At 68.3% G+C, this 57,671-nt stretch carries 39 protein-coding genes, 1 tRNA gene, 3 rRNA genes and 1 pseudogene (2 of these 44 only partly in view); 26 read left to right on the top strand and 18 right to left on the bottom strand.

Going from position 1 to position 57,671, the window contains the following annotated elements; genetic code table 11:
• The 6 genes and pseudogenes from infB to OG842_RS10575 all read left to right on the top strand — a co-directional run.
• Positions 1-1,207: pseudogene (gene infB / locus OG842_RS10600) on the top strand (translation initiation factor IF-2) (it extends 1,891 nt beyond the left edge of the window).
• Between the two features lie 167 nt (positions 1,208-1,374).
• Entirely contained in the window at positions 1,375-1,671 is a 297-nt protein-coding gene (locus OG842_RS10595; RefSeq protein ID WP_072489324.1) for a DUF503 domain-containing protein, read from the top strand.
• 25 nt (positions 1,672-1,696) lie between these two features.
• Positions 1,697-2,149 (top strand): 30S ribosome-binding factor RbfA, encoded by a 453-nt coding sequence (rbfA, locus tag OG842_RS10590; RefSeq protein ID WP_124716079.1) that lies wholly within the window; start codon positions 1,697-1,699, stop codon positions 2,147-2,149.
• Positions 2,146-3,042 carry a tRNA pseudouridine(55) synthase TruB gene (gene truB, locus OG842_RS10585; protein ID WP_266729379.1) on the top strand — a complete coding sequence of 299 codons (897 nt, stop codon included), beginning with the start codon at positions 2,146-2,148 and terminating at the stop codon, positions 3,040-3,042. Before rbfA ends, truB begins: the two co-directional genes overlap by 4 nt.
• A 198-nt stretch (positions 3,043-3,240) precedes the next feature.
• The gene (locus OG842_RS10580) at positions 3,241-6,999 is read left to right on the top strand and encodes a trypsin-like peptidase domain-containing protein (RefSeq protein ID WP_266729378.1); all 3,759 of its coding nucleotides are present in this window, start codon (positions 3,241-3,243) and stop codon (positions 6,997-6,999) included.
• A 43-nt stretch (positions 7,000-7,042) separates the two neighbouring features.
• A complete protein-coding gene (locus OG842_RS10575) occupies positions 7,043-7,996 on the top strand; it encodes a bifunctional riboflavin kinase/FAD synthetase (RefSeq protein ID WP_266729377.1) in 954 nt (317 codons plus the stop codon).
• A gap of 92 nt (positions 7,997-8,088) precedes the next feature.
• On the opposite strand, the gene OG842_RS10570 is transcribed toward OG842_RS10575, so the two are convergent.
• The 9 genes from OG842_RS10570 to eccE all read right to left on the bottom strand — a co-directional run bounded on the left by OG842_RS10570 (position 8,089) and on the right by eccE (position 19,741).
• A complete protein-coding gene (locus OG842_RS10570; RefSeq protein ID WP_266729376.1) occupies positions 8,089-9,084 on the bottom strand; it encodes an ABC transporter ATP-binding protein in 996 nt (331 codons plus the stop codon).
• Positions 9,081-10,109 (bottom strand): ABC transporter ATP-binding protein, encoded by a 1,029-nt coding sequence (locus tag OG842_RS10565; RefSeq protein WP_266729375.1) that lies wholly within the window; start codon positions 10,107-10,109, stop codon positions 9,081-9,083. The genes OG842_RS10570 and OG842_RS10565 overlap by 4 nt, the downstream gene beginning before the upstream one ends.
• Positions 10,106-11,041, bottom strand: coding sequence for an ABC transporter permease (locus tag OG842_RS10560; RefSeq protein WP_266729374.1), 936 nt, complete (start codon positions 11,039-11,041; stop codon positions 10,106-10,108). Before OG842_RS10560 ends, OG842_RS10565 begins: the two co-directional genes overlap by 4 nt.
• Complete coding sequence (locus tag OG842_RS10555; RefSeq protein ID WP_266729373.1) at positions 11,038-12,120, bottom strand: ABC transporter permease; 1,083 nt, start codon at positions 12,118-12,120, stop codon at positions 11,038-11,040. Before OG842_RS10555 ends, OG842_RS10560 begins: the two co-directional genes overlap by 4 nt.
• 90 nt (positions 12,121-12,210) lie before the next feature.
• The gene (locus OG842_RS10550) at positions 12,211-14,082 is read right to left on the bottom strand and encodes an ABC transporter substrate-binding protein (protein ID WP_328512189.1); all 1,872 of its coding nucleotides are present in this window, start codon (positions 14,080-14,082) and stop codon (positions 12,211-12,213) included.
• Positions 14,083-14,279: 197 nt separating this feature from the next.
• Complete coding sequence (locus OG842_RS10545) at positions 14,280-17,000, bottom strand: SCO5717 family growth-regulating ATPase (RefSeq protein WP_328512188.1); 2,721 nt, start codon at positions 16,998-17,000, stop codon at positions 14,280-14,282.
• 326 nt (positions 17,001-17,326) lie between these two features.
• Positions 17,327-17,560 carry a DUF397 domain-containing protein gene (locus OG842_RS10540; protein WP_266729370.1) on the bottom strand — a complete coding sequence of 78 codons (234 nt, stop codon included), beginning with the start codon at positions 17,558-17,560 and terminating at the stop codon, positions 17,327-17,329.
• 133 nt (positions 17,561-17,693) lie between these two features.
• Positions 17,694-18,404, bottom strand: a complete 711-nt coding sequence (locus OG842_RS10535; RefSeq protein WP_266729369.1) for a hypothetical protein — start codon at positions 18,402-18,404, stop codon at positions 17,694-17,696.
• Positions 18,401-19,741 carry a type VII secretion protein EccE gene (gene eccE / locus OG842_RS10530; protein ID WP_266729368.1) on the bottom strand — a complete coding sequence of 447 codons (1,341 nt, stop codon included), beginning with the start codon at positions 19,739-19,741 and terminating at the stop codon, positions 18,401-18,403. Before eccE ends, OG842_RS10535 begins: the two co-directional genes overlap by 4 nt.
• A 182-nt stretch (positions 19,742-19,923) precedes the next feature.
• On the opposite strand from eccE, the gene eccB reads away from it, so the two are divergent.
• From eccB to OG842_RS10515, 3 genes are all read left to right on the top strand, one after another.
• The gene (gene eccB, locus OG842_RS10525) at positions 19,924-21,456 is read left to right on the top strand and encodes a type VII secretion protein EccB (RefSeq protein WP_266729367.1); all 1,533 of its coding nucleotides are present in this window, start codon (positions 19,924-19,926) and stop codon (positions 21,454-21,456) included.
• 13 nt (positions 21,457-21,469) lie between these two features.
• Positions 21,470-22,738 carry a type VII secretion-associated serine protease mycosin gene (mycP, locus tag OG842_RS10520; protein WP_266729366.1) on the top strand — a complete coding sequence of 423 codons (1,269 nt, stop codon included), beginning with the start codon at positions 21,470-21,472 and terminating at the stop codon, positions 22,736-22,738.
• 125 nt (positions 22,739-22,863) lie between these two features.
• Positions 22,864-23,316 (top strand): hypothetical protein, encoded by a 453-nt coding sequence (locus OG842_RS10515; RefSeq protein WP_443064057.1) that lies wholly within the window; start codon positions 22,864-22,866, stop codon positions 23,314-23,316.
• On the opposite strand, the gene OG842_RS10510 is transcribed toward OG842_RS10515, so the two are convergent.
• The gene (locus OG842_RS10510; protein ID WP_323185723.1) at positions 23,292-23,687 is read right to left on the bottom strand and encodes a hypothetical protein; all 396 of its coding nucleotides are present in this window, start codon (positions 23,685-23,687) and stop codon (positions 23,292-23,294) included. The two genes, OG842_RS10515 and OG842_RS10510, sit on opposite strands and share 25 nt — an antisense overlap.
• Positions 23,688-25,032: 1,345 nt before the next feature.
• On the opposite strand from OG842_RS10510, the gene OG842_RS10505 reads away from it, so the two are divergent.
• From OG842_RS10505 to OG842_RS10495, 3 genes are all read left to right on the top strand, one after another.
• Entirely contained in the window at positions 25,033-26,292 is a 1,260-nt protein-coding gene (locus OG842_RS10505) for a S8 family serine peptidase (RefSeq protein ID WP_266729363.1), read from the top strand.
• 87 nt (positions 26,293-26,379) lie between these two features.
• Positions 26,380-26,739 (top strand): WXG100 family type VII secretion target, encoded by a 360-nt coding sequence (locus OG842_RS10500; RefSeq protein WP_266729362.1) that lies wholly within the window; start codon positions 26,380-26,382, stop codon positions 26,737-26,739.
• A 64-nt stretch (positions 26,740-26,803) separates the two neighbouring features.
• On the top strand, positions 26,804-27,106 hold the full coding sequence (locus OG842_RS10495) for a WXG100 family type VII secretion target (protein ID WP_266729361.1): 303 nt from the start codon (positions 26,804-26,806) through the stop codon (positions 27,104-27,106).
• Positions 27,107-27,237: 131 nt separating this feature from the next.
• Here OG842_RS10495 and OG842_RS10490 read toward each other — a convergent pair whose 3' ends face one another.
• The 4 genes from OG842_RS10490 to eccCa form a co-directional block, all read right to left on the bottom strand.
• The gene (locus OG842_RS10490; protein WP_266729360.1) at positions 27,238-27,702 is read right to left on the bottom strand and encodes a hypothetical protein; all 465 of its coding nucleotides are present in this window, start codon (positions 27,700-27,702) and stop codon (positions 27,238-27,240) included.
• A gap of 156 nt (positions 27,703-27,858) precedes the next feature.
• Entirely contained in the window at positions 27,859-29,670 is a 1,812-nt protein-coding gene (locus tag OG842_RS10485; RefSeq protein WP_266729359.1) for an alpha/beta hydrolase, read from the bottom strand.
• A gap of 9 nt (positions 29,671-29,679) precedes the next feature.
• Positions 29,680-30,141, bottom strand: a complete 462-nt coding sequence (locus tag OG842_RS10480) for a hypothetical protein (protein ID WP_266729358.1) — start codon at positions 30,139-30,141, stop codon at positions 29,680-29,682.
• A 475-nt stretch (positions 30,142-30,616) separates the two neighbouring features.
• Entirely contained in the window at positions 30,617-34,591 is a 3,975-nt protein-coding gene (gene eccCa / locus OG842_RS10475) for a type VII secretion protein EccCa (RefSeq protein ID WP_266729357.1), read from the bottom strand.
• Between the two features lie 397 nt (positions 34,592-34,988).
• Between eccCa and eccD the strand changes: the two genes are divergently transcribed.
• The 6 genes from eccD to OG842_RS10445 all read left to right on the top strand — a co-directional run bounded on the left by eccD (position 34,989) and on the right by OG842_RS10445 (position 42,142).
• Positions 34,989-36,491 carry a type VII secretion integral membrane protein EccD gene (gene eccD / locus OG842_RS10470; protein WP_266733514.1) on the top strand — a complete coding sequence of 501 codons (1,503 nt, stop codon included), beginning with the start codon at positions 34,989-34,991 and terminating at the stop codon, positions 36,489-36,491.
• A 189-nt stretch (positions 36,492-36,680) separates the two neighbouring features.
• Positions 36,681-36,971, top strand: a complete 291-nt coding sequence (gene rpsO, locus OG842_RS10465; protein ID WP_003965855.1) for a 30S ribosomal protein S15 — start codon at positions 36,681-36,683, stop codon at positions 36,969-36,971.
• Positions 36,972-37,304: 333 nt separating this feature from the next.
• Positions 37,305-39,518, top strand: a complete 2,214-nt coding sequence (locus OG842_RS10460; protein ID WP_266729356.1) for a polyribonucleotide nucleotidyltransferase — start codon at positions 37,305-37,307, stop codon at positions 39,516-39,518.
• On the top strand, positions 39,515-40,894 hold the full coding sequence (locus OG842_RS10455) for a M16 family metallopeptidase (protein ID WP_266729355.1): 1,380 nt from the start codon (positions 39,515-39,517) through the stop codon (positions 40,892-40,894). The genes OG842_RS10460 and OG842_RS10455 overlap by 4 nt, the downstream gene beginning before the upstream one ends.
• Before the next feature lie 24 nt (positions 40,895-40,918).
• Complete coding sequence (gene dapB, locus OG842_RS10450; protein WP_266729354.1) at positions 40,919-41,671, top strand: 4-hydroxy-tetrahydrodipicolinate reductase; 753 nt, start codon at positions 40,919-40,921, stop codon at positions 41,669-41,671.
• A gap of 12 nt (positions 41,672-41,683) precedes the next feature.
• Entirely contained in the window at positions 41,684-42,142 is a 459-nt protein-coding gene (locus tag OG842_RS10445; RefSeq protein ID WP_266729353.1) for a tetratricopeptide repeat protein, read from the top strand.
• A 39-nt stretch (positions 42,143-42,181) separates the two neighbouring features.
• Here OG842_RS10445 and OG842_RS10440 read toward each other — a convergent pair whose 3' ends face one another.
• Both OG842_RS10440 and OG842_RS10435 read right to left on the bottom strand, forming a co-directional pair.
• Positions 42,182-42,733: a hypothetical protein gene (locus OG842_RS10440; RefSeq protein WP_266729352.1), complete on the bottom strand. Its 552-nt coding sequence runs from the start codon at positions 42,731-42,733 to the stop codon at positions 42,182-42,184.
• A 93-nt stretch (positions 42,734-42,826) separates the two neighbouring features.
• Positions 42,827-43,066, bottom strand: a complete 240-nt coding sequence (locus OG842_RS10435; RefSeq protein WP_266729351.1) for a hypothetical protein — start codon at positions 43,064-43,066, stop codon at positions 42,827-42,829.
• Positions 43,067-43,251: 185 nt separating this feature from the next.
• Between OG842_RS10435 and thyX the strand changes: the two genes are divergently transcribed.
• The 7 genes from thyX (at position 43,252) to OG842_RS10400 (ending at position 52,940) form a co-directional block, all read left to right on the top strand.
• The gene (gene thyX, locus OG842_RS10430) at positions 43,252-43,989 is read left to right on the top strand and encodes an FAD-dependent thymidylate synthase (RefSeq protein WP_124716049.1); all 738 of its coding nucleotides are present in this window, start codon (positions 43,252-43,254) and stop codon (positions 43,987-43,989) included.
• 152 nt (positions 43,990-44,141) lie between these two features.
• Positions 44,142-45,041 (top strand): 4-hydroxy-tetrahydrodipicolinate synthase, encoded by a 900-nt coding sequence (gene dapA, locus OG842_RS10425; RefSeq protein WP_266729350.1) that lies wholly within the window; start codon positions 44,142-44,144, stop codon positions 45,039-45,041.
• Positions 45,042-45,170: 129 nt separating this feature from the next.
• Positions 45,171-46,856, top strand: coding sequence for a ribonuclease J (locus OG842_RS10420; RefSeq protein ID WP_266729349.1), 1,686 nt, complete (start codon positions 45,171-45,173; stop codon positions 46,854-46,856).
• Positions 46,857-47,482: 626 nt separating this feature from the next.
• Positions 47,483-49,008, top strand: a 16S ribosomal RNA gene (locus OG842_RS10415).
• Positions 49,009-49,307: 299 nt separating this feature from the next.
• A 23S ribosomal RNA gene (locus OG842_RS10410) occupies positions 49,308-52,431 on the top strand.
• Between the two features lie 76 nt (positions 52,432-52,507).
• Positions 52,508-52,624: ribosomal RNA gene (gene rrf / locus OG842_RS10405) — 5S ribosomal RNA — on the top strand.
• Together the 16S, 23S and 5S rRNA genes with 1 tRNA gene alongside form the textbook arrangement of a ribosomal RNA operon.
• A gap of 243 nt (positions 52,625-52,867) precedes the next feature.
• Positions 52,868-52,940, top strand: a tRNA-Thr gene (locus OG842_RS10400).
• 58 nt (positions 52,941-52,998) lie between these two features.
• Here the strand turns inward: OG842_RS10400 and OG842_RS10395 are convergent.
• Positions 52,999-53,757 carry a 2-phosphosulfolactate phosphatase gene (locus OG842_RS10395; protein WP_266729348.1) on the bottom strand — a complete coding sequence of 253 codons (759 nt, stop codon included), beginning with the start codon at positions 53,755-53,757 and terminating at the stop codon, positions 52,999-53,001.
• A gap of 52 nt (positions 53,758-53,809) precedes the next feature.
• Positions 53,810-56,455, bottom strand: a complete 2,646-nt coding sequence (locus tag OG842_RS10390; RefSeq protein ID WP_266729347.1) for a SpoIIE family protein phosphatase — start codon at positions 56,453-56,455, stop codon at positions 53,810-53,812.
• A gap of 400 nt (positions 56,456-56,855) precedes the next feature.
• On the opposite strand from OG842_RS10390, the gene OG842_RS10385 reads away from it, so the two are divergent.
• On the top strand, positions 56,856-57,671 hold the start of the coding sequence (locus tag OG842_RS10385; protein WP_266729346.1) for a HAMP domain-containing protein. The gene runs 4,614 nt beyond the window's last position; the window shows 816 of its 5,430 coding nt (coding positions 1-816); it begins with the start codon at positions 56,856-56,858; the stop codon falls past the right edge of the window.

Genomic DNA, 57,671 nt, shown 5'->3' with positions numbered 1-57,671 from the left:
GCCGATCGTGGTCGCGGTCAACAAGATCGACGTCGAGGGTGCCGACCCGACCAAGGTGCGCGGTCAGCTCACCGAGTTCGGTCTGGTGGCCGAGGAGTACGGCGGCGACACGATGTTCGTCGACATCTCCGCCAAGCAGGGCCTCAACATCGAGGCACTGCTGGAGGCCGTCGTCCTCACCGCCGACGCCTCGCTCGACCTGCGGGCCAACCCGGAGCAGGACGCGCAGGGTATTGCGATCGAGTCCCACCTCGACCGCGGCCGCGGTGCCGTCTCGACGGTCCTCGTCCAGCGCGGAACGCTGCGCATCGGCGACACGATGGTGGTCGGCGACGCGTACGGCCGTGTCCGGGCGATGCTCGACGACAACGGCAACAACGTCGAGGAAGCGGGTCCGTCGACCCCCGTCCTCGTGCTCGGTCTCACCAACGTCCCGGGTGCCGGCGACAACTTCCTGGTGGTCGACGAGGACCGTACGGCCCGTCAGATCGCCGAGAAGCGTGCCGCCCGTGAGCGCAACGCCAACTTCGCCCGCAAGGGTGTCCGGTTCTCCCTGGAGAACCTGGACGAGGCGCTCAAGGCCGGTCTGGTCCAGGAGCTCAACCTCATCATCAAGGGCGACGCGTCCGGTTCGGTGGAGGCTCTCGAGTCCTCGCTGCTCCAGCTCGACGTCGGCGACGAGGTCGACATCCGGGTCCTGCACCGCGGTGTGGGTGCGGTCACCGAGTCGGACATCGACCTGGCGACCGGCTCCGACGCCATCGTCATCGGCTTCAACGTCCGCGCTGCCGGGCGTGCCCAGCAGATGGCGGAGCGCGAGGGTGTCGACGTCCGCTACTACTCGGTGATCTACCAGGCCATCGAGGAGATCGAGGCGGCCCTCAAGGGCATGCTCAAGCCGGAGTACGAAGAGGTCGAGCTCGGTACGGCGGAGATCCGCGAGATCTTCCGCTCGTCCAAGCTGGGCAACATCGCCGGTGTGCTGGTCCGCTCCGGCGAGGTCAAGCGCAACACCAAGGCGCGCCTGCTGCGCGATGGCAAGGTCATCGCGGAGAACCTCAACATCTCCGGTCTGCGCCGCTTCAAGGACGACGTCACCGAGATCCGCGAAGGCTTCGAGGGCGGTATCAACCTCGGAAACTTCAACGACATCAAGATCGACGACGTCATCGCGACGTACGAGATGCGCGAGAAGCCGCGAGGCTGATCCACGGGGACTCCGGGGAACACCCCCCGGAGCTCTCCTCAACAGTCGGGGCCGGTCGACGGGTCGTATTTCCGTCGATCGGCCCCGGCCGTTCCGTGTACGGTTCTGGTGTCCCTGCCAAGCACTGGCAGGGCGCGAACCCGAACCGGCGGGACATCCGGACATACATGTATGTGGGGACACTGTCCTTCGATCTGCTTCTCGGCGACGTACGGTCGTTGAAGGAGAAGCGCTCCGTCGTCCGTCCGATCGTCGCCGAGCTCCAGCGGAAATACGCGGTGAGCGCGGCGGAGGTGGGCGGTCAGGATCTCCATCGCAGGGCCGAGATCGGCCTTGCCGTGGTCTCCGGGGACACCGGACACCTCACAGATGTTCTGGACCGGTGCGAGCGACTGGTGGCCGCACGGCCGGAAGTGGAGCTGCTGTCCGTACGACGGCGGCTGCACAGCGACGAAGACGATTGAGCAAGGCGAAGAAGGAGACGGACCAGTGGCCGACAACGCGCGGGCGAAGAAGCTGGCGGACCTCATCCAGGAGGTGGTCGCCGAGAAACTGCAGCGCGGTATCAAGGACCCGCGTCTGGGTACGCACGTGACGATCACGGACACCCGGGTCACCGGTGATCTGCGGGAGGCCACGGTCTTCTACACGGTCTACGGCGACGACGAGGAGCGGGCGAGCGCCGCGGCCGGTCTGGAGAGCGCCAAGGGCATCCTGCGCTCGGCGGTCGGGGCGGCGGCGGGGACGAAGTTCACCCCCACGCTGGCCTTCGTGGCGGACGCCCTGCCGGGCAACGCCAAGGCGATCGAGGACCTGCTCGACCGGGCGCGCGCCTCGGACGCCCGGGTGCGCGAGGCGTCCTCGGGCGCCACGTACGCCGGCGGTGCCGACCCGTACCGCAAGGCGGATGACGAGAACGACGAGGACACCGCCTCCGAATGACACCGCAGAAAACGCCGGACGGCCTTGTCATCGTCGACAAGCCGTCCGGCTTCACTTCGCACGACGTCGTCGCCAAGATGCGCGGCATCGCACGGACCCGCCGGGTCGGCCACGCGGGCACCCTGGACCCGATGGCGACGGGTGTTCTCGTGCTCGGTGTCGAGAAGGCCACCAAGCTGCTGGGCCATCTCGCACTGACCGAGAAGGAGTACCTCGGCACGATCCGGCTCGGCCAGAACACCGTCACGGACGACGCGGAGGGCGAGATCACCTCGTCCACCGACGCCTCCGGGGTGACCCGGGACGGCATCGACTCCGGGGTCGCGGCCCTGACCGGACCGATCATGCAGGTGCCGTCCAAGGTCAGCGCCATCAAGATCGACGGCAAGCGGTCCTACGCGCGGGTGCGCGGCGGCGAGGAGTTCGAGATCCCGGCCCGGCCGGTGACGATCTCGTCCTTCAACGTCTACGACGTACGCCCGGAGACCGCCGAGGACGGCACGCCGGTCGTCGACCTGGTCGTCTCCGTGGTCTGCTCCTCGGGTACGTACATCCGCGCGATCGCCCGGGACCTGGGCGCCGGGCTCGGTGTCGGCGGGCATCTGACCGCGCTGCGGCGCACCCGGGTCGGGCCCTACGGCCTGGACGCGGCGCGGACGCTCGACCAGCACCAGGAGGAGCTGACCGTGATGCCGGTGGCCGAGGCCGCCGCTTCGGCGTTCCCCCGCTGGGACGTGGACGAGAAGCGCGCCAAGCTGCTGCTGAACGGCGTACGGCTGGACATGCCGTCCTTCCCGCCGGGACCGGTCGGCGTCTTCGGACCCGACGGGCGGTTCCTGGTCCTCGTGGAGGAGCAGAAGGGCAAGGCCAAGAGCCTCGCCGTCTTCGCCTGAGAGCCTGGTCCCGGGACCCCATCGTGGAGCGGGCGGGGCATTCCCTGCGCCCGCTCCACGACCCCCCACCATGTTCTGTCCTCAGGACGCCATTGATTCACCCCAACGGGCAGGCGCTCGGAGTGAATCAGGGGTGCATTCGGGGGCGCTTTTACTCCGAGTGGCCCAAGCGCTGATCACCGGACCTAACGTCGGACCATGGCAAGCGGGGACCGGGCAGCGCTGGTACGTATCTGCGATTCGGCCGGTCGGCCGCGGGGGACCGGGTTCGTCGCGGACGACCGGGGCACGGTGGTGACCAGCCACGAAGCGGTCGACGGCGCCACCCGGTTCGTGCTGCACGGCGCGGGCGGCCGCAGCCGAACCGTCGAGGCCGACGACATCACCGCACTGCCCGCGCTGGACCTCGCCCTGCTGCACACCGGGGGCCCCGCGGAACTGGGCGTGGAGCCCGCCCCGATCGCCCTGCGGGACCGGATCGACGCCGGTACGTACGTGACGATCGCCGCGCACGGCTGGCGCGAGGCCCGGGTGCTCGGCACCGCCCCCGTGACGTACACCGCGAACGGCCGCTGCCACCGGATCTGCGCGGCGCTGGAGCTGGCGCTCGGCACGGACGGCAGGGACGCGCTGCGGCTCGGCGGAACGGCCGTGGGCGGGCCGGTCGTCGACCCGGAGAGCGGCGCGGTCATCGCCGTACTGGGCAGCGCGCTCTGCGCCGGGCACACGGGCGCGGGGTTCGCCGTGCCGCTCCGGCCGGCGGGCACCGGAGGCCCGCTCGACGCGCTGCTGCGGCGCAACGCGACGAGCGTTCCCGGGTACGGGCGCGACCTGAATCTCGCGGGCGCCCTGCACCTCACCGCGACCTCGCTCGGCTCGGCGACCGGACCGGACGCCTCGCCCGATCCGGTCGAACGCCCGGACGTCATCGCGGAGTTCGCCGCCTTCGCGGCCCCGGACCGGTCCTCGCCCGCACCGGACGGCCCCGCCGCGGTCCTCGCCCTCGTCGGAGCGCCGGGCACCGGCCGCACCACCGAACTCGCCGCGCTCACCGCACGCCGGGCGCGCGGCCCGGTGCCCGCACCCACCCTCTGGCTGCGCGGCGCCGATCTGCTGGCCGACGACACCTCGGTCGCCGACGCCGTCGCCCGTACGCTGCGCCGGGCCGGACGGATCGTCACCGCCGCCGGAGCCGAGGGCGACATGTCGGCCGCCACCCCCGAGCGGGTGGCCCGGCTGGCCGAGGAGTCCGGGAGCCCGCTGCTCGTCCTGCTGGACGGCCCCGAGGAGATGCCCCCCGCGCTGGCCCACGAGTCGGCCCGGTGGACCGCCGCCACCGTCGAATGGCTGCGGGGGAACGAGGTCCGGCTGGTGGTCGCCTGCGGGCCCGAGTACTGGGAGAGCGCCGGTGCGCTCTGCCCGCCCGGCGCGCTCCACCGCCCCGCCAGGCCGGCCGGGCGGCTGCCCCTGGCGGTCCGCCTCGGCGACCTCACCCCGGTCCAGGCCCGACGGGCCGCCGAGCGGTACGCCATCCCACCCGGTGCGCTCGCCCCCGGCCACGACCGGCACCCGCTCACCCTGCGCCTGCTGGCGGAGGTGCGCGCCGCACTGCCCGGGGACGTCGCCGGGCGGCCCGACACGGAGGAAGTCTTCGCCTCCCACCTGGACCTGATGTGTCTGCGCATCGCGGTCCGGATCGCGGCCGCGTCCGGCCGGGCGCCGGGGGGCGGCGCGGTCCGCAGGCTGGCCGCGCGGGTGGCGGGGCAGGTGCACGAGGCGGCGCGGCGCTGTCTGGGCCCCGGGCAGGGGGAGCTGGGCCGGGAAGCCTTCGAGGAGGTCTTCCCGTGGCGCACGGGCTGGGCGTCCGCCGTCCTCACCGAGGGCCTGCTCGTCCCGGCGGGCGCCGGATACCGCTTCGCGCACGAGGAGCTGGGGGACTGGGTGCAGGGCGCCCACCTGGACGTGGACGCGGCGCTGCACGCGCTGGTGCACCGGTGGCACGCGGACAGGGAGCGCGACGACCGCCGGGTGCCGCGGCCCCGGCAGCCGGGGTCGGCGACGGGGCGCGTACCCCTGCCGGACGCGGTGGTGGCAGGGCGGCGCGCTTTGCCGGGCGCGGCGGCGACCGGGCCGTGCGCTTCGCCGGACGCGGTGGTGGCAGGGCCGCGCACCCTGCCCGTACCCCGCCATCGCATCGGCCCGGTGATCCAGGCACTGCTGCTCCTGGGCCGCCGCCGGGGGCCCGCCGCGCTCTCCCACCAGCTGGCCGATCTCATCGCGGCGCTGGACCGGCTGTCGGCGCAGGCGGACCCGGGCGCGGCGGACACCGCAACCGGCCGCGACGGGGCGGACGGCGCACCGGGGCACGACGCCCGCTGGTGGGCGGTGCGGCTGCTCTCCGAGACCCTGCTCCGGGTGCCCGACGCCCGTCCGTATCTCGGTGTGCTGCGGCTCCTGACCGGCCGGGTGGTACGCCGGGCTGCCGCGGGCGGGCCGGCCGGGCCGGGGACGTACGCCGCGTTCGGGCCCTGGTTCTGGCGGCGGCTCAGGCTCTCCGAAAAGGACCGGATCGACCTGTTCCGGCGGCTGGTCCCCGCCGACGGCCCACCCCCCGGCGACCCCCGTGCCGACGGCGACCGCGTCTGCGGCACGTACCCCGGCGACAGTGGCGAGCGGTTCCTGGACGCCGTGGCCCGGCGGCTCGTCGACCGGCCGCGCACCGTGCAGCCACTGCTCTGCGACTGGTTCACCGACGAGCGGCCACTGCCCGCCGGGGACGGGGACGCGCTGCGGCCGACCGTGGCTGCGGCGGCCCAGGCGCTCCTCTACGCCCGCCGGGACCTGGCCGTCGACGATCTGACCGACGCGCTCGTCTCGACCCCCCACCCCAGGGCCGAGGAGCTGCTCGCCACGCTGGCCGAGGACGAGCCCGCCGCGCTGTGCCGAGCCGTCCACCGCTGGGCCCACGACGAGGACCGGGGCGCCCGCCGCACCGCCGCCGCCTCGTACGCCCTGATCACCGCCGCCCACGCCACCCGCGACTTCGACCGGGAGCTGCTGCGCGGATCGGCCCTGGCCCTGCTGGCCCGCCAGGCCGACGCCGCCCTGCACGGGGCCGCGCTCACCCTCCTCGTGCAGGACCCGGGGACCAGGGACCGATATCTTCCGCAGGCGCTCCGGTCCTTCGTCGCGGGCGGGCCCGCGCCGTCCGCCGAGGCGCTCGCCGTCGCCCTGCCCTCCCACCCCGAGCCGGTGCTCGCCGCGTACCGGGAACGGCTCACCCGGCCCGACGACGGGGCGGGCGGGACGCTGTGCGCGCTGGCCGGGATCGACGCCCCCGCGCTCGCCCTGCACACCGCCGGACTGGTGCGCGCCTACATCGACAGCCACCCGGACGACACCGTGCACGCGGCCACGTACCTCGACCGGAGACTGGAGCGCGGCCCCGCCGCCCGCGCCCTGCTGCTGCCCCTGGTGACCGGGCTGCTGCGGGACCGTCCCGTGCCGCCGCCGGTACGCGGCGCGCTCGCCGGGGTGCTCGCCGCGCCGGGGAGCCCCGCCTCCGCCCCGCTGCGGGAACAGCTGCTTGAGGTCCTGCTGGACTTCGAGCAGGACGCACACCGGGATCCGGCCGTGCTCGACGCGCTGCTGCGGGCCGCCGCGACCGGCTCCGGCACCCGCGCCCCCGCCCGCACCCGCGCCCTGGTCCACCGCACCGGGACACTGCTCGTCCGGACCCCCGAGGGCGCGGCCCGCTTCGACAGCCGGCTGGTCGAGCTCGCCCGTGACGTGCCCGGATTCGCCGCACTGGTCACCGGGTGGCTGGCCGAAGCCCCACAGGAATGGGCGGCGCTCGTCGGCCCCGGCGCACGGCGGACGATGGAGGCGCTGCACAGCCCGAAGGCGATGCCGATGCAGGCCGCGCGGCGTGAGCATGGCAGTCTTAGACCTGCGTAAGAGACAGACCCACGTACACAGGTTCGGGCGAGGAGCGGTCAGAGTGCAGCGCTGGCGTGGCTTGGAGGACATCCCCCAGGACTGGGGACGCAGCGTCGTCACCATCGGCTCCTATGACGGGGTGCACCGCGGACACCAGCTGATCATCGGCCGGGCCGTGGAGCGCGCCCGCGAGCTGGGCGTGCCGTCGGTCGTGGTGACCTTCGACCCGCACCCCAGCGAGGTCGTACGGCCCGGCAGCCACCCGCCGCTGCTCGCCCCGCACCACCGGCGTGCCGAGCTGATGGCGGAGCTGGGGGTGGACGCGGTGCTCATCCTGCCGTTCACCGCCGAGTTCTCGAAGCTGGCGCCGGCCGACTTCATCGTGAAGGTGCTCGTCGACAAGCTGCACGCGCAGCTGGTCATCGAGGGGCCGAACTTCCGCTTCGGCCACCGGGCGGCCGGCAACGTACAGCTGCTCACCGAGTTCGGCGAGACCTACGACTACCGCGTCGAGGTCATCGACCTGTACGTGAGCGGCGAGGCGGGCGGCGGCGAACCGTTCTCCTCCACCCTCACCCGGCGGCTGGTGGCCGAGGGCGACGTCGCGGGCGCCGCCGAGATCCTGGGCCGCCCGCACCGAGTCGAGGGCATCGTGGTCCGCGGCGCGCAGCGCGGCCGTGAGCTCGGTTTCCCCACGGCCAACGTGGAGACCCTGCCGCACACCGCGATCCCCGCCGACGGCGTCTACGCGGGCTGGCTGAACGTGAACGGCGAGGCGATGCCCGCCGCGATCTCGGTCGGCACGAACCCGCAGTTCGACGCCACGGAGCGGACGGTGGAGGCGTACGCGATCGACCGCGTGGGTCTCGACCTGTACGGGCTCCATGTCTCGGTGGACTTCCTCGCGTACGTGCGCGGGATGCTGAAGTTCGACTCGATCGACGAGCTGCTCGTCGCGATGGCCGGCGATGTGAAGCGGTGCAGCGAGCTGATCTCCGCGTACGAGCGCGGCTGAACCTCTTCCCTTACGGGACCACGCGGGGCCGGGACCGTCGTCTTCTCGACGGTCCCGGCCCCGCGTCGTGGCCCTGATCCAGACGAAAGACCCTACGCCCGTGCCTTCGCGGCGGCGGCAGCCCAGTGGCACGCCACCTGGGTCTCCTCGCCGCCCGCGAGTACCGGCAGATCCTTTGTACGGCAGGCGTCCGCGACTCCCGCCCGTTCTGCCTCGCCCGAGGCCAGCACCTGGCAGCGGGCGTGGAACCGGCAGCCGGACGGCACCCTGGACGGGTCCGGCGCCTCACCGGTCAGGATCACCGGCTCCGCCCCGGACTCCGGCAGCACCGACAACAGCGCCTGGGTGTAAGGATGCTGAGGAGTCGTCAGGATCTCCTCCACCTTGCCCGTCTCCACGATCCGCCCCAGGTACATCACCGCGACCCGGTCCGCGATGTTCCACGCCAGCCCGAGGTCGTGCGTGACCACCAGAGCGGACAGGCCCAGCTCGTCCCGCAGCCGCAGCAGCAGCGCCAGGATCTCGCCGCGCACCGAGGCGTCCAGCGAGGCCACCGGCTCGTCGGCCACGATCAGTTCCGGCTCCAGCACCAGCGCGCCCGCGATCACGACCCGCTGGCGCTGGCCGCCGGACAGCTCGTGCGGATACCGCAGGAAGAATCGTTCCGGCGGACGCAGCCCGGCCCGGGACAGCGCCCCGGCCACCGCCTCCCGCTCGTCCCCGGCATACCCGTGGATCCGCAGCCCCTCGGCGACGGCGTCGTACACCGTGTGCCTCGGGTTGAGCGAACCGCTGGGGTCCTGGAGCACCAGCTGGACCCGCTTGCGGTACGTCTTCAGCGCCCGGCTCGCGTAGTCCAGCGGCTTGCCGGCGAAGGTGACCTGCCCGGACGTCGGCGGGACCAGGCCCAGCAGCGAACGGGCCAGCGTCGTCTTGCCGCAGCCCGACTCGCCGACCAGCGCGACGATCTCGCCGGGCCGGATGTCCAGATCGACGCTGTCCACGGCACGCGCCGGGGCGGCTCCGCGCCGGCCGGGGAAGGTGACGTGCAGCCCCTGAGCGCTGAGCAGGGGAGTGGTGGGTGTCATGGTGTGCTCCTTGCTTCCTCGGCGCCCGGCAGGGCCTGGGCCGCGGCCGCCGCCGGCTCCACCAGCACACAGGCGGCCCGCCGCTGTGGCCCCGCGTCCCTCAGCTCCTGGTCCTCGGTCGCGCAGGACTCCAGGGCCGCCGGGCAGCGCGGGTGGAAGGTGCAGCCGCCGGGCAGCGCCGAGGGGTCCGGCGGATCGCCGGGCAGCCCGCGGGGCGCGAACCGGGAGGCCGGGTCGCCGATGCGCGGGAACGCGCCGGACAGGGCCTTGCCGTACGGGTGGTGCGCGTTCTCGTAGACCTCGGACGCCGGGCCCTCCTCGACGACCCGCCCCGCGTACATCACCGCGAGCCGGTCGCAGGTGTCCGAGAGCACCGCGAGGTCATGGCTGATCATGATCAGGCCGAGGTCCTGCTCGGACACCAGCTGCTCGATCAGCCGCAGGATCTGGGCCTGGATCATCACATCGAGGGCCGTGGTCGGCTCGTCCGCGATGATCAGCCCCGGGTCGCAGGCGAGCGCCATCGCGATCATCACGCGCTGGCGCTGACCGCCGGAGAGCTCGTGCGGATAGGCGGAGGCGCGGGCGGCGGGCAGTCCCACCTGCTCCAGCAGCTCGCCCGCCCGCTTCGCCGCCGCGGCCTGCGTCGCCTTCTTGTGCAGCAGGATCGGTTCGGCAATCTGGTTCCCGATGCGGTGCACCGCGTTGAGCGAGTGCATCGCGCCCTGGAAGACGATCGACGCCCCGGCCCAGCGCACCGCCCGGACCTGCCCCCACTTCATGGTGAGGACGTCCTCGCCGTTCAGCAGGATCCGGCCGGACACCTTCGTACCGGCGGGCAGCAGCCGCAGCAGCGCGAGCGCCAGCGTCGACTTGCCGCAGCCCGACTCACCGGCGATGCCGAGCTTCTGCCCGGCGTCGACGGAGAGGTTCACACCGCGGACGGCCTGTGCCCCGCCGGCGTACGTCACCGTGAGGTCCCGCACGTCGAGGAGCGGTGTCTTCTGGATGCTCGTCGTGCTCAACGGGCCACCCCCAGCTTGGGATTGAGGACGGACTCGATGGCGCGGCCGCACAGCGTGAACGCCAGGGCCACCAGGGCGATGGCGATGCCGGGCGGTGCCAGGTACCACCAGTCGCCCGCGCTGACCGCGCCCGCCTCGCGGGCGTCCTGGAGCATGCCGCCCCAGGAGGTGGTGGTCGGGTCGCTGAGACCGAGGAAGGCCAGGGTGGCCTCGGTGAGGATCGCGCTGGAGATCACCAGCGTGGTCTGCGCCAGCACCAGCGGCATCACGTTCGGCAGCACGTGCCGGACCATGATGTGCCCGTGGCCGCCGCCCAGGGCGCGGGCGCGCTCGATGTACGGGCGGGACTCCACCGCGAGCGTCTGGGCCCGGACCAGCCGGGCCGTGGTCGGCCAGGTCGTGACACCGATCGCGATGATGACCGTCCACATCGAGCGGTCCATCACCGTGGCGAGCGCGATCGCGAGGACCAGGGTCGGCATCACCAGGAACCAGTCGGTGACCCGCATCAGGACCGTCGAGTACCAGCCGTGGAAATGGCCCGCGACAATGCCGACGACCGTACCGATGGCGACGCACAGGAACGCCGCGAGCAGGCCGACCGTCAACGAGACCCGGGTGCCCCACACCAGCAGTGCCAGCACGCTGCGCCCGAACTGGTCGGTTCCCAGGGGGAATTCACCGCTCGGTGACTCCAGCGCGCCGCCCGGGGCGCCGGTGACGCTCTGCGAGTCGGAGCCGACGAGCTGCGGCGCGAACAGGGCGACCAGCGCGATCAGGACGAGCGCGGCCAGACCCCACAGCCCGCTGCGGTGGCTCCGGTACTCCCGCCAGAAGCGGGCCATGGACCGGCGCTTGCGCGCGCGGGCCAGCGCACGCGGATTCTGCGCGGCCTCCGCCTTCGTGGGCGTGGGCATGGATTCGGTCGTCATCGGCCCACCCGGGGATCGAGCAGCGGATAGAGCACATCGGCAAGGGTGTTCGCCAGGATCACCGCGGTGGCGAAGACGAAGAACAGCCCTTGTACGAGCGGGAGATCGGGCACGCTGAGCGCCTGGTAGAAGAGGCCGCCGAGACCCGGCCAGGAGAACACCGTCTCGACCAGGATCTGTCCGGCGACCACATGCCCGAGGTTCACGAACATCAGGGTGAAGGTCGGCAGCATCGCGTTCGGCACGGCGTGCTTGCGGCGCACGACGTCGTCCCGCAGCCCCTTCGCCCGGGCCGTCGTCAGATAGTCGCTGCCCATCTCGTCGAGCAGCGAGGAACGCATCACCAGCAGCGTCTGCGCGTATCCGACCGCGACCAGTGTGATCACCGGCAGGACCAGATGGTGCGCCACGTCGAGGATGTAGGCGAAGCCGGTCTCGTTGCCCGACTCCAGACCACCCGTCGGGAACATCCCCGGGATCGGGCCGATCCCCACCGAGAAGACGATGATCAGGAGCAGGCCCAGCCAGAACGACGGCACCGAGTAGAGCGTCAGCGCGAACGCGGTGTTGAAGCGGTCGCTTGCGGAACCGTTACGCCAGGCGGTACGGGTGCCGAGCCAGATGCCGAGCGCGGTGTACAGGACGTACGACGTGCCGGTGAGGAGCAGGGTCGCCGGAAGCGCCTCGATGATCTTGTCGATGACCGGCGCGTGGAACTGGAACGAGGTGCCGAAATCGCCCGTGAGGGCGTCGCCGACATACGTCGTGAACTGCTGCCACATCGGCTGGTCGAGGCCGAACTGACGCCGCAGCGACGCGAGTTGTTCGGCGGATACGGGCCGGCCGCCCGTCATCTGCTTCACCGGGTCGCTGGGGATGAGCCGGAACAGGAAGAAGCTGGTGACCAGGACCGCGAACAGCGAGACCGCTGCTCCCGCGATCTTGGCCGCCACGTATTGGAGATAGGCCTTGGTGTTGCGCGCCCGTGGACCGCGGGCGGCCGGCGGTCCGGCCGGAGCCGGGCCTTCGGTGTCCGCGTCCGCGACCTGCACGAGCGCCGGAGTGCTGTCAGCTGTCATGGGGAACTCTCGTTACTCGTGCTGCACGTGGAGGGGCCGGCCGACGACGCGAGTGCTCCTCGGCCGGCCCCTCTCGACCTGTCCGAGTGATTACTCGCGGTCGTCCGCCGTGTTGCGGCGCCGCTTCGCGATGAACAACCCGCCACCGGCGAGTACCACGACCACCACGATGATGCCGATGACGACGCCGGTCGAGCCCGACCCGCCGGAGCTGTCCGAACTGCCGCCGGAAGCGGGAGCCGCAGACCACCAGCTCCAGTACCCGTCCTGGCCGTAGATGTTGCCGGCCGCCTCGGGCATGGTGGTGATCGACTTGATCTGGTCGGTGCGGTACGCCTCGACCGCGTTCGGGTACGCGATGACGCTCATGTACCCGGAGTCGTACAGCCACGACTGCATCTCATTGACGATTCCGGTGCGCTTGGCCGGGTCGTACTCGGCGAGCTGCTTCTTGTACAGCTCGTCGTACTTCTTGTCGCAGATGAAGTTGTCGGTGGTGGCGCTGTCCTTCGCCTTGGCCGGCAGCGCGGCACAGGTGTGGATGCCGAGCACGAAGTCGGGGTCCGGGTTGACGGACCAGCCGTCGAAGGCGAGGTCGTACTCACCCGCGTACCAGGGCACCGAGACGTTGTCGAGGCAGTCGACCTTCAGGCCGATGCCGAGCTTGCCCCACCACTCCTTGAGGTACTTGCCGATCGCCTTGTCGTTGGGGTCCGTGGCGTGGCAGAGGATGCGCAGGTCGAGCGGCTTGCCGTCCTTGCCGACCCGCTGGTCGCCCTTGAGCCTGTAGCCCGCCTCGTCGAGCAGCTTGGCCGCCTTGGCCGGGTCGTACGCGAGGCTCTGCTCGGCGGTCGGCTGCCAGTGGTACGCGGAGAAGCGCGGCGGGATGTAGCCCTGGCCCTCGACGGCGTGCCCCTGGAAGACCTTGTCGATGATGGTCTTGCGGTCGACGGAGAGGAAGAGGGCCTGGCGCACCTTCTGGTCGAGAAGGGCCTTGTTGCCGTTGCCGAACTTCTTGCCGTCCTTGGTCTGCGCGCCCGGGTTGGTGGCCAGCGCGAAGAAGCGGCGGCCCGGTCCCTCGTTGATCTTGATGTTCTTCTCGCCCTTGAGCGAGGCGGCCTGAGCGGGCGTCAGCGCGGGGGAACCGGCGACGAAGGAGACCTCACCCTTGCGCAGCGCGGCGACAGCGGCGTCCTGGTCCTTGTACGTCTTGAAGACCAGCTCGTCGAACTTCGGCTTGCCGCGCCAGAAGTCCTTGTTGGCCTTGAGCTTCACGTACTGGTCGACCTTGTAGTCGGTCACGACGAACGGCCCGTTGCCGACGATCGGGAACGCCTTGTCGTTGTTGAACTTGGAGAAGTCACCGACCTTCTCCCAGACGTGCTTCGGCACTATCGGCACATCGAGTGCCGCCATGGTGGCCTGCGGCTCCTTCAGCTCGATGACCAGCTGCGTGGGGCTGGGAGCCGTCACCTTCTTGAAGTTCGCGACGAAGTTGCCGTTGGCCTGCGCGGCTGCCTCGTCGGTCATCATCTTGTTGAACGTCCAGGCCGCGTCCTCGGCGGTGGCCTGCTGTCCGTCCGACCACTTGGAGTCGGGGCGGATGGTGTACGTCCAGGTCAGCTTGTCCGCGGACGGCTCCCACTTGGTGGCGAGGCCGGGGATCGCGTGGTTGTCCTTGGGGTCGTAGTTGGTGAGGAAGTCGTACATGAGCCGCGTGATGCTGGTGCTCATCAGCTTCTGGGCCAGGAACGGGCTCAGGGAGTCGACGCTCTGTGCGACGGCGACGGTCAGTGTCGACTTTCCGCTGTCGGCGGCCTGCGCCTGCTGCGGCGCGGCACCGAGCGGCACACCCGGGACGATGGAACCGGCGGCCAGCGCCAGTGCGGCGGCACCGGAGGCCAGGAGAACACGCAGACGTGAGCGTGGCTGGGCGGAGCGTGGTGGAACTCTTTCGACCATGGTCAGGGACCTCGCGTCATGACTCGCACGGAGAAGGCGGGTTGATCTGTGGTTCGCCAGCTGGTGAAGCGAAGGTTTATCAGCGGGGGTCGAGCTGCGTCAACGGTCATCGAAACCGCGTGTGGTCTGCGGGAATGCAATGAGGGCCCGCACCGTGGAGACGGTGCGGGCCCTCATTGGTTTAGACCTCTGATGCCTTACTGCTGAGGCGCTGGCGGCGGCTGCTGCGGCCATCCGGCGGGCGATACCGGACCCTGCAGCTCCGGCGGAACCGGCTGGCCGGGCTGCCCCTGCTGCCAGCCGTTCTGCTGCGGTCCCGGCAGGCCGGGCTGCGGCGGATACGGCTGCGGGGGCTGCTGACCGCCGTACGGCTGCTGTTGCTGCTGCGGGTACCCCTGCGGCGGCTGCTGCGGGGCGTACTGCTGCTGGCCGGGCATCGGCGGAGCGTACTGCGGCGGCGGGGTGGAGCCGTTCGAGGTCCAGAGCCCCTGCTGCTGCTGGGCGCGGGCGAAGTCCTCGGCGACCATCGCGGAGAGATTGAAGTACGCCTCGCGGGTCTTGGGCCGCATCATGTCGAGGTCGACCTCGGCACCGGCCGACAGGTGCTCGTCGAACGGTACGACGACCACGCCGCGGCAGCGCGTCTCGAAGTGCTGCACGATGTCATCGACCTTGATCATCTTGCCGGTCTCGCGGACCCCGGAGATGACGGTGATGGAGCGCTGCACGAGCTCCGCGTACCCGTGCGCGGAGAGCCAGTCCAGCGTGGTGGACGCGCTGGACGCACCGTCGACCGACGGCGTCGAGATGATGATCAGCTGGTCGGCGAGGTCCAGCACCCCGCGCATCGCGCTGTAGAGCAGGCCGGTGCCCGAGTCGGTGAGGATGATCGGGTACTGCTTGCCCAGCACGTCGATCGCGCGCCGGTAGTCCTCGTCGTTGAACGTCGTGGAGACCGCCGGGTCCACGTCGTTGGCGATGATCTCCAGTCCGGAGGGCGCCTGCGAGGTGAACCGGCGGATGTCCATGTACGAGTTGAGGTACGGGATCGCCTGGACCAGGTCACGGATGGTGGCACCGGTCTCGCGGCGCACCCGGCGGCCGAGCGTGCCCGCGTCCGGGTTGGCGTCGATGGCGAGGATCTTGTCCTGCCGTTCGGTGGCCAGGGTCGAGCCGAGGGCGGTGGTCGTGGTGGTCTTGCCGACGCCGCCCTTGAGGCTGATGACCGCGATCCGGTAGCAGGACAGCACAGGCGTACGGATCAGCTCCAGCTTGCGCTGCCGCTCGGCCTCCTCCTTCTTGCCGCCCAGCTTGAAGCGGGACGCGCCGGACGGAGTGCGGCTGCTCTTCGCCTTCTGCTTGCCCCGGACCAGCCGGTCGGAGGAGAGCTCCACGGCGGCCGTGTACCCGAGCGGGGCACCGGGCACGGAACGCTCGCGCTGGTCATGGGTGACCGGGGTCGGCCAAGCGCCCCCGGTGCGGGGGTCCACGGGCTGTCCCTGCTGCGGGTGTCGCTGCTGGGGGTGTCCCTGCTGGGCGTATCCCTGCTGGGGGTGTTGGGCCTGCTGAGGCTGCTGGTGCTGGGCCTGCTGCTGAGGAGTGATCTGCGCGGGCAGGTGGGGCGTGGGCTGGGCCGGCGGCTGCGGGGCCTGGCTTTCCTGCGGGACCTGCGGCGGCAGGGGTGCACCCGGCTGCGCGGGCCACTGAGCACCTTGGGCCGGCTGGGCTCCCTGGGGCGCCTGAGGCTGGTGCGGTGCCAGCGGCTGCTGCGACGCCTGCGGGAATCCGTAGCCGCCGCCCTGGGGCGGGGTCTGCTGAGCCGGGGGAGCGGGCTGCTGGGGGAATCCGTAACCGCCCTGGGGCGGCTGGGGTGCCTGCGGCTGCTGAGCCGCCCCGGCCTGCGGGAATCCGTAGCCGCCGGGCGCCTGGCCGGTCGGGCCCGGAGCCGGCCACTGCTGGGCCGGCTGGGGCGCGGTGGGCTGCGGCGCGGCGGGCTGGAAGGCGGGCGGCAGTGGCGGCAGGGCGCCCTGCGGCGGCGCGGGCGTCCAGGGGCTCGGTGCGACGGGCGCGACGACACCCTGCGGCGCGTCGGCGGGCGGTACGTCCTGGGGGGCCGCGTCGGGGACGGCGGCGTCGGTGAGGGCAGGGGCGGCAGCGGAGTCCTGCGGCCCGTCCGCCGGGGCATCGGCCGAGTCCGCGCCGGGGTCCGGGGCGGCAGCGCCATCGGGCTCCTCGGCGGACGCGTCCGAAGTCTGCGCGGGGGCAGAGGCGGAGCCGGTACCGGGCGCTTCATCCGTACCCGTACCGCCGTCACCGGCACCGGTCTGCGCGGTGGCCGAGGCGGTGTCCGAACCGGCGTCCGAGTCCGGCCCCGAGTCGCTCCCGGCGTCGTCCCCGGCCCCGTCCGCCGAGCGCCCCTCGATCTCCGCGATCTGCCGCTTCAGCGAGGCCGGTGAGAACCGCATCGTCGAGCCGCTCTCCACGTCCCCGCCCCCGAACGGGTCCGACACACCGCCAAAGTCCCCCGTCCCGCCCGCGGGAGCAGGCGCGGCGTCACCCGCCGAGGACTGGGCGGGAACCGGCGCCGGCATGGGCGCGGACGGTGCGGGCGCGGGCGGTGCGGGAATGGGCGCGGGCGGTGCAGGAATGGGCGCGGGCGGTGCCGGCGTCCAGTCGGAGTCGAAACCGCCCCCGGGGGCAGGCGCGGGGACGGAAAGCGGCGTTCCGCTCGGCGGCGGAGGCGGCGCCAGATGCGTACCGGCACCCCCCGACGAGTCCCCCGGCGCGTTCTGCGTGTACCAGGCGGGCGGGGTGTAGTCGATGGTGAACTCACCCGTCATCTCTGCGGGCTCCGCGTCGGACGACTCGTCGACGGGCTTGTTCCAGCCCCCGCGGATCTCGTCCCGATCGCCGTTCACTTTGCCTCCTGGTGTGGTCGAGCACCCTTGTGCCGTGGTGGGTGGGGGCGACCGTTTCCGTCTGTCCGACCGCCCGGCTCTCCCCCTGGGACACGCATTGCCTGCCCGCAGGTTCCTCTGCCGCGCCCGGACCCACCCTAATCGTCATGGGGCCCGCTCCGGCAGGGCGTACGGCACCGCAAGAACTGTCCCGTGCATCACGTACTCGCCCCGGGAGACCGAATGCGACGGAGCGCGCAGATCGAAGCCGTTGATTCGCGACATATCAGGACGGGGTGAAGAGGGGCCGCCCTCGCGAGGCAGCCACCCCCTCACCCGGCCCGTGCCTACGTGAGGTCGAACTCACCGTCCCGTGCACCCAGTACGAAGGCACGCCACTCGGCCTCCGTGTACCGAAGCACGGTCTCCGGGTCCAACGACGAGCGCATGGCGACCGCACCGCCCGGCAGATGGGCGATCTCGACCCGTTCCTCGACATTCTCGGTCCCCGGTGCGCTCAGCCACGTCACGTCCGAGATGTCGAGAGCGTAGAGCTCTTCCTTTTCCTGCTGGGTGCCCATTTCGGCGTCCCTTCGATCGAGCGGTGTCGTTCCCCCGCCATCCTTCCGGAAGCGGCAGGTCCAGGGTCGCGAACAGAAGAGTTCAGCCCATCCGGTCAGTACCCGGCCAGTCCAGTTCCCCGTCGGTCCCCGGTCAGTCCATCCGGCGAGCGGTGCCGAGCAGCCCGGTCTCTATGTCCGTCGCGCTCGTCATCACCCAGTGGCGCTCGCCGCCCGCCACCCAGAGCGTGACACCGTCCGCCAGGGTGGGCAGGGCCTCGCTCTCGGCGCGGGCGAGCCCCAGGATCCGGCCGATCTGGTCCGCCTCGGCGGGCGAGACCCGCTGGACACCCACGAGCGTCGACGACCGCATCAACCGGGGCGCCACCGGGCTCAGATAGGGCAGCAGCGTCAGCACCGACTGCCAGGGCGAGGACACCACCCGGCCACGGGGCGGGCGCATCCCGCAGTCCCGAACCACCACCACCGGGCTGCCCACGGTCGCTCCGGTCGGCGGAACCCGGCCCACGTCATGGAGGGAGACGCATTCGAGACCGGCACCCGCGGCCTGCGCCAGGGTCGTCCACGCCTGGGTGCGTCCGGTCTCGACCGCCACCCGTGCCCCGGTGGCCGCCGCACGCAGCGCCAGCACCTGCGCCGTCCACAGGCCGCCGATCAGCAGGACGTCATACGGTGCCGGGCGGTGGAACCCGATCATCTGCGGGTGCCCCTCGGCATCGGTGCCGATGATCACGCCGTCGTCCCCGACCGGCAACGACAGCGCGCCCAGGTGCTCCGCGGCCAGCGTGTGCCCCGCGTGGCGCGGACCGCGCAGTCCCCGCCTCGGCTCGGTGCGATTCGTCACTGTGCGCCTCCCAGCGGGAGCGTCGCCAGCACGCCCGGCAACTGCTCGCGGTCCAGCCGCACCAGACCGACCTTGGCGTGCCGTGCGGCTTGCTCCAATGTCCTTCGTACTCCGACCAGTTCCGTATCGGACCCGCCCGTGATCCGCACATGACCGGACACCGAGACCTCGCCCTGGCGCGAACGGCGTCGCACCGTCAGGCTGAAGGTCGTCGCATACGCGGGAACCGAGGTCAGCAGCGAAACGAGGCGGGGAAGAGGGGTCGCCCCCCGGCCCAACTCGGGCCAGCGGTCCACCGCATAGGCGGTGTGCCAACGGTCGTCGCACCGCCAGACTCTCGTCGTCTCCGTCGTCCGCCGCTGCGTCGCGGCATCCGGGCGCCCGGCGCGGGCCGAGAGCATGGGATTTGCACAAGCGGATGTGGCCACGGCGGAGTTCAGCTCCTCCTGGTCCAGCACCACGGCCCGGAAACCGGCCCCGGTGATCCGGCTCGCCACATGGTCCGCGACCCGGACCAGACAACGCTGAGCCCCACCGATGCCGCCCCCGCGCGCCTCGACCGCCTCCCGGCACAGTTCCGGATCCAGCTTCACGGCCACCCAGGTCATCCGCAGCGCGGGCGCCCCGATCTGCTCCTGGAGCGGGGCGTAGGAGAGCCGTGCCGCCGACTGCTGCGGCAGATGCTGGGCCGGAGCGGGACGTACCTGCTGCACGAGCTGCGCGGACTCCAGCACGATGTCGTCCACCGACAGCGCATCGCCCAGCAGGGACAACGGGAGCGCCCGCGCACCGCGCGCCTGGCGCAGCGATTCACCGCCGGCCTCGACCCGTACGACAGCCGTCAGGAACGTACCGTCCCCGACCATGCCCACCGTGCGGCGGTCCCGGTCGACGTAGATGTACGGAGCGAAGCCCGGCACGCTCTCCGCCACCGGCGTCAGCTGCGGCTCCGCATCCGCGTCGGACGCCACGGCTGTCCGTCGGCGGTCGCGGAGCGCGAGCGCCGTCGACAGCCAGTCCTGTACGGCCTGGCCCCGGCGACGTACCACCGCGAGCAGTACCAGCAGGCAGGCGACCGAGACCCCGGGCACCAGCCAGGGGCCGTCGAGTGCGACGCCCACCGCGGCGACGCCCAGGGCCGCCTCGACGAGCACCATCTGCCGCAGCACGGTGGCGGGGCGGCCGGTCCGCGAGATCGACCGCAGAGTCGTCGCCGCGGGTGCGCCCACCGGCGCCGCGGGCGCTGCTGCGGCAGGCTCGTTGCCACGTTGCCGTCGGGAAGGGCCGGACACTCGATGGGTAGACCGCCCCGTGCGTTCGCGCGTCGCTGCACCCATCGCCGCGTTGCCCCCTTGTATCCGTTTGTACAGTTTTTTCACGGGTGTTGACCGGGCGATCACCCTACCTGAGCAGTGACGGTCGAGTACCAACAGGCATAGTGGGAAGCCCAGTCGGCGTTCGAGGCCCACGGTGCGTATGGGAACCTGGTTGCTCACTGGGGAAAAGGGGCAGCGGACAGATGGCATCACGGCGGGACGAACTCAACGCCTACACCTTCGCGAAGCGGAGGTTGATCGCACAGTTCCTGCAACCCAACCCGAGCGGTACGGAGGAGGGCGCGCCGCGCCCCCTGCGCGCGGTGGTGCCCGGCACGATCGTCGGCGTCGTCATCATCGCGGCGTTCGGAGCCTGGGGGATGTTCAAACCCGTGGCACCCCAGAAATGGGACACCCCGTACGAGAACGTCATCATTGCCAGTAAATCCACCACCCGCTATGTGGTGTTGAAGACCGATGGCAAGACGCAGCTCCACCCGGTGCTGAACATGGCCTCCGCCAAGCTCCTGCTCGACCCGGACAAGGGCAAGGTCATCAACGTCGACGAATCGGTCCTCGACAACGGCAAGATCGCGCACGGCGCCACGCTCGGCATCCCGTACGCCCCCGACCGGCTGCCGGACAAGGACGAAGCCGGTTCGAAGAAGCGGTGGGCCGTCTGCGAGCAGCCCGGCGAGGGCGGCAGGGCCATCCAGAAGGCGGCGTTCGTCTTCGCGGAGCGAGACCAGAAGAAGACCGAGGGCGCGAACCGGCTGCACGGCGGTGAGCTGATGTACGTCGAGGGTCCGGGACCGGACAGGACCCGCTACATCGTGGACGCCACAGGCAAGGCGTACAAGGTCAAGAAGGACGAACTGCTGCTGCGTGCCCTGCTCGATGAGCGCCGCACCCCCCAGCGGGTCTCCGCCGCATGGCTGGCCACCCTGCACACCGGGGACGCGATCGACTTCCCGACCCTCCCCGGGACGCCCGGCGCCGACGCGGGCATCCGGGGGGAGCTGCCGCCCGAGGCGAACAAGGTGGGCGTGATCCTTGCGGCGACGTCCGGCACCAGGACCCAGAAGTACGTGGTCCTGCCCGGCCGGGTCGCCCCAGTGTCGGACTTCGTCGCGAAGCTCCTGCTCAGCAGCCTGGAACTGGTCGGGCTCGGCCAGGACGGCAAGGAGAGGTCCGTCAGCGCGGCAGCGTTCGTGCCCGGCGAAGCGTTCGGGCAGAACATGGACTGGCCCAGGAGCGAGCCCAAGCCCGTCAACTCCGCGAGTGCCGCGGCCGGCAGCCGCAACACCGTGTGCAATGTCCTGCGCGGTGTCGACACGAAGAACGGTGCCACCACGCTCAGCACGTGGGCGGGCACCGGCTTCCCCGCAACGCTGCCCACCGGCTCCAGCAGCGCCTACGTCACCCCCGGATCCGGCCAGCTCTTCCGGCAGTTCAAGGGATCCAGCACCGATTCCGGCCCCCTCTTCCTGGTCACCGACACCGGTCTGCGCTACGCCATGCAGTCCAACGGCGACAGCGAGCAGGGCGACTCCGGCATCGGTGAATCAGGCACGAAGGAGGAGCGGGCGCAGCGGCAGCAGGAGGCGCAGCAGGCGCAGAACCAGCTCGGATACAAGGACGTCGTGCCCGCTCCCGTCCCGGCCGCCTGGTCCTCGTTCCTGCCCACGGGGCCACGTCTGTCGACCGGGGCGGCCCGCCAGCCGCAGGGTTCCTGAGGGGCGTATCCACATGACGACGCACACCTCTCCGTACCGGCGTCCGCTGACCGTCGCAGCCGCCACCGCCGTCCTCTTCGTCACGCTGCCGGTACTGCCCGCGGCGGCGGAGGACTCCACCCAGTGCACCTTCGGCTCGAAGATGTACGCGGGCCGCCCCTGGTCGTTGCAGCGGGTCCTGATGGACGAGCTGTGGAAGCAGTCCACCGGCAAGGGCGTACGCGTGGCCGTCATCGACACGGGCGTGGACATCAAGAACCCCCAGCTCAAGGGCGCCGTGGACACCAGGAGCGGCCGCAATTTCATGCGGAAGGACATCAAGGACGAGAACGGCAACAAGATCGAGCGCGGCAAGGAGAACGGCACCACCGACACCGTCGGTCACGGCACCAAGGTCGCCGGAATCATTGCCGCGCGAGAAGTGAAGGGCACCGGCTTCACCGGCCTGGCCCCGGGCGCCACGATCATCCCGATCCAGCAGAACGACGCAGAGGGCCACGGAACGGCCCAGACACTCGCCGACGCCATCACCTACGCAGCGGATGTCGCCCACGCGGACGTCATCAACATCTCCCAGGACACGGCCAAGGCGGTGCTGCCCGAGGGCGCTCTGAAGACGGCGGTGGACGCCGCCCTGGCCAAGGAGATCGTGATCGTCGCCTCCGCCGGCAACGACGGGCTCGGCGGCAACATCAAGAAGACCTACCCGGCCTCGTTCCCAGGTGTCCTGGCCGTTGCCGCGTCGGACCGCAACAACGAGCGGGCGGCCTTCTCCCAGTCCGGCGACTTCGTCGGCGTGGCCGCCCCCGGCGTGGACATGATCTCGACGGTCCCCGGCGGCGGACACTGCGCCGACAACGGCACCAGCTTCTCGGCCCCGTACGTCGCGGGAGTCGCCGCCCTCATCAAGGCCAAGCACCAGGACTGGACGCAGGAACAGATCGTCGCCCAGATCGAGCAGACGGCGGAACGCTCCGTCGCGGGCCACGACCACCTGGTGGGCTGGGGCGTCGTCGACCCGGTGCGTGCCCTGACGGAGGACGACAAGCCCATCGAGCACCCGGTGGCGCACGAAGGCGTGAGCAAGGGCGAAGCGCCGACACCGGCCCAACTCCACTTGGGCGAAACGGCGGACGAACGCAACGCCCGCCTGGCGACGTACGTTGTGGTGGGCGGGGCGGTGCTGGTAGCCGCCATAGCGGGCGTCTCCGTGGCCGTACGCGACGCCCGACGGCGGTCCACGCGCCGGGCGACCGGTAATCGTTCTGCCGAAGTTACGTGATGGATAAGAAGGTTGGCCCTGTCGTAGGCAGTGGTTAGGGTTTATGCAATGAGGTCGGACAGGTTCACGCGGATGCGATAGCAACGCGCGGCAGTCCGAGCAAACGGGGAAACGGGGAGGGCAGGATCGTGGCCGGTCCAGGCGACCTCCGGCGCGGTGTTGGCGCGCTGGAGAAGTTCAGAGGGCGTGTCAACACGCTGCTCGCCGAGCTCGACGGTTCGGCGGCCGGCAAGTCGAAGATCGCGGCGCAGACGGTGTCACGCGCTGCTCTGAGCGGCCAGAATGCGTGCTTCGCGGAGGCGGACGGGCTGTACACGCAGTACAACCGCGTCCACGAGGCGCTCGTCTCGCTCTCCAAGTCGCTCGGCGACCAGATCGAGTACTTGAGCCTGGGCGTGCAGGCGGCGGCCGTCGGCTTCGACAACGTGGAGGACGATGTGCGGCGCCGGTTCTACGAGATCCAGACGCGCCTGGACAAGGAGCAGGAGAAGGCGCACGGGGAGAAGACCGACAAGCCTGAGCAGCCGCGCTCCGACAGCAGGACCGGCTCTGCCTATGACGACTTGGGGGACAGCTGATGAGCGACGACAAGAAGCCGGAACTGACAGCCAAGGAACAGCAGGCGCAGGACCAGCAGCGCGTCCAGAACCAGTTGATCGCCACTGACGTCAACCGGCAGGTCCAGAACGTCATGGACTTGTTCCCCTTCGGAGGCTCGCGGGGCACCTCGGGACGGACTTCGTTCGAGGGCTTCGACCTCAACGCGATGATCGACCTGATCGAGCACTCCAACCCGGAGCATCTTGAACACGCGGGTGAGGCACTCCTGACGGCAAGGAGAGCCATCGACAAGGCTGCGAACGAGCTGGGCGACTTCATCGAAGCCGTCGACTGGGAGGGCGAGTCCGGAACAGCCTTCCGTGACTGGGGCAAGGGCCTGGTAGCCCACGCCCGGAAGCTGGGCGACTTCGCGGAGACCGCCGGAATCCAGATCACGGTCGCGGGCACCGGCCTCGCCTCGGTGCGCAAGTCCCTGCCGCCGCGCGACACCCGCCTGGACCCCAAACCCGTCGAGAAGATCGAGGCCCCGAAGCGGGTCGAGGGCAACCCGGAGTACACTGCGGCGCTGAAGGTCGAGAAGGACCGTCAGGAGGCCATCAACCAGGCGAACCGGCTGGCTTCGTACTACGCGGTGTCGGAGGAGACGCTGGCGGCGCAGGCGCCGCCGCGGTTCGAAAAGAAGCTTGATGTTGCGATGCCGAAGCCGACGGGGGTCTGGGCGGAGCCGGAGCCCGGCTCTTCTTCCACAGGTTCCGAGACAATGGGCAATGGCACGACACGTGGTCACTCGGAGCGCGCTGCCACGCTTGATACAGACACCCCGGGCGTCACAAGTAATCGAGCGGCAATCGAGTCACTCGGAACTGCACCCCCGCCGGACACAAGCACTTCGACGGAGATCGATAGTGTGAAGGCGCCACCGGCTCCCGTGACCCTTCCCGACACGTCCCCGGCACCGCCGACTGCAAATCCTACGGGCCCGAGTACAGGTCCGAATCCGCCCATGGTGAATGAGTTTGTGAACCCTGTGGCAGGTGGATCGCGACGTTCCATGCCACCAACCGGGCTGCCCAGAACAATTGGGCAGCCCGGAAAGAGCGGCCCCACGAGCAGCGGGCCTACGACGACTGGGCGCACCGGAGCTCCGGTTGGGCGTCCGGCACCCATTGGTGGTGGCCCGGGCTCAGGCACGCCTGGACGCCCTGGTGGAGGCGGGAGTCAGCCACCCGCTGCTGGTCGGAATAGCGTGACTGGTGGCAGGCCCATGACAGGTAGTCCTGCACATGCATCCAAGTCCTCTGGCCCGCGTACTGGGCGCGCCCGGGCCATCGTAGGTGGGACCCCACAGCGCACCGCTCCGGGCACGGACTCGTCTGGAGGGGCTCGTGGAGTTCCGCGCGGAACGGCTATTGGCACCGGACAGCGCGGAGTGATCGGAGCTGGCGGAACGAACGCTGCGACTCGACCCGGCGGGCGTGGGACTCCCAGCTCGAAGGGCATCGTGGGTACGCCCCGCAGTGCTGCCGGATCCGGCTCGGGTTCGAAGGGCTTTACGGCTGGAGGCGCGGGCCTCGTACGTGGTCCTGCTGGGCGACGGGACTCCGACGAGGGCCAGGACGGCGGCACCCCGCGCCCGGACTACCTGGCGGAAGACAGAGAGACGTGGGAGGCCGGACGGCGTGGAGCCGCACCTCCGGTGATCGAGTAGGTACAGAGAAGGTTCGGAAGTCAGGATGACAGCAGGAATGAGCCAGACCCGGAAACGTCGCATGCCTGTTGGATTGCGTGGGCGTCTACTCGGCGCGATGGCAGTGACTGCTGCTTGGAGCGTGGGACTCGCAGGGACGGCTACCCCTGCGGTTGCGGCGGATGTGCAGTCCAAGCAGTGGTATCTCGGCCCGATGCATACGAAGGAGATGTGGAAGGTCACCACGGGTGAAGGCATCAAGGTCGCTGTTATCGACTCCGGTGTCAACCCGTCGACACCGTCCCTGAAAGGGCAGGTCCTGAAAGGCTTCGACGCCACAGGGGCCGACGGTGATGAGTACGACGACTACGACAGCCACGGCACAAGCATGGCCGAGCTGATTGCCGGAACGGGAAAGGGCGGAGGCCTTCAAGGCCTTGCTCCGGGCGCGAAGATCATTCCATTTCGAGTCACCGATACGGATTTTCAGAATAAGCACTCGGTGAACGCCAACGACACCGAAGATGCTATCCGGGCTGCAGCGGACAGCGATGCGCGGATCATCAGCATGTCGATGGGGAGCGATTTCCCGGGCCGAGGGGAACGAGAAGCTGTAAAATACGCGGAAAGCAAGGGGAAGCTCTTCTTTGCCGCGGCTGGAAACAATTCCAAACGGGGAAACAAGGAACAGTTTCCCGCCTCGTATCCGCAGGTGGTCGGCGTCGCCGCAACTGACAGCACTGGTAAGGCTTCCACGTACTCTCAGCACGGGGGCAGCGTAGATATCGCTGCCCCCGGAGACGGCATTCCAACCTGGTGCGATACGAAGTTTCAGCGTTACTGCGACTCCGAGGGCGGGACCAGCCAAGCCACTGCCATCACGTCAGCCTCCGCCGCCCTGATCTGGTCCGCCCACCCCGACTGGACGGCCAACCAGGTTCTCAACGTCCTTTTCGATACAGCTGGACGAGGCGACTGGGAGAAGGGCACTCTCAGCAACTACCTCGGCCACGGCATCATCCGTCCGGCCGTCAACATCCTCAAGGGCAAGGGAAACCCCGGCGCTCCGGACATAAGCCCCCTCACCAAGGAAAAGACGTCCGGTTCCTCGGCCTCCCCAGCCGCCTCCGCACCAAGTTCGTCACAGCCCCAGAAGAAGGAAACGGCTGACGACACCGTCGTGGCAGGCTCCAGCAAGGAGAAGGACGACGGAACTCCGCTCGGCTTGATCATCGGCGGAGCGGCAGCGGTCATCGTGCTCGGCGGCGGAGCCTTCGCGCTCGTCCGTAAGCGCCGCAGCGCCTGACTGACCTAGTGACCGTACGTTCTTCGCCCGTACCCACCGGCGAGCAAAGCCGGGCCGAACAAGTGCACCAGGAAGGAAGCCGAGATCATGGCTGATCAGAAGATCTCAGATGACGCACTCCTCAAGCTGGAGGGTGAGCTCACCAAGCGATTCGAGTCAGTGAAGGGCCAACTGAAGACGCTTCAGGGGACGATCGACGGCCTGGAAGGCCATTGGAAGGGCATCGGCGCCGGCGAATTCAACAAGAAGCAGGAGGCGATCAACCACAGGATGGTAAGCATTGCCCGTCGTCTCCTCAATTTCCAGGAGGCCATCAAGGCGGCGCGCACCATTTCGGGCAACACCGAAGACGAAATCCGGCAGGCGCTGCAGGGCATCGACGTTGTCGACGGATACTCCGGTGACGCGAAAGCAGAGGCCAGGACCTCGAACCTCAACTACTTCTGACCTGGCCACGACTACGCCACGTACGACGCTTTCACACTCAACCTAGATAACACGGGAGGACCGCATGCCGAGCAACCACGACGGCACGATGGTTGTCACTTACGCAAGCCTGGACCTCGCGGCCGGCGCCATTGACCTGCAGAGCAAGAAGCTCCAGGAGGACCTTGCGGCCATCCAGCAGATGATCCGCAATGTGTCCGAACTCTGGGTGGGCGAGGCCAAGGAGGCTTACGACACCGCCCAGAGGGGCTGGGACGCCGACGCCACGGCGATTCACGGCGCCCTGAGCGAGATCTCGCGCAAGGTGCGCGATGCCGCTGCGGCTTACCAGGCCGGCGACAAGCGGGCGAGGGCCAACTTCGAGTAGGGCTCGAAGATCACAGCTCAGGGTGGGCACGCACGGGAGGTGCCCACCCTGACCTGTGTCCCGTGCACACCGAGCCGAGCTGATCAAGGTCCGGCCGCACCCCGACCTGACCAGCTCGACCGCTGTCACGCTCAGAACCGCTGGATCTCTTCGCCGTCCGGCACCCGGTAGCAGCCGGAGACGACCATCAGGCTGAGGCTCGGTGGGTCGGTCTTGGCCATTTCGACGATCTTGACGCTGTGCTTCTTCGCGTCGTTGTCGGCCGTGAGGTTGATGTTCTTGTTCTTACTGGTGTCCGGGCCGTAACCCACGACCTTCCACCCGTGCTTGGGCAGTTCCTTCTTGAGCCGCTCCATCAGGCCATCGAGTTGGTCGGCCGATGTCGGAGTGAAGCTCCATGGGTGAAAGATCTGGAAGTACTTCTCGCGGTCCTTGCCCGCGCATTCCGTGACGCCAGCCCCGGTCTTGGACGTCTTTCCCTTGATGCCGATCAGGTCGTAGATCTCGCTGGAGACCTTCTTTGCCTCATCAGCGGCCTTCTCCGAGGTGCTGGTGCCCGCGGACGGGATGCCGTGGGAGTCATCGGTGTCAGTCATGCTGCATCCAGTGAGGGTCGTGAGGGCGAGGGACAGGAGGAGCGCCGGGGCGCTCAGTCTGGTCTTCAAGTTGAGGGGCCTTGATGCGTCGGACCGGTGTCGGGCCGGTCATGTCGTCGGGGGGTTCGAGGGGCGGTGCCCGCAGGCACGACACCTCTACTTCACATGCGCCCAGTAGTTCGGCGGTGGCTTCAACATCACGTTGTCGCTGTTGCCTGCCACGACCTGTCCCTGGTTCCACAGGCTGTCGGTCCCCTCTTTCCAGTAGTCGCTGTGGCCCTCGGTGTCCGTGGTCATCTGGTTGGCGCCGAAGCGTTCGTCGCTGGGGATGGTCCAGGGGCCGTCCCAGTCGGTTCCGCCGTGTCCGTAGCGGCCGATGTCCGGAACGGGGTCCCCGTCGGCCTCCTGGTTCCAGACGTGCCCTGAGGGCACGTCCAACTGCTCGGCCTTGGGCACCTGAACACCAGGGCTGCCCGCGAGGATCACGTCGTCCGCGTTCAGGTCACCCTGCCGGGCCGCTGAACCGATGAGGGTCGTTCCGTACGAGTGGCCGATCGCGGTGCGGTGCGGGTCCGAATCGCCGGTGTGCGACGCGTCGAGTCCGTCCATGAACTGGTTGAAGGCCGGCGCGCCGTCATTCGCGTAGTGACTGAACGGCGAGTCCTTGACGATGTTCTGCGGGGCGTCGTACCCGAGCCAAGTGATCGTGGAGACCGAATCATTGCCGGGCGCGGCGTCAGCCACACGCCATACGTTCACCATCCGACCGATGTCACCGCTGATGCCGCCCAGGTTCGACGTCGTGCCCGGCACGTAGACCGCCTGATGATCGGCCGTGTCCGGATTCCCGTTGGCGACGATCGCCCGGCCATTTCCTTCCGGGCTGAACCCGAGCAAGTATGCCTCGGGCAGGCCTTCCTCACCGGTCTGGGCGAAACGGTCCTGGATGCTCTGCATCCCCTTGAGGGACTTGTTGAGCTGCTCGTACCGATCGCCGTACTTGTTGTGCCAGGGCATCCACTCGTCGGTGTGCACCCTGGACGGCATCTGACCGGCCTTGATCCACGTCCATTCGTCGGACGGAGGCTTCGGGATGGAATCCAGTTCCAGCTGGAGCTCGCCCTGCTTCTCCGAGAGGACGACGCGATTCGCCTCGTCCCGAACCGTTGAAGGCAGCCCGTCGAGCGCTCCCACGGTGTCGGGACAGAGGGAGAGCCACGCTGCCCGCTCCTCCGGGCTGAGCCCGTTCCACCACGATGCGTTGTCCTTCGGACTGCCGTCCTTCGGGGGCTCCGGCAGGGAGTCGAGATAGCTCTTGCCCGCTTCGCGGACTCCACCCATGTCCGACTGCGCGTCGGCCCAGTCCCGCTTGGAGACCTTCAGGTCGTCGTCGGCCTTCAACGCGTACAACTTCGGTGCCCACTTCTCGTCGGCATCCGTGGCTTCCTTCAACGCGTCGGCGATCCGGTTCGCATAGGACATCGCCCTGCCGTAGTTCGGATTCGGGTGCATGTTCGCCGCCTGGCGCTCCAAGGCGTCGGACGTCGGGCTGCCCCCGGTGCTCCCGGTCACCGTGCCGCCTTCGGCGGCCTTCTCGTCGCCGGGTTTCTTGCCTGCCGGGTATGTGACCGAACCGTTCGCGTTCACCGTGCAGTGGTCCGCGCAGGCGTCCTCGATCGCCGCCTCCAGCCTCTGCTTGGCCACCGCCATGTCGAAGGCGAATCCATTGAGCGCGGTGCTCACCAGACCGCACTCGGTCTGCGCGTAGTGGAAGTTCTTCGACAGTTCGCGGAGCTCTCGAGAGGCTGCGTCCGCCGCTTCGCCCTCGAGCCGGTTGCGGATCCCCGCGCAGATCTGGTTGTCGATCGTGTCCTTGGCCGCACTGGCCATGTCACCGGTCGCACGATAGGCCTCTGCGGCGCCCTCGTACTCCGAGGGCTTGAAGGCTTTCAGTGTCGCAAGATCCATGATCGCGAATCACTTCTCTTTCGTGTGGCCGCCGACGGTCGCGGTGTCCTGGTACTTCAGCTGCAACTTGTCCAGCTCTTCCCTGACCGTCTGGTCGGACTTCGAAAGATCGTGTCCCGCGCTCTCTAAAAGCCCACCTAACCCGTCGCAACGACTGCTCACATCGACGACATACTTTCGCCAGGATTCGTACAGATCCTTCTGTGCGGCCGCACTCCGGCACCCGCCGGTGTCACTCAGCCCTGCCTGTCCCTTGCTCAGTTTCGTCAACGCCTTGCCGACGCCGTCCATCAGGCCTTTTACGTCCTCGCCGGCCTTTACCCATGACTTCTTGTTCGATTTCAGATTTCCCGAGGCCGAGCTCGGCGCAGGGCCGCCACCTTGATCAGCCGGATACTGATTCAGCTGCATCTGAGCGGAACCACGCGCCGTCGCATCGGATTTGAGGTGCTCCCACTCATCCCACGCCATCGGTGAACCTCCCCGTTGCTCCGTTCCCGGGCCGTCCGGGACGGTCCGCCATGGTCTCCGGTTCCGAGGGGCGAAATCAATGGACGGGAATCGCTGTAATAGCGCCGAGGTGACGCCGCCGAACCTGTGCAGGGCGCCCTTTTTGCCGAACTCCACAGCTCCACTCCGGCAGCTGACAGGAGAAAACGGTCGCCACCTGACACAACTCAGTCCGGTTGTCCGGGTTTCACCGATTGCTGGACTCCATGGATATCCACCAAATATCCCCCCTTCGAGTGGCAGTCGCGTCGGCGGTCACGCATCCGGCCTCGGAGGCAGGCAGGCAGGCAGGCAGGAAGGCGGAAACGCAGGAGATGCAGGAGATGCAGAGGAGATGCAGGAGGTGCAGGAAATGACGAAGGCAGGGAACGCAGACGGGGCACGGCCGGTCGTATCGACCGTCGCCGTGCCCCGTCCGTGCTTCCTGCCCGCGGTCCTACCGCTGACCGTCCACGAGCCCCGTCTGCACCAGCGGATTCCCGCGCCGCCGGGTGACGAAGACCCCGCGCCCCGGAGGCATCGGCCGCGGTCGTACGTTGCCGAGGACGTCGCCCTCGATGGGGTCGCCCGAGAGCATCAGACCCTGCGCGCCCAGCTCCATGATGCGCTGCATGAACGACTCGTACAGGGCCCGGCCGGCACCCGCCGTGCTGCGGGCGATGACGAACCGGACGCCGACGTCACGTGAGAACGGCAGCATCTCCGTGAGCTTGGCCAGCGGGTTTCCGCTGGACGTGGAGACCAGGTCGTAGTCGTCGACGACCACGTACACCGTCGGGCCGCTCCACCAGCTGCGTTCGCGCAGTTCCTGCGCCGTGACGTCGGGCGACGGCGTACGACGCTTCATCAGGTCGTACAGCGCGTCCACGTGGTGCTCCATGTTGTTGGACATGGGCACGTACTCCGCCAGGTGCGTCGTGGGGGTGACGTCCAGGAGCGCTCGGCGGTTGTCGATGACGAAGAACTTGCAGGTGTTCCCGTCGTACCTCTCGCTCAGCTGCTTGATGAGCAGCCGCAGCAGGTTCGACTTGCCGGACTCGCTCTCGCCGAACACCAGGAAGAACGGGTCGCGCTCGAAGTCGAGGAAGACCGGCTCCAGGTTGTTCTCGTCGATGCCGAACGCGACGCCCCGCTCCGGATGCGCGTAGCCCGGGGGCAGTTCGTGCACCGGGAGCTCGCGGGGCAGCAGCCGGACCGCCGGGGCGGGCGCCGCGGTCCAGTGCCGGGCGACCTCCTGGTTCATGGCCGCCGTCGCCTCGGAGAGGTCGCTGTCGGAGTTGATGCCGTCGATCCGCGGTACCGCCGCCATGAAGTGCAACTTCTCCGGCGTGAGACCACGGCCCGGCACCCCTGCGGGCACGTTGACCGCGGCCTTGCGGTCCAGTTCGGAGTCCATGACGTCGCCGAGCCGCAGTTCGAGCCGGTTCATCAGATGGTCCTTGAGTGTGGCCCGGACCTCCATGGAACGCGACGCCGTGACGATCAGGTGGATGCCGTACCCGAGGCCGCGCGCCGCGATGTCCAGCGCTGCCGGTTCCAGGGCCTCGTAGTCCGTACGGAAGTTGCCCCAGCCGTCGATGATCAGGAATACGTCGCCCCACGGCTGGTCCGTTGCCGAGATGTCGCCGCGCGCCCGCAGCCGGCGGAAGGTGGCGATGGAGTCGATGCCGGCGCTGCGGAAGTACTCCTCGCGCCGCGCCATGATCCCGTACACCTCGGAGACCGTGCGTCGCACCCGCTCGGGGTCGAGCCGGGAGGCGATTCCGCCGACGTGCGGCAGGCCGGATACGGAGGCCATGCCGCCGCCACCGAAGTCGAGTCCGTAGAACTGGACCTCCTGGGGCGTGTGGGTGAGCGCGAAGCCCGCGATGAGCGTGCGCAGCAGCGTGGACTTCCCGGACTGCGGACCACCGATGATCTGCATGTGACCCGCCGCACCGGAGAAGTCCCGGTAGAGCGTGTCGCGCCGCTGCTCGTACGGCTTGTCGACCACGCCGAGCGGTACGACGAGGCGGCCCGAACCCTCGAACCCGGGCTGGGTCAGCCCACGGCCCTCCACCGGGGAGAGCCCCGGGAGCAGCTCGTCCAGCGACGGCGGGTTGTCCAGCGGGGGGAGCCACACCTGGTGGGCGGAGGCCCCCCGGCCCTCAAGCCTGCGCACGATCACATCGAGCACGGTGTCGGCCAGGGCGTCGTCCTCCGGCGTACGCGCGTCGGGCACCAGGGCGTCGGGCTGCGGGCTCGGCTGCACGTACTGCACCGGCACCGGAGCCGCCGTGAACACCACCGGCCTGCGGTCCACCGGCAGGGGGCCGGAGGACACGGCCGGCTGGGCGCCCGAGCGGTACACCCCTGAGACGTACGCGGCCTTGAAGCGGACCATCTCGTCCGTGCCGTACTTCAGGTACCCGGAACCGGGGACGTTGGGCAGGTGGTAGGCGTCCGGCACACCCAGCGCCGCCCGGGACTCGCCCGCCGAGAACGTGCGCAGGCCGATCCGGTACGACAGATAGGTCTCCAGACCGCGCAGCCGCCCCTCCTCCAGGCGCTGCGAGGCCAGCAGCAGATGGACGCCCAACGAACGGCCGATGCGCCCGATCTGCACGAACATCTCGATGAAGTCGGGCTTGGCGGTGAGCAGTTCGCTGAACTCGTCGATGACCAGGACGAGCGAGGGGATGGGCTGCAGGGGAGCGCCCGCGGCACGCGCCTTCTCGTAGTCGTGGATGTTGGCGTAGTTGCCCGCGTCGCGCAGCATCTCCTGACGGCGGTTGAGCTCACCGCTGATGGAGTCGCCCATGCGGTCGACCAGCGTCAGATCGTCCGCGAGGTTGGTGATCACCGCTGCGACGTGGGGCATCTGCGCCATACCGGCGAAGGTGGCACCGCCCTTGAAGTCCGCGAGGACGAAGTTGAGCGTCTCCGAGGTGTGGGTGACGGCGAGGCCGAGCACGAGCGTGCGCAGCAGCTCGGACTTTCCGGAACCGGTGGCGCCGACGCACAGGCCGTGCGGCCCCATTCCCTCCTGCGCCGCTTCCTTGAGGTCCAGCATCACGGGGCTGCCGTCCTCGCCGACCCCGATCGGGACGCGCAGCCGTTCCGCCTGGGAACGGGCCCGCCAGGTCCTGCTGACGTCGATCGAGGCGGCGTCACCGAGGTTCAGCAGATCGGTGAATTCGAGATTGGCGAGAAGCGGCTCGTCGTCGTCGCCGCCCGTGGCCACATGGAGCGGCGCCAGTTGCCGGGCCAGCGCTTCGGCGGCCTCCTGGCTGAGCAGGTCGGGAACGCCTTCGTAGACCAGTCCGTGCCCGGACTCCAGCTGGAGCAGCTGGGGGCGCACCACGACGGACAGGCCGCCGCGTGCCCCGTTGACCTCGCCCGGTACGACCTCGATGACCGTCACGCCCTGGAGGCCCTCGGCCGCGGCGAGCGCGGACACCGGCGACACGGACTGGCCGTCGAGCACGACGACGACATGCGGCTGGTCCATGAGCGGCTGGCCGTCGGGCTGGAAGCGCGGCCGGCCGTCGAGCCGGGGCGCGAGCATTTCCTCCAGCTCCGCGACGCTCGTGGTGATCAGGCGGCGGACGCCGGCACCGTCGACGAGGTCCGGGGCCTGGACGTGCGGAAGCCACTTCGTCCATTCCCAGCGCGGGGCGGCGTCCCGGTCCGTCGCGACGGCGATGACCAGGTCCTCGGGGGAGTGCAGCGAGGCGAGCGCACCGACCATCGCGCGGGCCGTGGAACGGACGGACTCCGCTTCGCCGCTGATCGTCAGGTGGTAGAAGGCGCGCAGCGAGACCGCCATGGGCAGGCCGTCCAGCGTGCTGTGGGTCGTCAGGAACTGCTGCATCGCCCCGGCGGTCAGCGGCTCCAGCTCTTCGACCGGCGCGGTGTCGGGTGCGATGAGCGGCGTTGCGAGTTCCTGAGTGCCCAGGCCGATGCGTACCTGCGCGAAGTCGGCGTCACCGACGCGGCGCTCCCAGACCCGGCTGCCCTCGGCGACGAGCGCCCACAACTGGTCCGGGGACGGGTGGAGATAGAACTGCGCGTCGCGCTGTTTCCGGGCCGTCTTCAGCACGGAACGTCTGGTCTGCGTCAGGTACTTCAGGTAGTCCCGCCGCATGTCGGCGAGCTGTCCCTGGGTCCCCCGCCGGAAGCGGACCATCATCGCGACGGCCATGGCGACCGTCGAGGCGATCATGATCATGCCCATGATCCGCATGATCGGGTTCGGGGTCATGAAGAAGAAGACCACGGAACCGCCCATGCCGAGCATCGGCAGCAGCTGCATCATCACCCCCTCCTGCTGACCTCGAGGAAGCTCGGGCGGAGGTTGCAACTGCACCTGCTCGTCCGGCACTTCGGAGGGCAGGGCCCGCGGTGGGCGCTTGACGACAATCTGGCTCACAGCTCACCAATTCCCTTGCCGGACAGAACTGTTCGTATCGGCGCCCCCGTGGCGACGGGCTCCATCCGCGGGAGGATCCTACTGGCGTATGGAATGACACCGGGAGCGGTAGGGTGTCGCAACGCGTGTAAGCATTCGCTAACTACCGCAAGGAAACGGCCGTTCGGGGCGCTAGCGCTGTCCCGTGGTCCCTGGTGGATCGGTGTGCGGCGTCGGATGCGGTGCATCGCAAGGCGCAAGGACGCCCGGATACCGCATGTATTCGGGTGTTCCGGCAACGCGGCGAGGTGCCGTGGTTGTCGTCTCGCGCCCGCAGGGGATCACGGGACGGCCCTCGGCGAGGTCCGCGGTCCCCGGTTCGTTTCCGGAGAACGATGAGGGGGAGCAGCAGGTGACTATGACGGCCCAAACGGCGGCCACCGGACAAGGTCGGCCCGGTCCCGGAGTTCCGTCCGGCAACGGAACCGGCTTCTGCCGGGTCACGGTCGTCGCGCCCGACAGCCGCGTCGACGTGGCGCTGCCCGAGGACATCCCCGTCGCCGACCTGTACCCGGAGATCCTCAGGCTGTCGGGACAGAGCCCCGCCCAGGGCGCACCGGTCGGCTATCACCTGGTACGTCGCGACGGCACCGTCCTCGACGGCGGGCGCACCCTGGCCGGTCAGCGCATCCTCGACGGCGAGCTGCTGTCCCTGCGCCCCTTCTCCGAGTCGCTGCCCCCCGCGGTCTTCGACGACGTCTCCGACGCGGTCGCCACCGCCGTCGCCCGCGACCGCACCCTCTGGGGCGACAGCCTCATGCGCGGTGCCGGGCTCTTCGCGGGGGCGCTCCTGCTGGTCCTGCTCGGTTTCGTGCTGTGGAACTCCGGCCCCCGGCACGACATGCACGGGCTGCCGGGCGTCCTCGCCGCGATCGTCGCCGTACTCGCCCTCGCGCTCGCCTGCGTACGTGCCCGCGTCTACGACGACCGGGGATCGTCCACGGCGCTGGGCATCGGCGCGCTCGCGAACGCCGGGGTCTCCGGCGCCGGGCTGCTGTCGCTCAGCGAGGGGCAGGGCATCGGCAGGCTCCAGTTCCTGCTCGCCTGCGCCGCCGTACTGGTGGTCGCGGTGATCCTCATGATCGCCGCCCCCGGCGGGGACGGAATCTTCGTCGCGTTCGTGTTCGCCGCAGCCGTCGGCGTACTGGTGACCTTCGTCGCGATCATCGCCGGCCTGGAACCCGCCGAGACCGCGGCGATGTGCGCGCCGCTCTCCGTGGGCGTCCTCGCCTTCCTGCCCGGTCTCTCCACCCGTTTCGCCCGCCTCCCCATCGGCTTCGAGCCGCCCCGCACCACCGCCGGTGACTACGGGACGTCCGAACCGGCCCCGCAGGGCCCGGTCGACGCCGACCGCATCGCCGCCCAGGCGCGCCGCGGCCACGAACTGCTCGTCGGCCTGGTCGGCGGATGCGCGCTGGTGGCCGTGGGCGCCGCCGCCGTCCTGGGATTCTCGGACAGCATCTGGGGCCAGTTGCTGGCGCTCGCCACCGGAATCGCCATGCTGATGCGTTCCCACCTGTTCCGTTACACGGCCCAGGTCGGCTGCGCACTGGCGGCGGGGCTCGGCGCACTCGTGCTCCTGGGCCTCGGCCTGTCCCTGAACCCGCCGCTCGAAATGCTGCGCGACGCCGCCACGGGGGACAGCACCGCGCTCGACATCCGTACGATCTGGCTGGCCGCGGCCGTCGCGGGCGCCGCCGCTCTGATCACCGCCATCGGACTGATCGTGCCGCGCAAGGGAGTGACCCCGTTCTGGGGGCGCTTCCTGGAGATCGCCGAAGCGTGTGTGCTCCTGACGCTGATCCCCCTCTGCCTCGCCGTTTTCGACCTCTACCAGTCGATCCGCGCTCTCACCAGCTGACCCGGGCACCCGGCGCGGCCGACCCGGCTGCGCCGGACTGGTACGCTGTGTGACGGCCGTTTGTGTACGCGCTCCCGGATCATCCTGGGATCTGCGCTCATCGGACCTTCGCCTCCGAGTCATGGAAGCTCCCCTGCGATCAAGACCAGGGGCACTCGTGGGCGCATCGAACATCAAAGAGGAGTACGCGTGCCGCTCGACGCCGCTACGAAGAAGCAGATCATGTCCGAGTTCGCCCAGAAGGAGGGTGACACCGGATCCCCCGAGGTCCAGGTCGCGATGCTCTCCCGCCGGATCTCGGACCTGACGGAGCACCTCAAGACGCACAAGCACGACCACCACTCCCGTCGTGGTCTGCTGATCCTGGTCGGCCAGCGTCGCCGCCTCCTTCAGTACCTGGCCAAGAAGGACATCCAGCGCTTCCGTGCGCTGGTCGACCGCCTCGGCATCCGCCGCGGTGCGGCCGGCGGCGCCAAGTAGTTCGCCGTGAAGGGAGCGGTTCCCACCACTGAGGGGGCCGCTCCCTTTGCTGTACGTACGATTGTGCGTACGTGGGCAGCCACCGGACGTGACGGTTCGCCCGCACGGCCGGAAATGCCAAGCAGAACCGAATCTCAGTAACCTGGTCGGAGAACGACCGCAGACGAGCGAGAAGCAGACCTCCCCGCCGCCGGTCCTCGGTAGTGGCCCCCGGACACATCGCCCCGGGTGCTTCGATCGAAGACCGGCCCGCCGATGGAGGGCTTCTCCGCTACCGTCCCCCGCCACACGGGCGTGGGGGCGAGAAGACGATATGTATCGGAGAAAACGCTAGTGGAGAACGAGACCCACTACGCCGAGGCCGTTATCGACAACGGAACCTTCGGCACCCGCACCATCCGCTTCGAGACGGGCCGCCTGGCCAAGCAGGCCGCCGGCTCCGCCGTCGCGTACCTGGACGACGACACCATGGTGCTGTCGGCCACCACCGCTTCCAAGAAGCCCAAGGACCAGCTCGACTTCTTCCCCCTCACGGTGGACGTCGAGGAGCGGCAGTACGCCGCCGGCAAGATCCCCGGCTCCTTCTTCCGTCGTGAGGGCCGGCCCTCCGAGGACGCGATCCTCACCTGCCGCCTGATCGACCGCCCGCTGCGCCCCTCCTTCAAGAAGGGCCTGCGCAACGAGATCCAGATCGTCGAGACGATCATGGCGCTCAACCCCGACCACCTGTACGACGTGGTCGCGATCAACGCCGCCTCCTGCTCCACGCAGCTGGCCGGCCTGCCCTTCTCCGGCCCGGTCGGCGGCACCCGTGTCGCCCTGATCAAGGGCCAGTGGGTCGCCTTCCCGACGCACACCGAGCTCGAGGACGCCGTCTTCGACATGGTCGTCGCCGGTCGCGTCCTGGAGGACGGCGACGTCGCGATCATGATGGTCGAGGCCGAGGCCACGGAGAAGACCATCCAGCTCGTCAAGGACGGCGCCGAGGCCCCGACCGAGGAGGTCGTCGCCGCCGGTCTGGAAGCCGCGAAGCCCTTCATCAAGGTTCTCTGCAAGGCCCAGTCGGACCTCGCCGCCAAGGCCGCCAAGCCCACCGGCGACTTCCCGGTCTTCCTGGACTACCAGGACGACGTCTTCGAGGCGCTCGCCGCCGCCGTGACGTCCGAGCTGGCCCAGGCGCTCACCATCGCCGGCAAGCAGGACCGCGAGGCCGAGCTGGACCGCGTCAAGGAGATCGCCGCCGAGAAGCTCCTCCCGGCCTTCGAGGGCCGCGAGAAGGAGATCTCCGCCGCGTACCGTGCGCTGACCAAGAAGCTGGTCCGCGAGCGCGTCATCAAGGACAAGGTCCGCATCGACGGCCGCGGCGTCACGGACATCCGTACGCTCGCCGCCGAGGTCGAGGCCATCCCGCGGGTGCACGGCTCGGCGCTGTTCGAGCGTGGCGAGACCCAGATCCTGGGCGTCACCACCCTGAACATGCTCCGCATGGAGCAGCAGCTGGACACCCTCTCCCCGGTGACCCGCAAGCGCTACATGCACAACTACAACTTCCCGCCGTACTCCGTCGGTGAGACCGGCCGCGTGGGCTCGCCCAAGCGCCGCGAGATCGGCCACGGTGCGCTCGCCGAGCGCGCCATCGTGCCGGTGCTGCCGACGCGCGAGGAGTTCCCCTACGCGATCCGCCAGGTCTCCGAGGCGCTGGGCTCCAACGGCTCGACGTCCATGGGTTCGGTCTGTGCCTCCACCATGTCGCTGCTGAACGCCGGTGTGCCGCTCAAGGCCGCCGTCGCCGGTATCGCCATGGGTCTGATCTCCCAGGAGATCGACGGCAAGACCCACTACGTCGCCCTCACCGACATCCTCGGTGCGGAGGACGCCTTCGGTGACATGGACTTCAAGGTCGCCGGCACGAAGCAGTTCGTCACCGCGCTCCAGCTCGACACCAAGCTCGACGGCATCCCCGCCTCGGTCCTGGCCGCCGCGCTGAAGCAGGCCCGCGACGCCCGCCTCCACATCCTCGATGTGATGAACGAGGCCATCGACGTCCCGGACGAGATGTCCCCGAACGCCCCGCGGATCATCACCGTCAAGATCCCGGTGGACAAGATCGGTGAGGTCATCGGCCCCAAGGGCAAGATGATCAACCAGATCCAGGAGGACACCGGCGCCGACATCACGATCGAGGACGACGGCACCATCTACATCGGTGCCGCCGACGGTCCGGCCGCCGAGGCCGCCCGCGCCACGATCAACCAGATCGCCAACCCGACCATGCCGGAGGTCGGCGAGCGTTACCTGGGTACGGTCGTCAAGACCACCACCTTCGGTGCCTTCGTCTCCCTGATGCCCGGCAAGGACGGCCTGCTGCACATCTCGCAGATCCGCAAGCTCGCCGGTGGCAAGCGCGTGGAGAACGTCGAGGACGTGCTCGCGGTCGGCGCCAAGGTCCAGGTCGAGATCGGTGAGATCGACTCGCGCGGCAAGCTCTCCCTGATCCCGGTCATCGAGGGTGAAGAGGACGAGAAGAAGGACGACGCCGCCAAGTGACGTCCCGTAGTTCCGTGACGACGGCCCGCGCCTCCTCGAAGGCGCGGGCCGTCGCCCGTACCCAAACGCTTCTCAAGGGCACCAACGGCATCGGTACGGTCCGCCGCACCGTGCTGCCCGGCGGTCTTCGGGTGGTCACCGAGACCCTGCCCTCCGTACGCTCCGCCACCTTCGGCATCTGGGCCAACGTCGGATCACGCGACGAGACCCCCACCCTGAACGGCGCGACGCACTACCTCGAACACCTCCTCTTCAAGGGCACCGCCAAGCGCAGCGCCCTGGACATCTCCGCCGCGATCGACGCGGTCGGCGGCGAGATGAACGCCTTCACGGCGAAGGAGTACACCTGCTACTACGCGCGGGTCCTCGACACCGACCTGCCGCTGGCCATCGACATCGTCTGCGACATGCTGACCGGCTCGCTGATCACCGCAGAGGACGTCGACGCCGAGCGCGGCGTCATCCTCGAAGAGATCGCGATGACCGAGGACGACCCGGGCGACTGCGTGCACGACCTGTTCGCGCACACCATGCTCGGCGACACCCCCCTCGGCCGCCCGGTCCTCGGTACCGTCGACACCATCAACGCGCTCGACCGCGGCCGGATCACCCGCTTCTACAAGAAGCACTACGACCCCACGCACCTGGTCGTCGCCGCCGCGGGCAACATCGACCACGCCACGGTCGTACGCCAGGTCCGCAAGGCGTTCGAGCGGGCGGGCGCCCTGTCCCGCACCGACGCCGTCCCGGTCGCCCCGCGCGAGGGCGCCCGCACCCTGCGCACCGCGGGCCGGGTGGAGCTGCTGAACCGCAAGACCGAGCAGGCCCACGTAGTCCTCGGCGTGCCCGGCCTGGCCCGCACCGACGACCGCCGCTGGGCGCTGGGCGTCCTCAACGCGGCCCTCGGCGGCGGCATGAGCTCACGCCTCTTCCAGGAGGTACGGGAGAAGCGCGGTCTCGCCTACAGCGTGTACTCGTACACCTCGGGCTTCGCCGACTGCGGACTCTTCGGGGTGTACGCGGGCTGCCGGCCCAGCCAGGTCCACGACGTCCTCAAGATCTGCCGGGACGAACTCGACCGGGTGGCGTCCGAAGGACTGACCGACGAGGAGATCGGCCGCGCCATCGGGCAGCTCTCCGGCTCCACCGTCCTCGGCCTGGAGGACACCGGCGCGCTGATGAACCGCATCGGCAAGAGCGAACTGTGCTGGGGCGACCAGATGTCGGTCGACGACATGCTGGCCCGGATGGCACAGGTCACCCCCGACGACGTGCGCGCGGTCGCGGGCGAGGTCCTCGGACACCGCCCCTCCCTCTCCGTCATCGGTCCGCTCAAGGACAAGCAGGCCGACCGCCTCGAAGAAGCGGTCTCCTAACCCCACCGTTAAGGAACCAGAGCAATGAGCAAGCTGCGCGTGGCCGTTCTCGGCGCCAAGGGCCGTATCGGATCCGAGGCGGTACGAGCCGTCGAGGCCGCCGACGACATGGAGCTGGTGGCCGCGCTGGGCCGTGGCGACAAGTTGGAGACCCTCACGGAATCCGGCGCCCAGGCCGTCGTCGAACTCACCACCCCCGCGTCGGTGATGGACAACCTCGACTTCTGCGTCCGGCACGGCATCCACGCCGTCGTCGGTACGACCGGCTGGACCGACGAACGGCTCGCGCAGCTGAACACCTGGCTCGCCGGTTCCCCGGAGACCGGTGTGCTCATCGCGCCGAACTTCTCCATCGGCGCCGTCCTCACGATGAAGTTCGCGGAGCAGGCCGCCCGCTACTTCGAGTCCGTCGAGGTCGTCGAACTGCACCACCCCAACAAGGTCGACGCCCCCTCGGGCACCGCCACCCGCACCGCCCAGCTGATCGCCGACGCCCGCCGCAAGGCCGGCTGCGCCCCGCAGCCGGACGCCACCGCCACGGCCCTGGACGGCGCCCGCGGCGCGGACGTGGACGGCGTCCCCGTCCACGCGATCCGGCTCCGCGGCCTCCTCGCACACCAGGAAGTGCTGCTCGGCGGCGAGGGCGAGACGCTCACCATCCGCCACGACTCCCTGCACCACAGCAGCTTCATGCCGGGCATCCTGCTCGGCGTGCGCCGCGTGGTGACCACTCCCGGCCTCACGTTCGGCCTGGAACACTTCCTCGACCTGAACTGACTGAGCCCTGCCATGCGCGCAAAGATCACTTACTTCGTCACCGCTGCCGTCCTGGTCTTCTACTTCGCCCTGGTCGGCAGCCGTGGCGTGCTGCTCATCCGGCACGGCACGCTGCTGACGGTCGCCTTCGGGGTCGCGGTGCTGATCCTGCCGGTGATCGGCATCTGGTTCCTCTGGAAGAACACCCAGTTCGTGTCGCGGGCGAACGCACTGGCCGCGGAGCTCGACGCGGAGGGCGGCCTGCCGGTCGACGAACTGGTCCGCACCCCGTCCGGCCGCATCGACCGCGACTCGGCCGACGCGGTGTTCGCCCGACGCCGCGAGGAGACCGAGGACTCCCCGGACGACTGGCGCTGCTGGTTCCGCCTCGCCGTCGCCTACCAGGACGCCAGGGACACCCCGAGGGCGCGCAAGGCCATGCAGCGCGCCATCGCCCTGCACATGAAGGACGCCCGTCCCAGCACCCCCTGAAGGGGCCGGGCGGGCGTCCCGCCGAACTGTCCGGAGGCCTCAGACCCGACGGTACTCGTCGCTCCACGCCTCCACCGTGTCGGCGGCACGGTCGAACGCCTCGCTCCGCGTCAGGAAGTCGGCGTTGTTGTCGGTGAGCAGCGGCGGAATCGGCTCGCCCCCCTGACGTACGAGGATCAGCGCCTGCCCCTGGACCGTGCGCGGGAACCCGAGCCACTTCACCGGCTGCTGCACCGTACGGATGGCGGTCACCCGGTTCCACGGCACGGTGACGCTGGTGAAGAAGCCCACCCGGCGCACGCCGTGCCGGCTGACCCACGTACCCACCCGCAGCAGCCGCAGCGCGCAGATGATGACCGCGAGGGCGAGTCCCAGGCATACGGCCGCGCCCGGCAACGCCCCGGCGAACGCGATGATCATTCCCGCGAGTAGGACGAAGGACGCGAGCAGCAGCAGGAACGCCGCCGCCGCGACCCGCCAGGGGCCGGGGCGGTACGGGCGCCGCCAGCTGTCGTGGTCGTCGAACGGCAGCGCGATCTCCTCGGCGCTGGCGTCAAACGCACGGTCGGCCGTCAGGAAGGGCAGGGGCACGACTGATCCTCACTCACAAACACGCTCGATTGCTGTGCCCGGTGAGGCTACCGAGGAGGCCGCCGACCCGACCACCCCAGGGGGCCGTACGAGTCAGTGCCCGTGGGCGGCCTCGGTCTGCTCGGCGTGCGAGGGGCTCTGGGCGGGGCTGAGCGCGGGCATGCCGAGGATCAGCGCCCCGACGAGGCCGCCGACCACGGTCAGCCCGACGAGGGAACGGCCGGCCAGCTGCGAGACGGTGGCGCGCTCCCGGGGCGGGGGAGTGACGTTACTGCGGAATCGGTCGCTCTCGGCCACGAACGAGAACGGGACGGATTCACGCCGGCGGAACATGAGGAAGGTCTCCTTGAACTCTGTTACGGATGCTGCTATTGAGTCAGACGCTCGGCGGGCCCGATCGGTGCCCCTAATCGCCGAATTCGTCGAAGAAATCCCTGGACGGCCCTTCCGGGCCGGTTGTCAGTGGTGGCCCGTAGAGTGGGCGCCGCCCGAGCGACGCAACTGGAAGGACCCCGCCGGTGACCGAGACCCCCGAGCCCGCAAAGCCCAGCTTCCGCAGCGATGTCACCGTTGAGCTGGTGAAACACGCCGCGGGCGACTCCGACGTCCTGTTCGCGGCCCGTGTCTCCACGGCCGGTGAGCAGTCCCTGGAGGAGGTCACCAAGGACCCCGAGCGCTCCAAGGGGCTCATCAATTACCTGATGCGTGACCGCCACGGCAGCCCGTTCGAGCACAACTCGATGACCTTCTTCATCAGCGCCCCGATCTTCGTGTTCCGCGAGTTCATGCGCCACCGCGTCGGCTGGTCGTACAACGAGGAATCGGGCCGCTACCGGGAGCTGGAGCCGGTCTTCTACGTCCCGGACGCCTCCCGCAAGCTCGTCCAGCAGGGCCGCCCCGGCAAGTACGAGTTCGTCGAGGGCACCCAGGCCCAGCAGGAGCTCACCGGCCGCGTCATGGAGGACTCCTACCGCCAGGCGTACGAGGCGTACCAGGAGATGCTCGCCGCGGGAGTGGCCCGAGAGGTCGCCCGCGCCGTGCTCCCCGTCGGTCTCTTCTCCTCGATGTACGCCACGTGCAACGCCCGCTCGCTGATGCACTTCCTCGGCCTGCGCACCCAGCACGAGCTGGCGAAGGTGCCGTCCTTCCCGCAGCGCGAGATCGAGATGGTCGGCCAGCAGATGGAGGAGCACTGGGCCCGTCTCATGCCGCTCACCCATGCAGCCTTCAACAAGAACGGACGCGTAGCCCCGTAAGCGGTGTCCGTATTGCGGCGTTTCGTGAAGTTCATCTAGGCTGATCAAACGGACCCGGCACTGCTTGAACCCCCGAGCAGGCAGTGCCGGGCTCCTATCGCTTGTCCCCCCGAGGGGGCATTGGGCCCTGAGCAGCGAGTAGCGTGTTACCCATGGCTCCGATCTCCACTCCGCAGACCCCCTTCGGGCGGGTCCTCACCGCTATGGTCACGCCCTTCACGGCGGACGGCGCACTCGACCTCGACGGTGCCCAGCGGCTCGCCGTCCATCTGGTGGACGCAGGCAATGACGGCCTGGTCGTCAACGGCACCACCGGCGAGTCCCCGACCACCAGCGACGCGGAGAAAGACCAGCTCGTAAGGGCGGTACTGGAAGCCGTGGGAGACCGGGCCCACGTCGTCGCCGGCATCGGCACCAATGACACCCGGCACAGCATCGAGCTCGCCCGTACGGCCGAACGCTCCGGCGCCCACGGCCTCCTCGCCGTGACGCCGTACTACAACAAGCCGCCGCAGGAAGGCCTCTTCCGTCACTTCACGGCGATCGCCGACGCCACCGGCCTGCCGGTGATGCTCTACGACATCCCCGGCCGCAGCGGTGTGCCGATCGACACGGAGACGCTGGTACGGCTCGCCGAGCATCCGCGCATCGTCGCCAACAAGGACGCCAAGGGCGACCTCGGCCGAGCGAGCTGGGCCATCGCCCGCTCCGGCCTCGCCTGGTACTCCGGCGACGACATGCTCAACCTCCCGCTGCTCTCGGTCGGCGCCATCGGATTCGTCTCCGTCGTCGGCCACGTGGTCACCCCCGACCTGCGCGCCCTCATCGAGGCCCACGTCGGGGGCGACGTCCAGAAGGCCACGGAGATCCACCAGAAGCTCCTGCCGGTCTTCACCGGCATGTTCCGCACCCAGGGCGTGATCACCACCAAGGCCGCCCTGGCCCTGCAGGGCCTCCCCGCAGGCCCGCTGCGCCTCCCGCTGGTGGAGCTCACCGAGCAGGAAACGGCCCAGCTCAAGATCGATCTCGCCGCCGGCGGGGTAGAGCTGTAACCACAGACTTCACAACTGAATACGCGAAGAACACTCGCAAGAGCGAAGACACAGACAACAGCAAGTGCACGAATGACATGCGCGCCACGTGCCCAAGCGGTACGTGGCGTGCGTGGTAAGGAGAGTCTTTTGAGTCATCCGCATCCCGAACTCGGCACCCCGCCGAAGCTCCCGAAGGGCGGCCTCCGGGTCACCCCGCTCGGTGGCCTCGGCGAAATCGGCCGCAACATGACGGTCTTCGAGTACGGCGGCCGCCTGCTCATCGTCGACTGCGGAGTCCTCTTCCCCGAGGAGGAGCAGCCCGGAATCGACCTGATCCTGCCGGACTTCACCACGATCCGGGACCGTCTCGACGACATCGAGGGCATCGTCCTCACGCACGGCCACGAGGACCACATCGGTGGTGTCCCGTATCTGCTGCGCCTGAAGCCGGACATCCCCCTCATCGGCTCCAAGCTGACCCTCGCGCTGATCGAGGCGAAGCTCCAGGAGCACCGCATCCGTCCGTACACCCTCGAAGTGGCGGAGGGCCAGCGCGAGCGCATCGGCGTGTTCGACTGCGAGTTCATCGCGGTCAACCACTCCATCCCGGACGCCCTCGCGGTCGCCATCCGCACCCCTGCGGGCATGGCCGTCGCGACCGGCGACTTCAAGATGGACCAGCTCCCGCTGGACGGTCGGCTCACCGACCTGCACGCCTTCGCCCGGCTGAGCGAGGAGGGCATCGACCTCCTCCTCTCCGACTCGACGAACGCCGAGGTCCCGGGCTTCGTACCGCCCGAGCGGGACATCTCCAACGTCCTGCGCACGGTCTTCGCCAACGCCCAGAAGCGCATCATCGTGGCGAGCTTCGCCAGCCACGTCCACCGCATCCAGCAGATCCTCGACGCGGCACACGAGTACGGCCGCAGGGTCGCCTTCGTCGGCCGCTCGATGGTCCGCAACATGGGCATCGCCCGCGACCTCGGCTACCTGAGGGTCCCCGCCGGCCTGATCGTGGACGTCAAGACCCTCGACGACCTGCCGGACGACGAGGTCGTGCTGGTCTGCACGGGCTCCCAGGGCGAGCCGATGGCGGCCCTGTCCCGGATGGCGAACCGAGACCACCAGATCCGGATCGTCCCCGGCGACACGGTGATCCTTGCGTCGTCCCTGATCCCGGGCAACGAGAACGCCGTCTACCGCGTGATCAACGGTCTGACCCGCTGGGGCGCCAACGTCGTCCACAAGGGCAACGCGAAGGTCCACGTCTCGGGCCACGCCTCGGCGGGCGAGCTGCTGTACTTCTACAACATCTGCAAGCCGAAGAACCTGATGCCGGTCCACGGCGAATGGCGTCACCTGAGGGCCAACGCCGAACTGGGCGCGCTCACCGGAGTGCCCAAGGACCACATCGTCATCGCCGAGGACGGAGTCGTCGTCGACCTCGTCGACGGCCGGGCCAAGATCGTCGGCAAGGTCCAGGCGGGCTACGTCTACGTCGACGGCCTCTCGGTCGGCGACGTCACCGAGACCTCGCTCAAGGACCGCCGGATCCTCGGCGAAGAGGGCATCATCTCCGTCTTCATCGTGGTCGACAGCTCCTCCGGCAAGATCACGGGCGGACCGGACATCCACGCCCGCGGTTCAGGCATCGACGACTCGGCGTTCAGCGCGGTCGTGCCGAAGATCGAGGAAGCGATCAACAGGTCCGCCCAGGACGGCGTGCTGGAGCCGCACCAGGTCCAGCAGCTCGTCCGCCGCACGGTGGGCAAGTGGGTCTCCGACACCTACCGCCGGCGCCCGATGATCCTTCCGGTCGTCGTCGAGGTCTGACACAGACAGGCGTGAACTCCGGAGCGGGGCCCCCGATTTGCATCGGGGCGCCCCGCTCCAGTACGTTTACGGCTCCGCCTGACCGGGAAGCACCGCGCACACTCGTGTGCGCTGAGCACCCAGGACGGGGTGGAAATTCCGACTCAGAACTTCTGATAAAGTCGGATCCGCCGAAAGGCAAGGCCAATCCAAAGGCCACCGGAATTCAAATTCGGACCGGAAACGGAACGGAAAAGAGTCTGGTAAGGTTGGAACCGCCGGAAAGGGAAACGTGAAAGCGAAGAACTGGAAAGCGAAAAGCAGGATCCCGCTTCGACCGGGAATCGGACACGAAAGAGTCTGATAGAGTCGGAAACGCAAGACCGAAGGGAAAAGCCCGGAGGAAAGCCCGAGAGGGTGAGTACAAAGGAAGCGTCCGTTCCTTGAGAACTCAACAGCGTGCCAAAAGTCAACGCCAGATATGTTGATACCCCGGCCTGCTTCGGCAGGTTGGAGGTTCCTTTGAAAGTCCCGCGAGGTCACTGACCTGGTGGGCAATTTACACAGCGAGGACGCTGTGAACGACCGGTCTTATTCCGTCCGGTCGTTCCGCTCTCGTGTTGTGTTGTCCCGATCACGGGAAAACATTCACGGAGAGTTTGATCCTGGCTCAGGACGAACGCTGGCGGCGTGCTTAACACATGCAAGTCGAACGATGAAGCCCTTCGGGGTGGATTAGTGGCGAACGGGTGAGTAACACGTGGGCAATCTGCCCTTCACTCTGGGACAAGCCCTGGAAACGGGGTCTAATACCGGATAACACTCTGTCCCGCATGGGACGGGGTTGAAAGCTCCGGCGGTGAAGGATGAGCCCGCGGCCTATCAGCTTGTTGGTGGGGTGATGGCCTACCAAGGCGACGACGGGTAGCCGGCCTGAGAGGGCGACCGGCCACACTGGGACTGAGACACGGCCCAGACTCCTACGGGAGGCAGCAGTGGGGAATATTGCACAATGGGCGAAAGCCTGATGCAGCGACGCCGCGTGAGGGATGACGGCCTTCGGGTTGTAAACCTCTTTCAGCAGGGAAGAAGCGAGAGTGACGGTACCTGCAGAAGAAGCGCCGGCTAACTACGTGCCAGCAGCCGCGGTAATACGTAGGGCGCAAGCGTTGTCCGGAATTATTGGGCGTAAAGAGCTCGTAGGCGGCTTGTTGCGTCGGTTGTGAAAGCCCGGGGCTTAACCCCGGGTCTGCAGTCGATACGGGCAGGCTAGAGTGTGGTAGGGGAGATCGGAATTCCTGGTGTAGCGGTGAAATGCGCAGATATCAGGAGGAACACCGGTGGCGAAGGCGGATCTCTGGGCCATTACTGACGCTGAGGAGCGAAAGCGTGGGGAGCGAACAGGATTAGATACCCTGGTAGTCCACGCCGTAAACGTTGGGAACTAGGTGTTGGCGACATTCCACGTCGTCGGTGCCGCAGCTAACGCATTAAGTTCCCCGCCTGGGGAGTACGGCCGCAAGGCTAAAACTCAAAGGAATTGACGGGGGCCCGCACAAGCAGCGGAGCATGTGGCTTAATTCGACGCAACGCGAAGAACCTTACCAAGGCTTGACATACACCGGAAAGCATCAGAGATGGTGCCCCCCTTGTGGTCGGTGTACAGGTGGTGCATGGCTGTCGTCAGCTCGTGTCGTGAGATGTTGGGTTAAGTCCCGCAACGAGCGCAACCCTTGTTCTGTGTTGCCAGCATGCCCTTCGGGGTGATGGGGACTCACAGGAGACTGCCGGGGTCAACTCGGAGGAAGGTGGGGACGACGTCAAGTCATCATGCCCCTTATGTCTTGGGCTGCACACGTGCTACAATGGCCGGTACAATGAGCTGCGATGCCGCGAGGCGGAGCGAATCTCAAAAAGCCGGTCTCAGTTCGGATTGGGGTCTGCAACTCGACCCCATGAAGTCGGAGTTGCTAGTAATCGCAGATCAGCATTGCTGCGGTGAATACGTTCCCGGGCCTTGTACACACCGCCCGTCACGTCACGAAAGTCGGTAACACCCGAAGCCGGTGGCCCAACCCCTTGTGGGAGGGAGCTGTCGAAGGTGGGACTGGCGATTGGGACGAAGTCGTAACAAGGTAGCCGTACCGGAAGGTGCGGCTGGATCACCTCCTTTCTAAGGAGCATTTCTTACCGGGCTTGCCTGGTCAGAGGCCACTACGTCGGCAAATGTTCGACGGTGGTTGCTCATGGGTGGAACGTTGACTATTCGGCACGACAGGTTGTTTTTCACTAGTACTGCTTCGGCGTGGAACGTGGGGGACGGCAGGTCGGGTCGGGCACGTTGTTGGGTATCTGAGGGTACGGCCGTGATGGTCGCCTTCAGTTGCCGGCCCCAGTGAACCTGTTCTTCGGAGCGGGGTGATGGGTGGCTGGTCGTTGTTTGAGAACTGCACAGTGGACGCGAGCATCTGTGGCCAAGTTTTTAAGGGCGCACGGTGGATGCCTTGGCACCAGGAACCGATGAAGGACGTGGGAGGCCACGATAGGCCCCGGGGAGCTGTCAACCGAGCTTTGATCCGGGGGTGTCCGAATGGGGAAACCCGGCAGTCGTCATGGGCTGTCACCCGCTGCTGAACACATAGGCAGTGTGGAGGGAACGAGGGGAAGTGAAACATCTCAGTACCCTCAGGAAGAGAAAACAACCGTGATTCCGGGAGTAGTGGCGAGCGAAACCGGATGAGGCCAAACCGTATGCGTGTGATACCCGGCAGGGGTTGCGCATGCGGGGTTGTGGGATCTCTCTTCCACGGTCTGCCGGCCGTGGGACGAGTCAGAAACCGTTGATGTAGGCGAAGGACATGCGAAAGGTCCGGCGTAGAGGGTAAGACCCCCGTAGCTGAAACATTGACGGCTCGTTTGAGAGACACCCAAGTAGCACGGGGCCCGAGAAATCCCGTGTGAATCTGGCGGGACCACCCGCTAAGCCTAAATATTCCCTGGTGACCGATAGCGGATAGTACCGTGAGGGAATGGTGAAAAGTACCGCGGGAGCGGAGTGAAATAGTACCTGAAACCGTGTGCCTACAAGCCGTGGGAGCGTCGCATGCAAGCTTGCTTGCATGTCGTGACTGCGTGCCTTTTGAAGAATGAGCCTGCGAGTTTGCGGTGTGTTGCGAGGTTAACCCGTGTGGGGAAGCCGTAGCGAAAGCGAGTCCGAATAGGGCGTTTCAGTAGCACGCTCAAGACCCGAAGCGGAGTGATCTAGCCATGGGCAGGTTGAAGCGGAGGTAAGACTTCGTGGAGGACCGAACCCACCAGGGTTGAAAACCTGGGGGATGACCTGTGGTTAGGGGTGAAAGGCCAATCAAACTCCGTGATAGCTGGTTCTCCCCGAAATGCATTTAGGTGCAGCGTCGTGTGTTTCTTGCCGGAGGTAGAGCACTGGATAGGCGATGGGCCCTACCGGGTTACTGACCTTAGCCAAACTCCGAATGCCGGTAAGTGAGAGCACGGCAGTGAGACTGTGGGGGATAAGCTCCATGGTCGAGAGGGAAACAGCCCAGAGCATCGACTAAGGCCCCTAAGCGTACGCTAAGTGGGAAAGGATGTGGAGTCGCAGAGACAACCAGGAGGTTGGCTTAGAAGCAGCCACCCTTGAAAGAGTGCGTAATAGCTCACTGGTCAAGTGATTCCGCGCCGACAATGTAGCGGGGCTCAAGCGTACCGCCGAAGTCGTGTCATTCACACATGAAGGGCCAACGCCTGTGTGGATGGGTAGGGGAGCGTCGTGTGCCGGGTGAAGCAGCCGCGGAAGCGAGTTGTGGACGGTTCACGAGTGAGAATGCAGGCATGAGTAGCGATACACACGTGAGAAACGTGTGCGCCGATTGACTAAGGGTTCCTGGGTCAAGCTGATCTGCCCAGGGTAAGTCGGGACCTAAGGCGAGGCCGACAGGCGTAGTCGATGGACAACCGGTTGATATTCCGGTACCCGCTTTGAAACGCCCAATACTGAGCCCATTAATGCTAAGTCCGTGAAGCCGGCCCGATCTCTTCGGAGTTGAGGGTAGTGGTGGAGCCGATGAACCAAGGTGGTAGTAGGTAAGCGATGGGGTGACGCAGGAAGGTAGTCCAGCCCGGGCGGTGGTTGTCCCGGGGTAAGGGTGTAGGACGCACGGTAGGTAAATCCGTCGTGCATATAAGTCTGAGACCTGATGCCGAGCCGATTGTGGTGAAGTGGATGATCCTATGCTGTCGAGAAAAGCCTCTAGCGAGTTTCATGGCGGCCCGTACCCTAAACCGACTCAGGTGGTCAGGTAGAGAATACCGAGGCGTTCGGGTGAACTATGGTTAAGGAACTCGGCAAAATGCCCCCGTAACTTCGGGAGAAGGGGGGCCATCACTGGTGAGGAGACTTGCTCTCCGAGCTGGGGGTGGCCGCAGAGACCAGCGAGAAGCGACTGTTTACTAAAAACACAGGTCCGTGCGAAGCCGTAAGGCGATGTATACGGACTGACGCCTGCCCGGTGCTGGAACGTTAAGGGGACCGGTTAGCTGACTTTCGGGTCGGCGAAGCTGAGAACTTAAGCGCCAGTAAACGGCGGTGGTAACTATAACCATCCTAAGGTAGCGAAATTCCTTGTCGGGTAAGTTCCGACCTGCACGAATGGCGTAACGACTTCTCGACTGTCTCAACCATAGGCCCGGTGAAATTGCACTACGAGTAAAGATGCTCGTTTCGCGCAGCAGGACGGAAAGACCCCGGGACCTTTACTACAGTTTGATATTGGTGTTCGGTTCGGCTTGTGTAGGATAGGTGGGAGACTTTGAAGCAGCCACGCCAGTGGTTGTGGAGTCGCCGTTGAAATACCACTCTGGTCGTGCTGGATGTCTAACCTGGGTCCGTGATCCGGATCAGGGACAGTGTCTGATGGGTAGTTTAACTGGGGCGGTTGCCTCCTAAAGAGTAACGGAGGCGCCCAAAGGTTCCCTCAGCCTGGTTGGCAATCAGGTGTTGAGTGTAAGTGCACAAGGGAGCTTGACTGTGAGACCGACGGGTCGAGCAGGGACGAAAGTCGGGACTAGTGATCCGGCAGTGGCTTGTGGAAGCGCTGTCGCTCAACGGATAAAAGGTACCCCGGGGATAACAGGCTGATCTTCCCCAAGAGTCCATATCGACGGGATGGTTTGGCACCTCGATGTCGGCTCGTCGCATCCTGGGGCTGGAGTCGGTCCCAAGGGTTGGGCTGTTCGCCCATTAAAGCGGTACGCGAGCTGGGTTTAGAACGTCGTGAGACAGTTCGGTCCCTATCCGCTGTGCGCGTAGGAATATTGAGAAGGGCTGTCCCTAGTACGAGAGGACCGGGACGGACGAACCTCTGGTGTGCCAGTTGTTCTGCCAAGGGCATGGCTGGTTGGCTACGTTCGGAAAGGATAACCGCTGAAAGCATCTAAGCGGGAAGCCTGCTTCGAGATGAGTATTCCCACCAACTTGATTGGTTAAGGCTCCCAGTAGACGACTGGGTTGATAGGCCAGATGTGGAAGCCCGGTAACGGGTGGAGCTGACTGGTACTAATAGGCCGAGGGCTTGTCCTCAGTTGCTCGCGTCCACTGTGTTAGTTCTGAAATAACGAACGGCCGTGTTGTTCCGGTGTTGTTTATTTCATAGTGTTTCGGTGGTCATTGCGTTAGGGAAACGCCCGGTTACATTCCGAACCCGGAAGCTAAGCCTTTCAGCGCCGATGGTACTGCAGGGGGGACCCTGTGGGAGAGTAGGACGCCGCCGAACTCCTTTTACGGGAAAGCCCCGTGTCCTTGTGGACACGGGGCTTTTCTGCGTTCTACGGCCGATTCGATGACGGCCCGCGCGGCCGGCCCGGCTTCCGTCCCGTCAGGTCCCGCCATCGCCACGGGAGTGCGGGCAGGAGCGCAGTACGGGGTGCGGTGAGAGCCCGTCAGAGTCGTCTGCGGCCAGTGGTTTTGAGCATCCCCGAGTTCAGGGTATGCTTTATCTCGTTGCACAGCGCAGCACGCCCCAATAGCTCAGTCGGTAGAGCGTCTCCATGGTAAGGAGAAGGTCTGCGGTTCGATTCCGCATTGGGGCTCCGAAGAACAGGAAAGGCCCCCGCCAGCTGGCGGGGGCCTTTCCTGTTGGTGCGGAAGCTATCCGGCTGCCGTGAACGCCCCGTTGGTGAGGATCGGTACGACATCGGAGACGTCCAACTCCGTTGCGATGCCCACGTCGTGGAGGAAGCCCCCTGAGATGAGCTCCTGCCCGGATGCGCCGGCGGTCACCGCGGCAGTGACATCGGGTGTTCCTTCGAAGCACGCGGCCGCTGTGGCCGCCTCGGGCGACAGGGGCCCGCCGTGGTGCTTCCTGAGCGCCGCGAGAACGGCTCCCGCACCCAGCAGGTCCTCCAGTGCGGGACGCAGGCTGCCGTCCGGCCATCGCTCGCCCGAGGCGATCACGGCAACCGGGCGGGCGAGTGTTCCGTAGTCGTGGTGGGCGAGCCAACGGCCCACCGCCGTCGCATTGCGCAGGCAGCCCGCAACGACCACCGACCCACCGGCCGCGGCAGAGATTGCCGAGCCGTTGGGGGAAGGCAGGACCAGACGTGGGGTGAAAGGCGCGTCTCTCAGGGCCGCCGGCGACAACGACCAAGGGGATGCCGAGCCGGCCATGTGTCGCCCCACGGCCAGTTGTGCGTCCATACGGTCGGCGAAGGCCGATGCCGACGCGTCACGCCAGGCATACGGGAAGACCCGGGTACCGGACTCCACGGCCACGGTCACCGAGGTGGTGAACGACAGTACGTCGATCACCACCAGACACGCGACCGCCGACGAGAGCCGTTCGGCACCCGTGGGCCCCCAGTCGAACCGCGCTCCACTGCCCGCTTGCAGATACCAGTCGTCGTTCATGGCAGACGAGAATGGCAGGTGCTCGGCCGCAGGCCGCAAGGGCGGTGGCGTACTAGGCGGTGGGCGGTTCCGGGACGCGCATGGCGAGGATGGCCATGTCGTCCGAGGCCGGCTCGGCGGCGAAGCGTTCCACGGCTCGCAGGATGCGAGCCGCCACCGCACCCGCGGTGAGGCCGGTGCAGGTCGCCAGGACGTCCGCCAGACCGTCGTCGCCGAGCATCCTGGTGCCCTCCCGGCGTTCCGTGACGCCGTCGGTGACGCACAGCAGGACATCGCCCGGGGCGAGGGTGACCGTCTGCTCGTACAGTTCGAGGTCCTCGATGACGCCCAGCAGGGGCTGGGGCTCGGCCGCTGCTTCGACCGATCCGTCCTGACGCAGGCGCAGCGGCAGCGGGTGCCCCGCGCAGACCACCTTCAGGAGGGCGCTGCCGTCCTCCTGCGGCCACAGCTCGCCGTACAGGAGGGTCAGGAAGCGGCTGCGGGCGCCCTCGTCCAGGATGGCGGCGTTGAGACGCTCCAGGACGGCGGGGCCGCCGAAGCCCTCGCGGGCGAGGAGGCGCAGGGCGTGACGGGCGAGGCCCGTGACGGCGGCGGCCTCCGGGCCCGTACCGCATACGTCGCCGATGGCGAAGCCGTAGGCGCCGTCGCGGATCGGGAAGACGTCGTAGAAGTCGCCGCCGACCTCGTTGCCCTCGCCGGCCGCGCGGTAGATGACCTCGATCTCGACATTGGGGACCTCGGGCAGCCCCGGAGGCAGGAGGCTGCGCTGCAAGGACTGGCTGATCGCCATGCGCTCCGAGTAGAGGCGCGCGTTGTCGAGGGCCAGGGCGGCGCGGCGGGAGAGGTCCTCGGCCAGTTCCAGGATCTCCTGGCGGAAGTGGTCGTCGGAGGGCTTCCCGAGCGTGAGCATGCCGATGACGCGGTTGCGGGCCACGAGTGGCAGGACCACCGTCTCCCCGCCCACGGCGGCCGCGGTGGCGAGCGTCGTACGGATGCCGGAGCCGAGCCTGCCCGGTTCGACGAGCCTGCCGGTCTCACCGAGGCCGAGAGTCCGCATCGAACTGCGCAGGGCCGCCTGGTGGGCGGCCTCGGACGGGGCGGACCAGACCCGGGCGCCGGGGGTGGGTACCGGGTCCGGCGGCGCGATCTTGGAGAGCAGGGCCTTGAGGCCGTCGATGCGCTCCTCGTCCTCGTGCAGGACGTACGAGAGGTACGGCTCGGAGGACTGGTCGGCAATCGTGTACACGGCGCACCAGGTGGCCAGGGTCGGGACCGTCATCTGGGCCATCAGCGCCAGGGTCTGGTCCCGGTCGAGAGTGCCGGCGAGCAGGTCGGAGGCCTCGACGAGGAAGGAGAGGGAACCGCGGCGGAGGCGTTCCAGCTCGCCCAGTCGGGCCGATTCGACCGCGAGCGCGATCCGGTCCGCGGCGAACTGAAGGCGCAGGGCCTCCTCGTTCGAGTAGCGGCCGGCCGCTTCGGCGGCTACACCCAGCGAGCCCGTGAGCCGCCCTTCGACCTTCAGCGGGACGGTGACGACGGAACGCATCCCGGTACCGCCCAGCAGCGGGACGGCGCCCGGGACGTGGTCGAGGTCCTCGTGGACGGCGGGCATCCGGGCGGATCCGTACCGTCCGGTTCCGGCTTCCACCGGGACCCGGGCGAAACGCTGGCGGGCGGAGGGCAGGCCGGTGGTGGCCCGTACCTCCAGTTCCGTTTCGTCGTCCGTCGCCAGCAGCAGGAAGGCCGCGTCGGCATCGAGCATGTCGCGGGCCCGCTCGACCGTGCGCTGGAGCAGGCCGTCGAGGTCGTCGGGGGCGGGGGAGCCGATGAAGATCTCGAACGGGTCGGTCTTGCCGCTCTCGGCGTTGGTGTCGGAGACCGGTGCGCGGGCCGGAGACTGGAGCACGGCGCGTTCGTAGTCGCGGACGAGGAGACAGACGGTCGAGGGCTCGCCGTGGGTGTCGCGGACCCGCAGGTGCGAGGCGTAGACGGGGATGGTCCGGCCGTCGGCGCCGCGGATTCCGTAGCTGCCCTCCCAGCGCGAGAGCTGGAGCGCGTCGACGATGCCCGTGTTGGTGCCGGGGGTCTGGGGCCAGGCGGTGAAGTCGGTGAGCTGCTTTCCGGTGACTTGATCCGTGGTGTGGCCGAAGAGGAACGAGGCGTCCTCGTTCCAGGCCGCGATGGAGCCGGTGCTGTCGATCTGTACGACCGCCACCCTGACGCGCTCGTCGGCGACGGGGAGCAGCCCCACGGGGAGCAGCGGGCCCGCCGAGCGGATGCCCACCGGGCGTTCGGGAAGATCGAGCTGGAACCAGACATGTTTGCGGGTGGGTGAGTACTCGACGCCCCAGCGGGTGGCGAGTGCCGTGCAGAGCAGCAGTCCGCGGCCGTTCTCGCGGTCCGGGCTGCCGAAGTCCGGGCCCGCGCTCTGGAGCGGGACCTCGCGTTCCGGATAGTGGTCGGAGACCTCGATCCGGACGCCGTCCTCCGTGCGAAGGCACAGGACGTCGGCGGCGGTGCCCGCGTGGACCACGGCGTTGGTCACCAGCTCGCTGGTGAGGACGACCGCGTCGTCGACGACGTCCGTGTAGCCCCACCCCTGAAGGGTGTCGCGGACAAAGGCGCGGGCGGTCGCGACGGAGCGCCCGACCGGGTCGAAGGTGGCGGCCGCGCGCGCGGTGATCACAGAACTCCCCATGTGGTGTCTCGTCGCTTCCCCGAGTCCTGTGCCCGTTTCTCGCCGCTTCGATTCGCCTGCCAGGCTAGACGCTCGGTCTGCGTGCCGGGTACACGAGGGGCGACTTCGGACAGGAGCGACCAGGAACCGACCTGTGACCGGACAAGTGTGGCCTTCTCAACGGAGTGATGTGGGACAACCATTGGAGGTGGCACCCCGGCTGCGTCCGGCCTGGTACGTTTCAACGATTTGACGTCCCCATGGTCACCCGTCGACGGTGGGCTGTGGCGGTGAGCCAAGAAGAACTGGGCAAGCTCCCAGATAAGGCCCGAGCGATACGGTCAACCCCTGCGGGAGGGACACGGTGGAGTCTGGCGTGGCGGCGCGGGGCAGAAGCACGCGCACAAAAGGCGGACAGTCCGTGAAGAAACAGCGCAATGGAACCATCGACGTCGACGCGGCGGCGCTCAACAGACTGTTGGCGGGCCTCGTGGCGATGCGCGACGGGAATTTCCGCAGGCGTCTGACCGTCTCGGGCGACGACGTGATGGCGGAGATCGCGGCGGTCTTCAACGAGGTCGCCGACCGTAATCTGCATCTCACCGGTGAGCTGGCCCGGGTGCGGCGGGTGGTCGGACGCGAGGGGAAGCTCACCGAGCGGCTGGAGACGGGCGCCTGCGAGGGCTCCTGGGCCGCCGCGATCGACGCCTCCAACGAGCTGGTCGACGATCTGGCCCGCCCGGTCTCGGAGGTCGGGCGGGTGCTGTCGGCGGTGGCCGACGGTGATCTCGAACAGCGGATGGAACTGCGTTCGCACACGTCCGACGAGACGGTACGGCCGCTGCGCGGCGAGTTCCTGAAGGTCGCCCGTACGGTCAACAGCCTCGTCGACCAGCTGTCGGCGTTCACCGAGCAGGTGACGCGGGTCGCGGTCGAGGTGGGTACCGAGGGCAAACTGGGCGGACAGGCCCAGGTGCGCGGGATGTCCGGGTCCTGGAAGGACCTCACGGACTCCGTGAACACCATGGCGTACCGGCTGACCGCGCAGGTGCGCGACATCGCCCTGGTGACCACGGCGGTCGCCAAGGGCGATCTGTCGCGGAAGGTCACCGTCCATGTGGCCGGTGAGATGCTCCAGCTGAAGAACACCGTCAACACGATGGTCGACCAGCTGTCGTCGTTCTCCTCCGAGGTGACCCGGGTCGCCCGTGAGGTGGGTACGGAGGGCGAGCTCGGC

The organism is Streptomyces sp. NBC_00376 (genome assembly GCF_036077095.1).
GTDB lineage: Bacteria > Actinomycetota > Actinomycetes > Streptomycetales > Streptomycetaceae > Streptomyces.
The sequence above is the reverse complement of the archived record's forward strand: the minus strand, read 5'-3'. Positions and strand labels throughout refer to the sequence as shown.

Bases quoted from the DNA above. Each gene is read 5' to 3' on its own strand.
- OG842_RS10595 (WP_072489324.1), top strand. From the start codon at position 1,375: ATGTATGTGGGGACACTGTCCTTCGATCTGCTTCTCGGCGACGTACGG.
- truB (WP_266729379.1), top strand. From the start codon at position 2,146: ATGACACCGCAGAAAACGCCGGACGGCCTTGTCATCGTCGACAAGCCG.
- OG842_RS10580 (WP_266729378.1), top strand. From the start codon at position 3,241: ATGGCAAGCGGGGACCGGGCAGCGCTGGTACGTATCTGCGATTCGGCC.
- OG842_RS10570 (WP_266729376.1), bottom strand. From the start codon at position 9,084: ATGACACCCACCACTCCCCTGCTCAGCGCTCAGGGGCTGCACGTCACC.
- OG842_RS10560 (WP_266729374.1), bottom strand. From the start codon at position 11,041: ATGACGACCGAATCCATGCCCACGCCCACGAAGGCGGAGGCCGCGCAG.
- OG842_RS10555 (WP_266729373.1), bottom strand. From the start codon at position 12,120: ATGACAGCTGACAGCACTCCGGCGCTCGTGCAGGTCGCGGACGCGGAC.
- OG842_RS10550 (WP_328512189.1), bottom strand. From the start codon at position 14,082: ATGGTCGAAAGAGTTCCACCACGCTCCGCCCAGCCACGCTCACGTCTG.
- OG842_RS10540 (WP_266729370.1), bottom strand. From the start codon at position 17,560: ATGGGCACCCAGCAGGAAAAGGAAGAGCTCTACGCTCTCGACATCTCG.
- eccE (WP_266729368.1), bottom strand. From the start codon at position 19,741: ATGGGTGCAGCGACGCGCGAACGCACGGGGCGGTCTACCCATCGAGTG.
- eccB (WP_266729367.1), top strand. From the start codon at position 19,924: ATGGCATCACGGCGGGACGAACTCAACGCCTACACCTTCGCGAAGCGG.
- mycP (WP_266729366.1), top strand. From the start codon at position 21,470: ATGACGACGCACACCTCTCCGTACCGGCGTCCGCTGACCGTCGCAGCC.
- OG842_RS10505 (WP_266729363.1), top strand. From the start codon at position 25,033: ATGACAGCAGGAATGAGCCAGACCCGGAAACGTCGCATGCCTGTTGGA.
- OG842_RS10500 (WP_266729362.1), top strand. From the start codon at position 26,380: ATGGCTGATCAGAAGATCTCAGATGACGCACTCCTCAAGCTGGAGGGT.
- OG842_RS10495 (WP_266729361.1), top strand. From the start codon at position 26,804: ATGCCGAGCAACCACGACGGCACGATGGTTGTCACTTACGCAAGCCTG.
- OG842_RS10490 (WP_266729360.1), bottom strand. From the start codon at position 27,702: ATGACTGACACCGATGACTCCCACGGCATCCCGTCCGCGGGCACCAGC.
- OG842_RS10485 (WP_266729359.1), bottom strand. From the start codon at position 29,670: ATGGATCTTGCGACACTGAAAGCCTTCAAGCCCTCGGAGTACGAGGGC.
- OG842_RS10480 (WP_266729358.1), bottom strand. From the start codon at position 30,141: ATGGCGTGGGATGAGTGGGAGCACCTCAAATCCGATGCGACGGCGCGT.
- eccD (WP_266733514.1), top strand. From the start codon at position 34,989: ATGACGGCCCAAACGGCGGCCACCGGACAAGGTCGGCCCGGTCCCGGA.
- dapB (WP_266729354.1), top strand. From the start codon at position 40,919: ATGAGCAAGCTGCGCGTGGCCGTTCTCGGCGCCAAGGGCCGTATCGGA.
- OG842_RS10445 (WP_266729353.1), top strand. From the start codon at position 41,684: ATGCGCGCAAAGATCACTTACTTCGTCACCGCTGCCGTCCTGGTCTTC.
- OG842_RS10435 (WP_266729351.1), bottom strand. From the start codon at position 43,066: ATGTTCCGCCGGCGTGAATCCGTCCCGTTCTCGTTCGTGGCCGAGAGC.
- dapA (WP_266729350.1), top strand. From the start codon at position 44,142: ATGGCTCCGATCTCCACTCCGCAGACCCCCTTCGGGCGGGTCCTCACC.
- OG842_RS10395 (WP_266729348.1), bottom strand. From the start codon at position 53,757: ATGAACGACGACTGGTATCTGCAAGCGGGCAGTGGAGCGCGGTTCGAC.
- OG842_RS10390 (WP_266729347.1), bottom strand. From the start codon at position 56,455: ATGGGGAGTTCTGTGATCACCGCGCGCGCGGCCGCCACCTTCGACCCG.